Raw genomic sequence first — 46,889 nt, forward strand, 5'->3', positions numbered from 1 at the left:
ACCCTCACCCGGGACGGCGAGGCCCCCGTCGCCCTGGTCCTGTTCTCCTCGCTCGCCGGAACCCTCGGCGGCGCCGGACAGGGTAACTACTCGGCGGCCAACGCGTTCCTCGACGCCCTCGCCGCCCGCCGTGCCGCCGCCGGACACCCGGCACTGTCGCTGGCCTGGGGCCTGTGGGCCGAACGCAGCGGCATGACCGGCAAGTTGGGCGAGACCGACTGGCGCCGGGTGCAGCGCGGCGGCGTCCTTCCGATGGACACCGCGGACGCCCTGGCCCTGCTGGACACCGCGCTCGCCGGCCCGGAGACCTTCCTGGCCCCGGCCGCGCTCGACCCGGCCGGCCTGCGGGCCCCCGACGGCTCGGTACCGGACCTGCTGCGCGACGTCGTACCGCCGCGTCCGCGCCGAACGGCCCGCGCGTCGGCCACCACCACCGTCACCGGCCAGGCCACCGGACCGGACTCCGCGGAGGGACTGGCGGCCCGCCTCGCCACCCTCCCGCAGGCCGACCGGCACGCCGCCGTCCTGCGGGCCGTACTGGACCAGGCGGCCCTGGTCCTCGGCTACGACACGGCCGGTGCCGCCGACACCATCGACCCCGAACGGGGCTTCCTGGAAGTCGGTTTCGACTCCCTGACCGCCGTCGAACTGCGCAACCGGCTCGGCGCCCTCACCGGTGTCCGCCTGCCGGCCACGCTGCTGTTCGACTACCCCACCCCCGAGGGCCTCGCCGGCCACCTCCTCACCAGGATGGCCCCGGCGCCCGCCCCGACCTCCGGCGGCCTTGCCGCACTCGAGCGGCTGGAGGGCGAACTCGACCGCATGGAAGGAGAGTTCCAGCAGGTGCTGGCCGAAGCCGGACCGCACGACGGACACCGCGACGCACTCCACGAAGGAGACCGCGACGCACTCGACCCCGGACTCCACGACGGACTCCGCAGCCGGCTCCAGCGGCTGCTCGACCAACTCGACGCGGCCGCGGTCCCCGTGGGACCGGCGGCCGGTACCGACCGCACCGCCCACCCGGACGAGGTGTCGGACGACGAACTGCGCCGGTTCCTGGAGACCGAACTCGGCGACGCCTGACAGAAGAAGGGGCGGCCGACCGTACGCCCATCGTCCGGCCGGCCGCCCCACCCACCCGCCACCTGGATGGAACTGGAAAAGTGAAGGCTCTCGTGCTCGCAGGGGGATCCGGTACGCGACTGCGGCCGATCACCCACACGTCCAGCAAGCAACTGGTCCCGGTCGCCAACAAACCGATCCTCTTCTACGGCCTCGAAGCCATCGCCGAGGCGGGCATCACTGAGGTCGGCATCATCGTCGGCGACACCGCCGAGGAGATCAAGGCCGCCGTCGGCGACGGCTCCGGCTTCGGCCTCGCCGTCACCTACATCCCGCAGAGCGCACCCCTCGGACTCGCGCACGCCGTACTGATCGCCAAACCGTTCCTCGGCGACGACGACTTCGTCATGTACCTGGGCGACAACTTCGTCCTGGACGGCATCACCGACGTCGTCGACGAGTTCCGCAAGGACCGCTGCGACGCGCAGATCCTGCTCACCCGCGTCCCCGACCCCAGCGCCTTCGGCGTCGCCGTCGTCGACGAGAGCGGCAAGGTCCTCGACCTCCAGGAGAAACCCCGCCTGCCGCGCAGCGACCTCGCCGTCGCCGGCGTCTACCTCTTCACCCCGCTCATCCACGACGCCGTACGCGCCATCAAACCCTCCCCGCGCGGCGAGCTGGAGATCACCGACGCGCTGCGCTGGCTGGTCGAGCAGGAGTACGCCGTACGCTCCACCGTGATCACGGGGTACTGGAAGGACACCGGCAACGTCAACGACATGCTGGAGGTCAACCGCACCCTCCTGGAACGCCTGGAGACCAGGATCGACGGCGACGTCGACGAGGCGAGCGAGATCATCGGGCGCGTGCAGATCGCCGCGGGCACCCGGGTGCGCAACTCACGCATCGTCGGCCCCGCCGTCATCGGCGCGGGCAGCGTGATCACCGACTCCTACATCGGCCCGTCGACGTCCGTCGCCGAGAACTGCCGGATCACGGAGAGCGAGATCGAGTTCTCCATCGTGCTGCGCGACTCGTCCTTCGACCGCATCCGCCGCGTGGAGGCCAGCCTGATCGGCCGCAACGTCCAGGTCACCCTGTCCCCCCGCCTGCCCGCCACGCACCGCTTCGTCATCGGCGACCACGGCCGCGTCCAGATCCCGTCATGACCCCCGGCCCGCACCCCGTACGGCTGCTGGTGGTGACGGCGGTGACGGCGGAACGCGAGGCGGCGGCCAGGGGCCTGGACCCCGCGACCCCCGCCACCGAGATCCACCTGCCCGGCCACGTGGCACGCCGCACCGGAGCCTCCGGCGCGACCCCCGGCCCCCTCCGCGCCGACCTCCTGGCGGCCGGGGTGGGCCCGGCGGCGGCAGCGGCCGCCACGGCGACGGCCCTGACCGCGGCGGCCCTGCGTGACGAGCCGTACGACCTGGTCGTCGCCGCGGGCATCGGAGGCGGCTTCGTCCCCCACGCCCCCGTGGGCTCGGTGGTGGTGGCGGACCGCATCATCGCCGCGGACCTGGGCGCGGACTCGGCGGACGGCTTCCTCTCCGTCGAGACCCTGGGCTTCGGCCGGGCGACCCATGTCTGCCCGCCCCGCCTGTCCACCGCCGTGGCCCTCGCCCTGGGGGCGACCCGTGCCCCCGTCCTGACGGTCACCACCGCCACCGGCACCGCAGCCCGGGCCCGCACCCTGACGAAGGCCCACCCGGGGGCCGGCGCGGAGGCGATGGAGGGCTTCGGCGTGGCCCAGGCCGCCGCGGCCCACGCCGTCCCCGTCCTGGAGATCCGCACCATCTCCAACGAGGTCGGCCCGAGAGACCGCGCGGCCTGGCGTATGGGCGAGGCCCTGACAGCCCTCCAGGAGGCCTTCGCTTCCCTGCGCACGGTCCTGGAGAAGGGGGAGAATCCGCCGTACGGGTGACAGGTTCGCGTCCCGGGCCCGTGCCCCGGGACGGGGAACTGCTGCGGGCTGCGGCCTAGGCTGCAGGTATGACTGATGCGGTGGGGCGGGCCGGGCCGTCCGGGGTGTGGGCCACAGCCGTGGGTGTGGCCCGGGTGAGGGCGATGGAGACGGCACGCGAGCGGCCGCTGTTTCGGGACCCGCTGGCACGGGCCTTCGCCGCGGCCGGTGGCATCGGTCCTGAGGTGCCGTCGCCCCCGCCCGCGGACGAGGCGGCTCGGCGCCGCCGGCGCGGGGTGGCCTTCTCGATCGTCATCCGGACGAAATTCCTGGACGACCTGCTGGATGGGGCGGTGGCGTCCGGTGTCCGGCAGGTGGTGCTGCTCGGAGCCGGGATGGACAGCAGGGCCTTCCGGATCAACTGGCCTGCCGGGACGCGGCTGTTCGAGGTCGACACGGCCGAACCGCTGGGCTTCAAGGCCTCGGTGCTGCGCCAGGAGCGGGCCGTTGCGCGCTGTGAGCGGATCACCGTCCCGGTCGACCTGCGGGAGGACTGGCCCGGCGCCCTGGCCGTGGCCGGGCACGATCCGGTGCGGCCGACGGTGTGGATCGCCGAGGGCCTGCTGATCTATCTGCCCCAGGACGCGGTGCAGTTGCTCCTCGAACGGGTCGGCGCGCTGTCCGCCCCGGGCAGCAGGATGGGCCTGACCCTGGGCTCGCGCGGTGTGGTCGAACGCTTCCGCGAGGACGCCGCCGAGGGATCGGCGGCGTCGATGTGGGTCTCGGAGATGCCGGAGGACCCGGTCGGCTGGCTGGACGGCCTGGGCTGGGAGGCGGAGACCTACACCCTGCGCGAGCGCGCCGAGGCCTACGGCCGTCCGCTGCCCACCCCGTCGCAGCACGACGAGGGCCAGGGCGGACTGGTCTCGGCGGTACGCGCGGTGCACTGAGCGCGACCGGTTGCCGCCTCCGGAGGATGAGGCCGGAGGCGGCCAGGGAGCACGGCGAAGTCGGCGTCGTCCGGACAAAGCTCCCAGTCGACGTGCTGGGCCTCCGGAGACACCAACCGTTCGATTTCTGCTGCCTGGTCGGCTGCATCCCCGGCGTACAGGTCCAGATGGATTCGTGGATGCTCCTGAACCGGCTTCTCGCTGCAACCGAGTGTCAACTGCACCCCGGCCCCTTCCGCCGGCACCAGTACCACCCAGTCGTCTTCCGTCTCCTCGCGCGGGACGTATCCCAGGGCCTGCGTCCGGAACGCGGCCGTACGCGGCACGTCCGAGACCTCCGGCACAACGGAGCCAACCCTCAGCATGCGCCGATTCTGGCAGACCGCAACGAGCCGGAACCACCGACCACACGCTGAGCAACAAGGCGACCCGTGAGCCTCCGCCAACTTGAAGTCGCAGGTCAAAGGGCTGGTGTGACCAGCTCTCGGAGTACTCGTGCTGGTCGTCAGCGGGAGTCTGCGGAGTGGATCGTCTGACAGAGGCTTCGTGCGGTGGAATAGGCCGCATGGCCAATCGCCCTCTCGCGAGGATCGGATCGCGCTTCGTTCACCTGATACGTCGTCATCAGAGATCTGCCGGGGTGACAGCGGGGGCGGCTGTCATTGTCGTGGGCATCGTTGTGGTTCTGGGGCCACTGTCATGGTGGGTGGCTGGTGACACGGTCGGAGATCTTCACGGTAAGGACCGCGCAGACGCGCTGAACGCCGTGCGCCAGACCCTCCTGGCCGCATTCGCTGGAGCCTCTGTACTGCTCGGGCTGGCGTACACCGCTCGCACCTACCAGCTCTCCAGGCGTGGGCAGGTGACCGAACGGTTCAGCAGGGCTGTCGGACAACTGGCCTCCGACAAGCTCGCAGAACGGCTCGGCGGTGTCTATGGCCTGGAGCACGTCATGACGGAGTCCCCCCAGGAACACACCACCGTGGTGGGCGTCCTGTCAGCCTTCATCCGCGAGAATGCCAGGAGGACCGATTCTCCTTCGTTGCGGACCGGTTCGGACGAAGACAGGTTGCCGCGGGCAGTACCGGCGCGGGGGACAGAGCCGTCCGCCGACATCAGGGCGGCCGTAGAGGTTCTCGCCCGCCGCCCGCAACGGGACGAAGCGCGCCGGATCGACCTTCGATCTGCGCAGCTCGTCGGACTGTCGCTCCGCAGCTTCGACTTCCACGCTCCGCCCCGCCTTTCCCGGGCGCTGCTGACATGGGCGGACCTCTGCGGTGCCGATCTGCGGGGTGCCGACCTCAGTGGCGTCATCCTCACCGGGGCCGACCTGCGTCACGCACGGCTCGCGAGAGCATGCCTCGACCAGGCGCTCATGGCTGACGCCGATCTGCGAGGGGCCCTGCTCAGCGACGCTACGCACACTGGGTGCTGACCTCAGCGGAGCTGATCTCAGGGACACCACCGGCCTTACCGCGTGGCAGTTGGCGGGATCCGTGATCAATGAGGAGACCCGGCTGCCTCCCGGGCTCGCGCGCGATCCATGGGTTGCAGCTCGTCTCGCTGCGTGTCGTACGTGGCGAGCCCGGCCACAGCGAGATTCCTTCGTCCCGCCGCCGCCGACGGCGGCGCCTGCGGGATAAGCGATCTTCAGCGGGTGACTTCGAGGTTCGTCAAAATGAGCAGAGCGCGCAGGAGTAGAGCGCGCAGGAGCTGGGCGGCGCGGGCGGGGTCGGTGCGGAGCTTGGTGAGGATCCGCCAGTTCTCGAGATGGGCGAAGCTGTGTTCGACCGGTGCGCGTCCGACGGCGAGGACGCGGTTGGCGGTGCGTAGATGGGCCAGGACGTGGTCCTGGCGCGCGGCGGTGTTGTCGTGAGTGCGGCCGGGTCGGGCGGCGGACATCCAGATCAGACGTCCTCTCTCGTCGGTCAGGGCGAGAGAGTGCAGGCCGTGACGCTGGTGTTTGCCGGAGTAGTTGCGCCGGTCGGCCTTCCCGGCCCTGGAGTCCCAGCTCAGACACCTGCCGCAAAGTAGGTCGCGGGTAGCCGGCCGGGCCCCGTTTCCCCGTTCTCTGCGTCGTCGTCGGTCTGACCGAGTGATCGAGGCCGAAGGGGCGGGCGTGCGGCAAGAGTGGTCGCCGGAGGAGCTGTTGGCGAACTGGACGCTGGTAGACGGCGACTGGGCCTTGGTGGCGAACAAGAGCGGGACCACTCGGCTCGGCTTCAGTCTCTTGCTGAAGTTCTTCGAGCTGGAAGGCCGGTTCCCGGAAGTGCCGGAGGAGGTTCCGCCGGCCGCGGTGGAGTTCGTCGCCGGTCTGGTGAAGGTCCCGGCCACCGACTTCGCGAAGTACACGCTGATCGGCCGGACTGCCGAGTACCACCGCAAGCAGATCCGCGAGGCCCTGGGCTTTCGGCCCTCGACGGTCGCGGACGAGAAGGCGCCGGCCGAGTGGCTGGCCGTGGAGGTCTGTCCGGTCGAAGCCGCTGCTGAACCCGAGGGCGTTCATCGCGGACTTGAAGAAGCGCATGGCTGCGGGCCTGGACCAGGTGTCCGGCGCGCTCGCGGACGGCTCGGCGGGCGGGGCGAAGGTCACCACACAAGGGCGAGCCGTGGATCACGGTGCCGAAGCTGGAGCCGCTGGCCGAGCCCACCGGCCTGGCGGCCCTCAAGGAGGAGGTCGCACGGCGTCGGGGCGTCCTGGACCTCCTGGACGTGCTGAAGAACGCCGACTTCCTCACCGGCTTCACCGAGGAGTTCTCCTCGGTGGCCGCCCACGAGCGCATCGAGCGGGACCTCCTCCAGCGCCGCCTCCTGCCGGCCCTCTTCGCACTCGGTACGAACATGGGCATCCGCGCGATCGTGGCCACCGGCGAACACGGTGAGAGCGAGGCCGCGCTGCGGCACGTACGACGGCACTTCATCACCGTCGACAACCTCCGAGCCGCCGTCACCAGACGGGTGAACGCCGCCTTCGCCGCCCGTGACACCGCGTGGTGGGGCACCGGTACTGCCTGTGCCTCCGACTCGAAGAAGTTCGGATCCTGTTATCCGGGGCGGCCGGAGGCCGTCCGCTACGGCGGCAACGGCGTGATGATCTAGTGGCACGTCGAGCGGAAGAACGTCTGCATCTACTCCCAGCTCAAGAGCTGCTTGTTGTCCGAGGTCGCGGCGATGATCGAGGGCCTGCTGCGGCACTGCACGGACGTCGAGATCGAGTCGAATTACGTCGACACCCACGGTGCGAGCGTGGTCGGGTTCGCCTTCACCGAACTGCTGAACTTCCGCCTGCTGCCGCGGCTGAAGAACATCGGCAGCATCCGCCTGTACCGCCCGGACGACACCCCGCCCGGCTGGCCGGTGCTCGGTGCTTCGCTGACGCGGCCGATCCGCTGGGAGCTGATCGAGCAGCAGTACGACCAGATGGTGAAGTACGCCACCGCGCTCCGCCTCGGCACGGCGGAGGCCGAACGGGTGCTGCGGCGCTTCACCCGAGGCGGCCCCAAGCACCCCACCCACCAGGCTCTCGAAGAACTCGGCCGCGTGGTGCGCACCATCTTCGCGTGTGACTACTTGGCCGGCCCCGGCTTGCGCCGCGAGATCCACGGCGGGCTACAGGTCGTGGAGAACTGGAACAGCGCGAACACCGTGCTGCACCACGGCAAGGACGGCGCTCTGACCGGCCCGGACAAGGAGCACGCCGAGACCTCGATGCTCACCCTGCACCTACACCTGCACCTGCTCCGGTCCGCGCTCGTGCACGTCAACACCCTGCTGGTTCAGCAGGTCCTGGCCGAACCGGCGTGGGCGAAGAAACCGAGCGACGAGGACGGGCGCGGCCTGACCGCGCTGTTCTGGTCCGACGCCAACCCGTACGGCACCTCCCGCCTCGACATGAACAAGCGCCTCGACCTGGGGCCAGCCGTGACAGTGCCCGGCCCCCGTGCCACGGTTGACGCTGCCGAACGGTCCCCTCTTGACAGGCGATGACCGTCTGAAGGGTGCAGAACAAGCGAAGGTTGCTCATGCGCGGCGCCCGGAGCGTTTGCTTCACTTGTAGATCGTTTTTGTCCGGCTACCCCCCGGGACCGCGCTGGTCCGAAAAGAGAGGTACCTGATGGTCAGGCCGACGCTGCCTGTGGAGGTCCCCCCGACTCGCCGTGTCCCCGAGGGCGGATACACGCTGCATGGCCGGCGCTACGAGGACCCGTATGTCTGGCTGGAACGGCTCGACGACGGCGAGACGGCCGACTGGATCGCTGCCCAGGACGCGGTCACCCGCGCGGTGCTCGACAGCGTCCCGGGCCGCGACGGTCTGCGCGCTGCCGTCGCCCGTTCCACTCGCTACGCGCGGCTGTCCCCGCCGATCCCTGCGGGCCGGAACGGGCGCACTTTCCATTGGCAGGCCGGTGCCGACGACGAGAAGTCCGCCCTGACGATGCGCCGTTCGACCGGTGCCCCAGCAGAAACCGTGATCGACCCGGGCGCTTGGCCGGCCGGCGACGTCCTGGTGTTCGCCGAGCCGTCCCCCGACGGCACCCTAGTGGCATTCGGCCGGGCCAGCGGCGGCACCCATGGCGCAGTGATCCATGTCCTCGACGTCGAGACCGGCCGGCTGCTACCCGAGCGACTGCGGGGCACCGACCACGGCTCGGTCGCCTGGCGACCCGATTCGTCCAGCTTCTTCTACACCGCCTATCCCGAGCCCGGCGAAGTCCCCCCCGACGAGCAGGCGTACTGGCACGCCGTCTACGAGCACCGGATCGGCTCGGACACCCCGGCCCGCAAGGTCTTCGGGGACGATCGCGACAAGGACCACTGGTGCGCCGTGGACGCCAGCGAGTGCGGCCGGTACGCGGTCATCACCGTGTGGGACTTCGTGCACGCCAACGACGTCACTTTGCTGCGTCTCACCGACGACGAGCTGATTCCGGCGGCCACCGGAATGCGGTCGGTCAACCAGGTGCAGGTGATCGACGACTCGGTGCTCGTACGGACCGACCTCGACGCGCCGCGCGGACGCCTGTGCACTGCTCCCCTCACCGAACCGACCGCGTGGCGCACGCTTATCCGAGAAGGCCCGGACATCATGCAGACCGTCACCGGGATCGGAGGCCGCCTCTACGCCGTCTACTCGCACGCCGCCTCGCACCGGGTGGCCGTCCACGCCGCGGACGGCACTCATCTGCGGGACCTGGCACTCCCGTCCCTCGGCTCGGTCAACCGGAACGAGGGGGTGGGCGTCGTCAGCGGGGTCACCGGCTCCTGGCACGGCGACGACGTATGGGTGGCCTTCACCTCGTTCGTGCAGCCGCCGTCGGTCTACAAGTACGACTACGCACAGGATCGACTGGAGCCCTACCACGTACCCGATGCCGGCCTCGACCCGGCCGCGTACACCACGCAACAGATCTGGTACGAGTCGGCCGACGGCACCCCCGTGTCGATGTTCCTCATCCACCGCACCGACCTGCCGCGCGACGGACGGCGACCGGTCCGGCTCAGCGGCTACGGCGGCTTCAACATCCCCGTGGAACCGCGCTTCTCAGCCGTCAGCGCCGCCTGGCTCCAGCTCGGCGGCGTGCTGGCCCACGCCAACATACGCGGCGGCGGCGAATACGGCCGCACCTGGCACGAGGCAGCCGTCGGCATGCGCCGGCAGAACGCCTTCGACGACTACATCGCCGCGGCCCGCCATCTGGTCGCCACCGGATGGACGACCCCGGAACGGATCGCCTCGCGCGGCAACAGCAACGGCGGCCTGCTGGTCGCCGTCACCGCACTGCAAGCACCCGAAGCATTCGGCGCCGTCTACTGCCGCGCACCCCTGCTCGACATGCTGCGCTTTCCGACTTTCCCCAACCTCAGCGGCACCACCGTTGAATACGGCTCGCCGGACGACCCCGACGAGTGCGCCTACCTTGCCGCCTACTCGCCCTACCACAACGTACGGCCCGACCGCCGCTACCCGGTGATCGCGATCGCAACGGCACTCAACGACCGCACCGTACCTCCATATGACCCGCTCAAGATGATCGCGGCCCTTCAAACCGACGCCGCGAAGGGCGGCCCCTACCTCCTGGTGCCGCTGCGTGACTCCGGCCACGGCGGAGGAACCACCCTGTCGGCCCTCATCGAGCAGGACGTCGACGAGCTGAGCTTCCTCCACTGGGCGCTCGGCATCCCAGCGCGGCCGAGATGATCGGTGCTTGATCAGGCCGAGACGGACCCCCGCGCTCGAAGAGCCGGGGGTCCGTCCGCCGCCCCACTGTTTCATGGGCGGTCGCTCATGAAACACCCGGCCGCCCAGCGGTCCACCTGCGGCGATCATGTTTCATGAGTTGTTGCAAGCGACTGGACGTCTGAAACGTCCTCATGAAACAGCCCGGGGTCGTGAGCGACGACTTCAAGCGCGTGGAATCGCACGACTGCCCGATGCCCACCTGCGCCGCCCCCGCGGGGTCCCCATGCCGGACCGGCAAGGGCAAGGTGGCCGTCCAGTACCACACCGCCCGCTTCCGCCTCGTGCCCCGACTCGCCAAGACGCTCAGCGTGCCGACCCCCGGCGTGCGCAAGCCGGGCTCGGCATGGACCGAACTGCCCCGGCCCGTGTGCGCCGACGCCGATCCGGTCGGACACGTCCGCCTCGGCTACGCCCGCGCCTCGACCGCCCGGCAGTCCCTCGACGTACAACTCGACTCCCTCAGCGAAGCCGGGGTCACCCGGATCTTCTCGGAGAAGATCTCCACCCGCGCCGCCAAGCGTCCCGAACTGGAGGCCGCCGTGAAGCTCGCCGGAGAGATCCGCTCCTCCGGCGTTGCCGTCACCCTCGTCGTGCACGAGCACAAGCGCCTTGGCCGCGGCATCGAACTCGCCATGCTCACCGAGGAGCTGAAGGCGAGCGGCGTCGGCCCGGAGTTCCTCACCGGAGAGCTGAAGGGCTCGCACGACCCTTCCGGAATCGTGTTCACCGTGCTCGCGGCCATGTCCGGCACGGAACGCGAGCACATCCGCGACCGCACCCTCGAAGGCCACGAGTCCGCCCGCAAGCGCGGCAAGACCGTCGGCGGCGCGGGCGTCACCGACGAAGACATGCTGTCCACGGCCCTCCACCTGCGTGACCAGGAGATGAGCCTGCGCGACATCGCCAAGCGGCTCGTCATCACGGCCGGCACGAAGAAGGGCCAGCACCCCTCACCCGCCACCGTCATGCGGATGCTGCGCGAGCACGACGAAAAGGTCGCCACGGCGGCGAGCTCATGATCACCCGCTACTCTGCGGCTGGTGTCTGAGCTAGGACTCCGAGGCCCAGTTGGGCGGGCCGACGGTGTCTTCCCGGACCGCGCGGACGGCCGCGTAATCGGTGGACCGGACGACCTCGCCCGCACCGTCCGGGCCGCGGAACAGGACCGGTCGGGTGACCGAGGCGAGCACTCGGGTGAAGTGTTCGGCGGGAAGTTCGAGGACTGCCCGAGCTACGCGGTGTACTTCCCCCCGCTGGTCAGGTCGTGGACGAGGTCGGTCATCCGCGGGGACGGCGACACCCTCAACTCTCTTTGCAGCAGTCTCCGGTAGTCCAGGTAGTGCTTGACGGCACAGGCGATGTTGCCCTCCGCCGCGTGGACCTCGATGGCGATGCGGTGCGCGGTTTCCCGGAAGGGGTCGACGGCGGTGGCGGTGAGTGCCGCCTGGTGCGCAGCCAGGAACCGGCCGACGGCCAGGAAGTGTTGGGCCAGGCTCTCCAACGCGTACAGACGCATTTGGTCCCAGCGTTCACGTTCGAGTATCAGCCACTCGTCGTCCCAGCCCAGGAGCAGTGGTTGACCGAGTTCCTCGACCAACCGGACGGGGTCGGCGGGTACCGCATCCGCTCCCTCTTCGCCTTCCGTCAGCCGACGGGCCGACCCCCAGACCTCCCGGTGATCGACGGAGATGCACGAAGACAGCGCGAGGTGCTGCCCATCGCTGTCGACGACGGCCTTCGGGCCGATCTTCCGGGAGTGGCACAGGGCCGACCTGAGGTTGGCCGCCGCCCGAAGGGGGGCGCACTCCGGCCACAACTGTTCTGCGGCAGCCCTTCTTGGAATCCCGTCGCCACGCACCGCCAGAAGGGCCAGTAGGCGCTGAGCCCCTGAGGGGAGGGCTGCCCTTCTCCCGCCCCGGATTAATTCAAAAGGACCCAAGATTTCGATTCGTACTCCGTTCATCACAGCTAACACTGTGCTCGACGTATTTTTCCGCTGCAACCCTTGTACCCCTGTTGGACCTGGCCTGCCGTCCCTCTGGTGGCACTCAGGAAAGCGCATGGTCAATCATGAAAAAATGATTCGGTGACACGTCCGAGACGCCTCGAAAACGTTCAGTGAATGCGTTTGGGACGTTTTTTTGATTTCAATTAGACATTCTGTTGAATACTGCCGGAACGCGCCCAGGGAAACATGTCCCATATCCGGAAAGGCCATGAGGCCGCGGAACGGAGGCTGGGATGGACGCTCGCTCGGTACTGCGCGGACTGCCTGAGGAAGCCGGACTGCTCGGCGATCCGGCGGTCCGTGTCGCCGTGCTCGACGGCCCGGTCGACTTCACGCATCCGTGTTTCAAGGGAGCGGATCTCACCCGGTTGGCCACCCTCGTACCAGAGTCTGCCGGTACCGGGCCGATGTCATTGCACGGCACGCATGTCGCCAGCCTGCTCCTCGGTCAACCCGGTTCTCCGGTGCGTGGTCTCGTACCGCGTTGCCACGGTCTTGTCCTTCCGGTGTTCCGGGAGTCCCCGGACGGACGTGTGCAGCGTGTGCCGCAGCTCGACCTCGCCAGGGCCGTCGAACAGGCCGTGGAGGCGGGGGCCCACGTCATCAACATCAGCGGCGGGGAGCGCAGCCCGGACGGCAGGGCGGAGGCCATGCTGGAGCGGGCGCTGCGGCTGTGCGCGGACAACGGGGTACTTGTGGTGGCTGCGGTCGGCAATGACGGCTGCGACTGTCTGCAGGCTCCGGCCGCCACACCGTCAGTGCTCGCAGTCGGAGCGACCGACGCCGATGGTGTGCCGCTGGACATCAACAACTGGGGGGCCGCCTACCGCACGAACGGAGTCCTGGCCCCCGGCCGGGGCATCGAGGGCGCTGCTCCCGGCGGTCGGCTCTCGTCCCTGACCGGCAGCAGCTTCGCCACCCCGGTGGTCGCCGGGGTCGCAGCGCTACTCGTGGCCCAGCAGATCGCCGAGGGCCGTGATCCCGACCCGCTCGCCGCCGGCCGCGCCATCCTCGCGTCCGCGAGCCGCTTGCCGTGCGGCCCGGACGACGCGTCGGAGTGCCGCCGGTTGCTCGGCGGCCGTCTTGACGCCGCGCGGGCCTTCGGCCTGATCAGGGAGGGGAGCCCGGTCGTCTCCCAGGAGGGGAAGGGCGACGCCGTGCACGTCCCGGGCGGCCTCTTGCCCGCCCGGACGACTCACTCCGCACCGAAAGGAAGAGTCATGGTCATGGACACGAACGCCGTACACGCGCACGCCGGGGAACCGGCGGAGGGCTTGCCCGCTGCCGCGCCGCCCCAGGCACCGACGCTCCCGCCGATGCCTCAGACGCCTCCGGGAGTTGGCCAGGCCGCGGCTCCGTCGCAGGCCGCAGCACAGAGCCCCGCGCCGTCGGCCCCGCCGTCCTGGCCCGGGGGCGTACCGCAGGCATACCAGCAGTTCGCACCGCAGGGCTTCCAGCAGGCCGGTCCCCAGGCCGGGGCCCACCCCGCCGTGGAGCCGACGGCACAGCCCGTGACCCAGCCCGTGACCCAACCGGCACCGCAGCCGGTAGCACCGCAGGTGCCGCCACCTCCGACCGCTCCGGTCCCCTCCGCCTCGGCGGCGCACGGAGTACGCCCCTCCTGTCCTGACTGCGGCGGTACCTGTGGCGGACGTCCAGGTGAAGGCGCGGCCGCAAGCGCGGGCGGCACCATGAGCGGCGTTGGCCCCCAGTACATCTACGCGGTTGGCACAATCGGGTTCGACTATCAGACCGAGGCACGCCGGGACAGCTTCCGTCAGCAGATGCCGGTCGACTTCCGGCCGGCCACCGATGGACATCCGGAACAAGAGGTCCAGCCGAACATCTACGACCCCCGGCAGTTGCACGCGTATCTGGCAAAAAACCCCTGGGCGTCGGACAAGCTCACGTGGACGCTGAACATGGACGCCACACCGCTCTACGCCCTCGAGGCGGAGATGCCGGTGGGCATGGACTGGACCCGGCCGGTCATCACCGACCGCAAGGCACCGCCCGACACGGTGAGGCGTAACGCCGAGGAGACAGCGAAGAGCCCAGGCCCGCTGGCGGACCTGCTCGACAGCCTCTCGTACCCGCCGGTCTCCACTGTCTACCGGACCTTGCGGGATGCCATCGTCGGCCAGATCCAGAACCGGGACAGCGATGCCTACATTTCACGGGTCTCCGTCCCCGGTGTCCTGACCGGCCGTACGGTGCGCCTTTTCTCCGGTCAGATCGTCCCGGTGGTCGAGGTGAAAAGCCGCGGCCTCTACACCTGGAACGAGCACGTCTTCGTCCAGGCGGTGCTGAGCGGTGTGAGCGCCGACTTCAAGCAGCGCAAGGTCCTGTTCGACCCGGGACAGGAAACGGAACTGAGGAAGACGATCTTCGCTCTGCTGGACAAGATCTACTGGCAGTTCCGCAACCTCGGACAGAGTTCCGCAGACCGCGCGCTCAACTTCGCCGGTACCAACGCCTTCTCGATCGCCGATGGGATGGCCCAAGGCATGCTCGCCGCCAAACAGGTGCCGGGCAGCGACGAAAAGCACCTCTACTCCCTGGACACCATCCGGGTGTCCAAGAGCGCGTTCTGCCGTCCGGGTTCCGACTGCCAGGACGTCATCCTCACCTTCTTCGACCCGGAGAACGACCGCAGGGCGAAGCTGTCCCAGCTGTACACCTTCGACGTCAGCGACGAACTCCCGGTGAGCCTGGCGCCGTACCACACCTTCATCGGTGACTTCTGACCGCCTCATATCCGGCACCAGGGAGGCGCCATGTACGAAACAGCATCCCGCCCACAGCTCACCGTTCCCCTCCAGAGCCCGCCGGTTCACCGTGATCCGCGGGAAGCGGTGGCCGACACGGCCGCAGACCCAGGCGTGACGGCGGCCAAGTCGATCTGTGGGGACCTGACCGGTCCTGCCCGCCAGATGTGCTGGGCCATGCAGGACGGCTAGCACCGGAAGCGTCCGGCGGCGAACGGCCGCCGGCCATCGAGAGATGAGAGGAGAGAAGGATGAACAACACGACATTCACCCGCGAAGACAGGTCCGCGCGGTCCGTGGCACCGCAGACGCCGTTCCAGACGCCTGCGATCGACCGGACCCCCGCCATGCCCCGTGGCTCCGACGGAGGCGACCGGGCCGGCGTCGAGGCCGACGGTTGGGAGGACGTCCTCAGCACCATCGGCTCGGTGGCGAAGTTCTTCCTCTGAGGCTTCTCACCCCGAAGTCCTCACACACCCGGTGGCGGGGAATCCTGCCCCGCCACCGGTGAACCAGAACGAAAGGAGACCGAGATGACGGAGATGTTCACGGGACACGAGGCCGCGCCGACACCGGTGACGGCACTCCAGATGCCCTACCAGACGCACGCCGTCGACCGGAACACCACCACCTCCCCTGGCCGCGGCACCGACGCCGACGGCGTCGAGGCGGACTTCAGCTGGTCGGACATCCCATGGCAGTCCCTGGGCCGAGTGGCGAAGGGCGCGCTGGACGCACTGCTCTAGCGCCTGCTGCACGGGCAGGTCCGCGGTTGAGAGGAAAAGCCATGAACGGCGAACTCACATCGCGACGACGCGGCCCTGGGCCGGTTACCGCACCGCGGACGCCGTACCGGACGCACGCTGTCAACCGAACCTCCGTCACCTGCCCAGGACGCGGGAACGGCGCTGACGGCGTCAAGGCCGACTTCGGCTTCCTGCCCTTGATCAGCCCGGCCACCAAGGCGATCAACGAGCCGGCGGGCTGAGACCGTGCGCCGACGGCGGGGTTGCGGCCCCGCCGCCGGTGGTGGCGCTGAAAGGAGACCACGATGAACGACGTGCCCCAGCGCAAGAAACCGCCCCCTCGACGGGGTGGGGCTTCCCGGGCCGCCACCTGTGGCGAGCCTGGCACGCGGCTTGATCTTCCCATCCAGGGAGGAGCCATCGAGCGCCGCAGCTGGGATCTCTACAAGCCCTTTCTGCAGGTGGTACGCACATACCGCTCCGTTGACAATCTCGGCGGGAGAGGAGAAGTGCTGGAGGAAGCACCGCCAGGTTCTGGCTTCGGGTCCGATGTCTCGGATCCCGGCCGGTCGGCCGGCCGGGACGCACGCGGCTGGAGCTGCCCGCCGAACAGAACCTGCTCGTGGGCCGGCATCGTCTAGCGGCGTCGGTTTCTGAGCACGGGCGCGGGGCCGGCACAATCTGCCGGCCCCGCGCCACCGCTTCGTACTCACGGTGCAAGAAGGTGGGAGAGAGAAGAACAGCACTCTCTCCGGTGTGATCGACTTCGGCGACTTCCATACGACCTACCGGCCGAGCCCGGACACCGCGGCCCTGCGTCGCGTCCGCGGCCGGGCTGTGCTGCGCGCTCTCGTCTGCCTCCGCATCCGACGCGCCGGCGTTCACGGCCGCCCCGGAGGCAAGCCCGCCTGAACCGGTGATCAAGCGGTCACAGTCCGATGAAGCTCACTGTCTCTGTCAGGTCAGCCCGAGCGGTGCGTAGTTCCTGCACGCCTTCCTCCTCGAATCCCACCGCGACACGGCCCCGTTCTCCCGAAGCTGCCACGAAGTGACGGGCAGCTCTTTGTAATCAGAGTGACACTCGGTCAGGGAGAGCGAGACGGGGTCCGGGAACTTGGGGTGCCGGTAAGAACACAGCGTCAGGCGCCGTGGCGGGCGACGTCGACGCGGCCTCCGCCACCTTTATGCGACTCATCGGGTCTACGACGCCGGGTCGGCCAGGGACGAGCAATAGTCAAGAGTTGTGGGTGAGCTGATTTCAGCTCTCGCTGCGGTGGTTGAGGCTGATCCTGGCAGTGTTGCTGATCCGCTTGGTGCGGCTGGCCTCGGTGAGGATCTCGATGGCCTCGGTGTTCGTCCCGGTGGCGGTCTTGAGCTGGAGCCAGTTGGATGACGCGAGCAGTTCCTCCGGCTGCCAGGGCAGCTTGAGCGTGATGGCGCGGAAGAGTGACCACTCCCGCAGGCGCTGAGCCAGGAAGGGGTGGTCGATCGTGGCCTGGGTCATCGCCCGCGCCCACCCTTCGTAGGCGGGACCGGGGTAGAGGCTGGCGGCTCGACGGTCCAGGTGCCGCAGCACGGCGGACTGGGCCATCGTCTGGTCCGGGTCGGTGAGCATGTGGCTGACCAGGTCGGGCTCGTTCGCGTCGGCAACGTGCCCCAGCTTGTCGAGGTAGGCCGCGAAGCGGACGTGCTCGTCCGGGTTCCGCAGGATGTCGTGGACGTTCATGCGGCCTGTTCCTCACGTTCGACCAGGATGCCGTTCTCGAATCGTGCGCCGGCGCGGACCAGGGACACCAGGTGGGCTCCGGTGACCGCGCGCCATCGCGCCTGAGCGGACTCGACCAGCTTGAACACCATCGCGAGGGCGGCCGCCGGGCTGCCCGCGCCGCGGGTGACCTTGGTGCGGAGTTTGACCGTGGAGAAGGTCGACTCGATGGGGTCGGTGGTCCGCAAGTGAATCCAGTGCTCGGCGGGGAAATCGTAGAAGGCGAGCAGTTCGTCACGGTCCTGGGTGATCTTCGCGACGGCCTTGGGGCATTTTACGCCGTAGGTCTTCGCGAACGCCTCGATCGCCTGCTCGGCGTGAGTGCGGTCCTTGGCGTTGCAGATCTCCTGCATCACCTTCGTCGCGCCGGGCTGCGCGGACTTGGGCAGACAGTCCGCGACGTTGCGGGCTTTGTGCTCGCGGAAGGTCTGCCGGCAACCGCGTGTGGGACACACCAGACGCCGCACCCGCACACGGACCACCACCCGGCGGTCGTCCACCGGCACGTCGGCGACCGTGCGCCAGTGGTAGCCGTGCACCCGCCCCGTCGACACCCCGCACACCGGACAGATCGCGGCCTCCGGCGGAGTCCGCGCCCGCACCACAATCCGCTCACCCTCGTCGACCACATCCTCGACGACCAGCGGGAACAAACCCGAAAACACCATCTGCACAAGCTCGTTGACGTCCTTCACGCGAAGGCCAACGATCCTTATGACTCTCCATCACCACCGAATGTGAGACAGGGCTGCTCACCGTACAGACCCGAAGAATGCGACCGCCGCGCGAGACGCTCGTCAACGATGCACGGCAGGCCGTCGGCGAGCACCGCCAGGAGCGCGGGGGGGCAGACAGACGAACAGCGGGGCCGCGCCCTTCGGCACGGCCCCGCTGTCGTGATCTCCAGCCTCTAGCCCTTCGTCCACACCTCGACGACGAACACGATGAGACTGAGCAGCACTGGCAGAGCGGGGGAGAACAGGGTCGGTCGGGCGACCTTGTAGGAGAGGACCTTGTCGGAGCGCTTACGGCGAGCCCTGCCGAGGTGTTCCACCGGTACTCCGCGCTGAGCAGCACGAGCCGACGCGAGTTCGAGACGGGCCCGGTGGTAGAGCCAGTACCTGATCTCTTCGGGCTGCACTCTGCATGTGGTGAGCAGGGCGTGCAGTAGATCGACCGGAGGGAGATCAACTCCGTTGAGGAGCCTCTGGAGCGTGGTCGCGGAGATGTCCACGCCCTTGCTTCGGAGAGCGGCGGAGCAGGCCCGGAAGCTGAGCCCGCTCCTTTCCCTCGTATCCCGCAGGACCTCAAGAAGGTCGGCGGGGATGGTGCACAAGGACAAGACGTTCGCGACGGGGTGACCGTGAAGCTGCGAGGGGGCCTGCTCGAAGGCGTCCAGAACCAGCTTGTGCATGGTCGCCACGGCAACATTCCCCGGGGGTTCCGGGTTCTTGCTCTCGCTCTCGGTGAGGTCGGAGTCCCGGGAGAGCTTGCCGCCCCCCACTCCCACGACCTGGGCCATGGCGGCTCGGGCCTTGAAAGCGGAGACGTTCGCGAGCGAGGGGGCGGGGGAGGCCGGCCGCCGTGAGCTCCCCGGCGGCCGGTTGTCGTTCTTGGGGGTATTCTTGCGGCCCTTGCCGCCCCTCTCCTTCACGGCCTGGTCGCGCATGTCGTACCAGTGCTTGGGGTCAATGCCGAGAGCTTCCGCGTACGCCTTGATGATCCCGGTGGTCGGGATGGACTTCCCGGAGGTCGCCTGGGACAGGGCGCTGACGGAGTAATGGGTCGTGTCCGCGATGTTCTTCAGGGTCAGACCCACCTCCTTCCGCGTGGTGACCATGTCGTTGGCCAGCTCGATCAGGATGGAGGTCCCCACGATCTCCCGGATCGGGCGCCCGGGGGCCCTCATGAGCTTGTTCCCACCGCTGCTGCCGGGCCGTCGAACCCCGCGGACGAGCTTGGGCCCGTCGGCGTACGCCCGGCCGACCGGGCCACCCTCTCCACGACGAGCTCGGCGAGGTGCAGCGCAATGTTTGTGGTCATCAGCCCGACCGCGATGGCCTCAGCCTTGTCCTCGAACATGAGGTAGAAGGGGACGCCCGCGGCGATGCCGACAGCGAGCTCCAAGGAGAGGGCCGAGGCCCACTTGGAGAGCGCGAAGGCGTGGACGACGAGGTCCACCAGGTGCAGCGCGATGTCCGTGGTCAGCACGCCGACCGCGATCGCTGCGGGGGTCTCCTTGAAGGCGGAGAAGAACCCCACCCCCGCGTACACGCCGAGTACGAGTCCCAGCGGGACAAGGACCAGGCGGATCTTTTCGTGCCCCGCAGGGAGGCAGAGACTGCCTGTCCGGGGTCGGGCTTGTTCCATGCAAGATCTCCTCGATCACATAAAGGGAGCACGCGCGCTACGACGGTGGCCTCCCCGCCCCGTACAGGAAGCGGGGAGGCACCGCGCAGGCAAGCCTGCTTTTGGCCGGACTAAAGGGAGCGGACTGGTCCACTCGGTCCTCCACAGACCGAAACGCGCGCAGAGAAGTTCGCTCCCTTGCCCAAACCCATCATCGCACCCATGAGCGACTCAGAACACGGATGCCAGGGGTAAGCGGAATAACTGCGAAATTAGGGCGCCCTATCCATGAGTGTTCTTGATGAACACCCGTGACGCACGCCGAAGCGAAGGGGCGCAAGGGGGCGCGCGAAAGGGCGCACAACTCCAGGGGGTCGGGCGGCGACTAGTCATTATGCCCGATCTGGGCGATCTGCCGATCCCTCGTTCGCACTAAGAGAAACCTGTGAAAAATGCAGGGATGCTTCTTCTCTCCAGGTCGAATCCGCAGGTCAAAGAGCACGGAATTTTTCAGTTTTTCTAATTCTGAGCCATCTAGCGAGTACCATGGACGCAGACCATGAAGTCCTCTTTCATGGTTACGAGCCCGTCACCGGGCTCACTCCGAGACCACATCACTTGGCTGGACTGTGCCCTCGGATGAGTGTTCGAGACCCTCACAGCGCTCCACACGCTGCGGGGGTCTCGGCCGTTACCGGCGGTACTCCTGTTCGATGAAGGTACGCCTGTGCGCGTAGTCGGGGGCCGACAGTAAGCGTGTGCACGAGTCGCCTGCGACCCGTTGACCGCCGGTGCGAGAAGTCCACGAACACCCTGCGACGTAAGCACCGACGGTTCGTACGGTCCGCGCGCATGACTTGACTGACACAAAGAGCACGACTCAGCCCGCCCGCCACAAGCCGCGCCGCTCCGGCCGCCCAACCCAGTCTCGGGGCTCAGCCGCCGGTCGGACGCGGCGAGCGTCCGCACCAACGGACATGGCGCAGAGCATGTCGTCCCGGACGGAACGCGGACGTGAGTAGTCGCGGTACAGGAAGTGCCGCTGAGACTGATCTTCATGCCGTGCGGCTTGTCGGTCTTCGTTGATGAGGGGGTAGACCTCAAGCCCACCGTGGGCGAACTGGACGTCAACTGCGCGTGACGGACATCAGCAACCCGACAACGGTCACTATGAGCGCCATCGCGCCCAGAGCGCCAGCAAGCGGCGTACATCAGGACGGCCTGTGCAGCAGCAGGGCCATCACGCCAATGCCGACGAGCAGGGTGATGACGGTCAGCAGCAGGGCGAGGAGAAGAACGGGCAGCGGCACGTCTGGCCTGCCTTCCACGCAGCGGCCTTGGCGGCGCGCTCGACGTGCTGGGTGCCGAGGCGCTTGAGCTTGCGGCGGACTCTGTCCCCATCGCCGCAGCATCCCGGCCAGCGAATTGAGGCGGGGCCAGAGCGACGACGACGGCTGCCGCATCCCGGGCTCCTTCCGGTCGTCATGACCGGACCAACCTCGCTGAGCATGGCGCTCGATGAGCTCAAAAGATCCAAAACTCTGACGAGCGGGCCCCAGATCCGCTACAGAGAGCTACTTGTCACTTCGTGGCAGCTTCGGGAGAACAGGGCCTTGTTCCCAGGAGGGGTGCTATGCGTCAGTGCCGGCCTTGCTGGCCTACCGGGTCAAGTTCGGCACGTATCTGGGTACGCAGCCGTAGCCGCGCGTCCCTGAGCGCAGCTGTTTCCGGGAGCCGTTCTACGACCTCGTCAAAGTCGCGGTCGGGCATGCCCAACCCGGAGGCTTCGGCGGATGCGTCGATGAGACCCTGGTCGCGCTTCTGGGTGTCCAGCCACAGATCGCGAACGCTTACCGAAGCAAAGGCATCCACGCGGGCTGCCAGCATCTCGCGCAGCTCGATCAATTCCGGATCGCTACGAGGTTCCACGTCCGCAGGAACGCCCCCTCCGGGGAGCATCGTCGCGTCGTCATGGCGCAGGATGTCGACGTACAGGTCTGCCCGGCGGCCCCACATGCGGTCGGCGTGGGCGAGCTTGCTCTGAACGCGCGATTGCCATGCGATGCCGCCCAGTCCGGCCACTGACGCGATCACGCCGCCAACCAGTGCGGCCCAGATTTCGCTGCTCATAGCGCTGGAGTATGGCAGCGCGTCGTCAGGCTGCATCGCGTACCCCTGCTCTGCGCCGATCCGGCTGAACAAGACCCGGGCGGGCAGATAGCGCATAACGTCACTATCCCCTCTTATCTGATCTTTCCGTCGGACGGCGTTGCGACCTGCCGAGATGCAGTGTTGAGTGAGAGGTCGAAGTCCCGTCTTCTCGCTCGACGTTGTCGGCGAGGCGCGTTTCCGCCGCCGTCGGTCGGCGGGCAGCGGTGCGCTGACCAGGACCGTCTCACCTGACCTTGTCCCTGACAGGTGAACCGGACAGGGGTAGACGAGACAGAGGCAAGGCCTCGCGAGACGGAACAGCTGTGTCGGCCTCCGACTTTCGCACGCCACCGGATGGGGGCGTAGCCGTAGGTGTCTGCATCAAGCATCACTATGTCCTGGTCCTCGACGTCCAGGCCGCGGAAGCCTGCCGGGAACGGCATGGCCATGTGCTCGGCCGTCATCCGCGAGAGCGCGTCGAGCTTTTCTTCGAGCATGCACAAGATCCTGCCGGATCACACCCGGTGAACCAATGCGGTCACGGCACTGGCGCAGCCTGCGGCGGCTGCTGGAGGAAGAGGCGCTCGGCCTGTTTGTCCGACTCGTGGAGCCCAGGGCGTTGCGGTACCGGCGGGTGGACGGGGGCTTTCAGCCCGCCTCGGAGGCGACCGACGAGTTCCGTCGCCGGTGCGTGCAGCGGTCGAGATCCGTCCCGCGCGGGACGGATGACGCAAGGTATCGCCTGATCGGCTTTTGGTCCCGTACCTGCCAAGTCGGCCGAACTAGATACCTCCCCGTACGCGACCTCAGCCACGGCCAGCACGCCACGGCGGTGGGTGAGCCGACCGGTCAGGCGCGCGTGTGCACCTCAGCCATGTCATAGCCCAGCCCCGTTGCCGTTGTTGCCCTGACGTCGGCTACAAATGGCCCGCACGTGTTCGGCTAGAGGGTGTGGCACGCCCGAGGACCGGCGCGGGACGCGTCGGCCCGCAGGGCCTCCCGTACGAAGGTGCACGTGTTGCCCTTCCTTCAGGTGTATGAAGAGCGCGTAGCCCCCGCACGCTTTTGACCTGCAAAAATGCGGAATGTCATCCGATCCCCGGATCGGGTTACCCGATCCGGGGATCGGGTTGATCCGACTCTGGAGTCGGATCGCTTGGCGATGTGCTCAAGGTTTCGCAAGGCTCACTGATCCGACTCTGCAGTCGGGTTGCTTGTCATTTTGGTAATGTTCTCTTTGGTAAGAACCGTGTTGCTCAGGCCGGGCGGCTCACCGACAGCACGCGACTCTGGGGGACCTGGCGTATGGCAGAGCAGGCGCGGAAGATTCTTGCGCTCGTCGACCGGGACACGGGTGAGATCCAAGAAGTACCCCGTGCCGCCTACGCGTTCGATGGCGCTCACATCAATGTGGGCATCCGTAGGGGTCGTGAGTTGGCCTCTGCCGCATCGGGTCTCACCGACCGGGAGTTCCGAGTCCTCGTCTGGTACTGGTTCGCCACCGAGACGAGCGAGGAAGCCATCATGCGGACCGGTGCCGACATCGCGGCGGAACTCGGTATGAGTGCGGACGCGCTGTCGAGGGTGGTGAAGGTGCTCAAGAAGGCCCGCCTGCTGGTGGAAGCGGGCGGACTCGGGCGGACGACGTTCTACCGATGCACCCCGTACCTGGCGTTTATCGGTACCGGCTTCGCGCACCGGGCAGCGGTGAAGGACTGGAATCCGCCGGAGGGCAGGGTGCGGGAGCCCCGTGACCGGCGGCGCCAGAAGAAGGACGAGAACTGATGAAGATTCACGAAGCAGCGGACGTTCAGTACCTGCTCAGAAAGACGGGACGTGTTTTGACCCCGAGTCAGCGGATCGTCGTGATGTTGTATGCGTCCTGCGAGCAGCGGCCGGACGGAACGGTGATGATCAAGGCGTCCGAGTTGGCCGTCATCGCGGGTATGACAGCCCCGGTCTTCTCGCGGACCCGGAAAGAACTGGTCACGGCCGGCTGGATGGAAGAAACCGGTGGTGTCGGCAGCGTGAAGCTCTACCGGCTCACCCCGGAGATATTCGAGGACAGGGGCCAGGCCGGTCGGCACCTGCGAGCCGTCGGCAGCGGCCCGAGCTTCACGGGCGGGGAACCGACGCGGACCTGACCGCAGTGGCCCAGAGGTCTGTCCGGACGCAGAGTTCCGCGGTGACGGTGTGTCCGGAGCCGTCGCTTTGAACGGTGATCACCTCCGCGAGGGCGGCGACCATGCCGAGTCCGCGACCGTGCGTGGCGTCGAAGGGCGGGTGGCCGACCTCGGGGGCGGTACCGGTGTGTCCGGAATCGGTCACCGCGATCGAGACGCCCGTCCCGCAGACGGTGGCGGTGACGGTGACGGTGACGTGGAACGTTCCGGCGTCATCGCCGCTGGCCGTGTGCAGGAGGGCGTTGGTGCAGAGTTCGGTGGCGATCAACATGGCGTCGTCGCAGTGCGGGTGGTCGTCCAGGGTGGCTCGGATCCAGTCGCGCACGGTGCGGAGTTCGCGGGGATCTCCGGGAAAGGTGCGCCGGTGAGTGAACATGACGTCCTCCATGGCGATGAGCGTTCCTCCCGCGCCGGTTGCGTCGGCTGTGCAGGCCGACTGACGCGAGCACCAAAGAGCCGTACAATTAGTACTAGTGCCGTGGGGAATGTACGCGTATGGAGAGTGTGGGTTCGTATTTTTCGTGCGAGTCGTCGGCTCGTGGCGCTCGCGTACGGCTCGGTGCCGACCTGGACGCCATGGAGAGAGGCCCGCATGTTCGGACTGTTTGTGCGCTTCACCTGCAAGGACGAAGCGGCGGCGGCCGCGTTCGATGAACTCGTGGCGCGGACCGGTGAGCAGATTTGTGCGAACGAACCCGGGACGGTGATCTACACCGTGCACCGAGTTGACGGTTGCCCTCTGCAACGGGTGTTCTATGAGCTCTACCAGGACGAGGACGCCTTCGAGGAGCACGAGTCGAAGGACTATGTGCAGGCATTCCTGTCCGAGCGGGAGCAGTACCTGTCCGCCACGGAGGTCGACCGTCTCGACCTCGTGTCCGGCAAGGGTGCGGATGTTGAGCGCTGACTACCGGAAGGCGCTCGGCCGGAAGATCGCGTTCAACCGCAAGCGCCGAGGCCTGTCGCAGAAGGAGTTCGCCGGCCTGCTGGGGCGCTCGGAAGCGTGGGTGTCGCAGGTGGAGCGGGGTGCGCGCCGCATCGACCGGATGACCGTGCTCGAGAAGGTCGCCGAGGCGCTGGACATGCCGGTCGCGGAGCTTGCGGCAGAGGCGCCCCTTCTTGTGTCCGCGGCCGAGGAGGAACGGCCGGGGGCCGGCCGGTTGCGACTGGTGCTGAGCACCGCGCACTCACTGAAGGCCGTTCTCGACCGGCAGGAAGCGGCTCCCGACGTACTGGCGCTCCGAGAGGATGTCGAGCGGGCGTGGTCGCTCACGCACCAAGGCAGATACGCCGATCTGGGGGAGCTGCTCGAAGATCTTGTTCCCCGGCTGGAGTCGGCCACCAGGTCGGCTCCCGAGGCGGAGCGTCCGGAACTGTTCCGGATGCTGGCGGTCACGTATCACGCCTGCAGCGGCGCCCTCGCGAATCTGGGGGAGCCGGACGTGGCCTGGGTCGCCGTCGACCGTGCCGTAACCGCTGCCGAACGCGCGGATGATCCGTTGCTGATGGCTGCCGGTGAGTTCAGGCTGTCGCTGCTGTTCCTCGGGGCACGCCATTTCGATCAGACGGCCCAGGTGTCCGGCAGCGCGGCTGACGCGCTGCGGTCCCTGGCGGAGGCCGGGCGGGTGGAGGCCACGGCTCTACGGGGCGCCTTGACGCTCCAACGGGCACTCGCCGCAGCCCGGTTGAACCAGGCTGAGGATGCCTACGGTCACCTCCGGGAGGCTCGCGAGATGGCTGAGCAGGTCGGGTGCGGGCGCAACGACTACAACACCGAATTCGGGCCGGCCAACGTGGGGTTGCACGAGGTGGCTGTGGCCGTCGACCTCGGGGACGCCGGAGTCGCCCTGCGGGCCGCGCAGGCCCTCGACGTATCGGAGCTGTCGGCGGAACGGCAGACGCGTTTCCACGTGGACGTGGCCAGAGCCCACGCCCAGCGCCGCCACGTCGATGACGCGGTGAGGGCATTGCTGAAGGCACGTGAGACGTCGCCCGAGATGGTGCAGGGCCTGCCCGTGGTGAAGCGGCTGGCGGCCGATCTCCTGACCATGAGCCAACCGCCGTCCGAAGAACTCCGCTCTTTCACCGAGGAGTTGGGTGTGAGCGAGGTGCGCTCCAGCGGCTGAACGGCTGATCGGGGCCGTGGACCTGGAGGGACGCCGCGGGTGGGACGCCGACGTCGAACGCAGCCTGCGGGCGGGCCGCGTCGACGTCCCAGCAGACGTTCTCCAGGAGGAGGCGCCGCCCGGCTACTGTGGCTTCCCATGACTCGTACCGCCATCGAGATCACTGCGGAGCTGGTCAGGGAACTGCTGCGTGATCAGTGTCCTGACCTTGCGGATCTCCCGTTGAGACTTGGTGCGCGTGGCTGGGACAACCAGCTGTGGCGACTCGGCGACGACCTCGCCGTCCGGCTGCCCTGGGCGACGGAGTCCGCCGACGCGCTGGTGCGCAAGGAGCATGCCTGGCTGCCCGCCCTCGCCCCGCGTCTCCCCTTGCGGGTTCCCGTCCCGCAGCGCCTCGGTGAGCCTTCCGCGCGGTTTCCGCGGCCCTGGATCGTCACCACCTGGGTGCCGGGCGAGCCCGCCGACCGCGCCCCCGCGACGCGTGCTACGGACGCGGCCGACAGCCTGGCCGCGTTCCTGACGGCTCTTCACCGGCCCGCTCCCCACGGCGCGCCTACCGGCCGTGGCCGCGGGGGGCCGTTGGCCGACCATGCCGGGCATTTCACCGCACAGCTCGTCTCGGCCACCGAGCTGGGGCTGATCACAGAGCCGGCAGCCGTCCGCGCAGTGTGGGAGGACGCCGTTGCCGCGCCCGGTTGGGCGGGGCCGGCCCTGTGGCTCCACGGTGACCTGCACCCCGCCAACGTTCTCACCCGGGACGGCACCTTCTGCGGCGTGATCGACTTCGGTGACCTGTGCGCGGGTGACCCGGCCTGCGACCTCGCCGCCCCGTGGACGCTGCTGCCGGACGGCGCCGCCGACCGCTTCCACGGCGCCTACCGACCGGTTCCCGATGCCGCGACCCTGCGCCGCGCCCGCGGCTGGGCGGTGCTGAGAGCCCTGGGCGGCCTCCTCATCGGAGACGCCGGTGTCCACGGCCGCCCCGGAGGCAAACCCACCTGGGGTCCGCCTGCCCGTGCCGCGCTGCGGCGCCTCCTTGCGACGGCCCCTGGCTGAGACGACTGTGGTGTGCGGCAGGACGTGGGAGGGACGCGGACCGGGGGCGGTACTTCCGGCCGGTCGGCGTACCTCGTCGTCGGCGTGGGTCAGGCTCGTACCGCGGCGACGCACTCGTCGTAGAGGTCCATGATGTCGTCCTTGCCGTCGCCCGCGACCCATGTCATCGAAGCGGCGTCCAGGCACGTGAACGCCGTCGTGATCACCGCGCGGGTCCTCGCTGCCTCGTTGCCGGTGGCCGCGTCCATACGGGGTTCGACGAGCGGCATCCTGGAAGCGCAGTCGCTTTTCGAGCCAACCGGCACGCAGTGACGCGGCCGCGTCGGCACTCCCGCCGACATCGCCGAGGCCGTGGCCTTCCTCGCCTCGGACGCCGCCGCCTACATCACCGGTGACAACCTCACCGGCTCCGGTGGCTCCGGCGGCATCGGCGTGCACGCCAACGTCTGACGAGTGAAGCGGCGCGGTCCCGGGAGGTTCACCGGGGCATCAGACGTCCCGGACGACGACGCGGTCGCCGCAGAGGCGGACCCAGTCGTCACGGTCGGAGGTCAGGACGAGAGCGGGGGACGGCGAGCGCAGCGCCATGGCGGCGACCAGGGCGTCGATCGCGTACTTGTGGCCGTGCAGTCCGCCGGCCTCCCGCAGAAGTGTCACCGCCGTGAGCGCGTCCTCCGGGGTGACGGACTCCAGGCGCAGCCGGGACAGGTACCACTTGAGGCGGGGCATGTCGGTCTTGCCGTGTACCGCCTCGACGACGGTCAGTGCCGAGACGCGGACCGGGAGACCCGCCCTGCGAGCCGCCTCGATCCGGGCGGTCAGCGCACGGTCGCTCGACAGCAGCAGCGACAGCGCCTGGGAGTCGAGGACGACCGACCGGGGTGCCTCCTCCTTCACGCGGCGTGCTTCCCCTCGTTCCCGGCAGGTCCGAAGAGTTCACGGGAGGCGGCTTCGATCTCGGCCTCGGTGAGCGGGCCGTGCTCGGCCTCCTGAGCGGCGACGATCTCGGCCAGACCGTCCATCTCCAGCTGATGCCGCACCGCTTCGGCGATGTACGACGACAGCCCTCGCTTACCGGTCCGCTCCCGCAGCACGGCCAGCAGATCGGAGGGCATGGAGACGGAGACGTTCTCGGTGTGTCCCGCGCGTCGAGCTGCCATGCAACCAATGTACGACAGGAACTCTTACAACGTGTGCCGCCCGTAGTGGGCCGCCACGCCGTGCTCACTCGACGCAGCCGCTGACGGGGTCGACCTGGGTCAGGAAGCCGCTGATCTGTTCCGCCAGTTGCTCCTCGGTGAGCTGCACCGACGGATGGATGCGGCAGCTGAACCCGTATCCGGGATTGCGGCCGGTCAGCCAGGTGAAGTGGTACGTCCCCGGGGCGTCGTGCGGCTGGTGCACCGCGAACTCCTCCCCGTCGACCGTGATGTGCGACCGCTCGCCGTCGGACGTCACGGCATCACTCCTCGGCAGGACGGGAACGGCGCGCTCGGCAGGGCCGTTGCGGTGATCTTAGAGTTCCCGGTGGGCCTGCCGTGCGGGAAGACCGGAACGGGTCCGGCGGGCTCGGCGTCCAGGACGCGTCCGGCAGGGCGGCGGGTGCGGAGCCAGGCGGGCAGGGCGGTCAGTCAAAAAGCGGTGTCAAGGTGTCAAACCGACCCGGACTTCACCGAGCGGTACGGTCGTGCAGACCGCGCGCTCTCTTTCGGGAACCGGGTCGGGCCCGGTCGCTCGCTGAGGTCAGCCCGCGGGTGCCGTGGTGTCGTGGAAGACGGCCCAGACGCACTTGCCGGACCCCTGGCGTTCCGACACGCCCCAGTGGTCCGCCACAGCGGAGACGAGCGGCAGCCCTCGGCCGCCCTCGACGCCGTCCTGTGGCTCTCGTCGCACCGGCATACGGCTGCCCCCGTCATGCACCTCGACCCGCATCAGCGCGGGATGCCGCTCGACGCGCACCAGGATCCGCCTGCCCGGCGGTGCTCCGTGCACCACGGAATTGGTGGTGAGTTCGGAGACGCACAGCAGGACGTCCTCGATGCGGCCGGTCCGGCCCCATCGGCCAAGAGCCTCGGACACGAAGACACGGGCCGCGGCAGGGGTGTTTCGGCGCCGGTCGAAGAGCATCGTTTCGCGGGCGGCGGCGTCTGCGGCGTCGGTTCGACACCGCGCCGCCGGGACCGAACCGGCATCACCGAGGTGACCGACCCCGTCGAGGGGGAGGGGAACAGCCTGATCCTGCATCGTGCCTCCTGGTCCGTGCGGCCGTGGACATGGGTCCGAACGACCGTGTGCAGCTTAATGAAAAATTCAGTAAGTCAGTAAGCGACCATACTGAAACACTCATCAAGTGAGTAGGCGGCTATCGTGGGACTGGTCCACCGAAGGGGTGACGGAGCCGTGCCGGATCGCATGTGGGAGTCGGAGTCGGTTGCCTACCTGACGCCTCGCGACGCGGGGGAGAGCGATGCCTGGACCCAGGAACTGGAGCGTCGGCAGCGCCGGGGCTCACAGCGGATCGTCGAGGTGCGGGAACTGGAGCCGCCGCCGTCCATCGCGGCCGCTCTGGGCCTGCGGCCCGGCGAAACAGCGGTGGTGCGGCGCAGGATCATGTACCTGGAGGACCAGCCGGTCGAACTGACCGACTCGTACTACCCGGCGGCGATCGCCCGTGGCACCCCCCTCGCCGAACCCGGCAAGATCCCGGGAGGCGCCGTCACCCTGGTTGCCAGCCTCGGCCACACCGTCGTCGAGGTCACCGAGGACGTGACCGTGGACGTGCCCGACCAGGGCGTCCGCGAGGCGCTCCGCCTCACCGAAGGCGAACCGGTCCTCGTTCTCACCCGCACCAGCGCTACCGCGGACCGGGAACCCGTCGAGGTGTCCCGCATGATCATGCTGCGCGGACATCACCTCACCTATCGCACCAAGGCCGGCTGACATGGCGAAGCACACCGACACCCGCCCGGCGCACCACAGGATCGCGGCCCGGATCCGGGCCGACATCATGTCCGGCGACCTCACCCCCGGCGAGCAACTCCCGATCACCCAGGATCTGGTGGCGCATTACGGAGTGTCCGGCCAGACCGTCCAGAGGGCCCTGGGGCTCCTCAAGGACGAAGGATTCATCGTGGGCCGGTCCGGCCGTGGCGTCTTCGTGCGGGACACCCCGCAGCAGGCGATCGACAGCGTCGCCACCATGCCCCCGGCCCGTGACGGCGAGCCCTACGCCTGGATCAGGGAAACAGCGAAGCAGGCGAGGAAGGGGGACAACCGGATCCTCCAGGTCGCCGAGGTGGTACCGCCCGCACAGGTCCGCGACGCCCTCGGGCTCACCCCCGACGGCACAGCCGCCATTCGCCACCGCCTGCTCCTCCTGGACGACGAACCGGCCGAACTCGTCCGGTCGTACTACCCCATGGACATCGCCCGTGGTACCGCGCTGCTCGACCACAGGAAGATCAAGGGCGGATCACCCACCCTCCTCGCCGAGTTGGGCTACCCGCCGAGGGAGATGACCGACAGGGTCTCGTGCCGACCTCCGACCGAGGAGGAATACGTGGCCCTCGAACTGCCCTCCGAGGTGCCCGTGCTCAGAACCTTCCGAGTCGTCCGCTCGGACCGTGCCAGGCCTATCGAGGTGACGGTCATGGTGAAGGCCGCCCATCTGCACGAACTGCTGTACCGCGTACCGCTGGACCTCGGCTGAGCATCCGCATCCGGGACATCCCCGACGCGATGCGTCCTGATCAGCCGGCTCAGGCACGCCTGTCGGTCAGCAGAGGGCCGTGGATGCCTGCACGTCGTCGAGTGCCTGTCGGGCGAGCTTGCTGAAGTCGTCGTCGGCGGTCGTCCGGCTCCAGCGTTCGAAGGCGATCGTGGAGGCGAGCGCGCCGAGTTCCGCGGCCACGCGAGCGGTCAGATCGGGAACGCCGCGCTGTCTGAGCGCGTCGGCCATCGACGCGATGAGGGCGAGGTTCTTCAGCGCTTCGCGTTCCTGGAGTTCGGGGTTGGCGGCGATCACCGTCTGTCTGCGGGCGATGAATTCGCGGCGCGCGGGCGTGAAGACCGCTCCTCCTGCCGCGTCCAGCGCGTGAGCGATCGCCTCGAACGGGCCGGCGGTCGCCGGTGCTGCCGCTATCGCCTCGGCGAGCAGCTCGTCCATCATGCCCCGGCCGAAGAGCACTTCCCTCTTGTCCTGGAAGTGCCTGAAGAAGGTGGTCTTCCCCAGTCCCGCGCGCTGCGCGATGTCGATGACGGTCGTGTTCTCGTAGCCCCGCTCGGCGAAGAGATCGAGGGCGGCGTGAGCGAGCCGTTCTGGTGCGTTCGGTTCCCAGCGAGCCATGGACACAGTGTACGGGACTTGGTTCCGTCACTCGTGTACAGTGACGGGGCTTGGTTCCGTCAGTTCCCTTGCGAGGAGTCCGCCGGTGAGCCGTGCTGTGATCTACGAAGCGTTCGGAGGTCCCGAAGTGCTGGAGTTGCGGGAGGTTCCGGAGCCGCACGCCGGCCCGGGTGAGGTCCGTGTGCGCGTGACGGCCGCCGGACTGAATCCGATGGACTGGGGTATCGCCTCCCGGCCGGAGGCCGCGGCGCGGTTCGGCATCACCGTGCCGTCCGGCTTCGGGTCCGACTTCGCCGGCGTGATCGACGAGGTCGGCGACGGCGCCACGGGCTTCGCCGTGGGCGATCGTGTCCACGGCGGGGCCCTGGGCAGGGCGGTCGCCGACTTCGTCGTACTCAGGCCCCCTGCTGATTCGCTGTGGCACACCCCGGAGGGCATCAGTGACGAGGTGGCGAGCACGCTTCCGGTGGCCGGCCTCACCGCCGCCGCCGCCCTGGCGGCGATCGGCCCGCGGCCCGGCGACACCGTCCTGATCGGGGGAGCCGCCGGTGGCGTGGGCGTGTTCGCCGTGCAGCTCGCCAGGCTGGCCGGCGCCACCGTGATCGGCACCGCCTCGCCGGACACGTTCGGGTTCCTGCGGCAGCTGGGCGCCGAGCCGGTGCCCTACGGCGCCGGGCTGGCGGACCGGGTCCGGGCGCTGGCGCCCGGCGGGCCGACCGCCGCGACCGACCTGTTCGGCACGGAGACGGCCGAGGCGGCACTGGCGCTCGGCGTGCCACCCGAGCGGATCTCCACGATCGCCGCGGGCCCCAACCCTCCCGGCGGTGTACGCGCCACGGGCGCCGTCGACGCGGCGGCGGACGCCATGGAGCGGATCACCGACGCGGTCCTCGCCGGCAGGCTCACCGTCCCCGTCGCCGCGGCCTTCCCGGTCGAGAAGATCCGTGACGCCGTGACGCTGCAGGCCGGACGCCACGTCCACGGCAAGGTCGTGGTCACGCTGTGACCGCGTCCGGAACACCTCACACGGAAGCGATGAAGGGACGGCGACGGTGAAGCGGATCCAGTACCACCAGTACGGCGGGCCGGAGGTCATGCGGCTCGAGGACTTCGAGCCCGCACCGCTCGGTCCCGACGAGGTCCTCGTCCGGGTGCGCGCAGCCGCGGCCAACCCGATGGATTTCGGGATCCGCGCCGGCCGCATGAAGTATGTGACCGGCCGGCGCTTCCCGCGCGCGATGGGTTACGACTTCGCGGGCGTCGTCGAAGCGGTCGGCGACCGCGTCACCCGGCTGCATGTCGGTGACGAAGTGCTCGGCGGGACGCCGATCAAGTCCGCGGGCGCGTTCGCCGACGTGGTCGTCGCCCAGGAGAAGGGCGTCGTGCGCAAGCCCGGGAACCTCTCGTTCGAGGACGCCGCCGCGATCCCGACGGTCGGGATCACCGCCCTGCAGGCCCTGATCACGAAGGGAAGGCTGCAGCCGGGCCAGGCCGTGTTCGTGCACAGCTGCCTCGGCGGAGTCGGCCGTTCCGCCGTGCAGATCGCCCTCGCCCACCAGGCCATGGTCGCAGGCAGCTGCCGCGGCAGCGCCAGGTCCGAAGCGCGCGGCCTCGGTATGGACCCGGTCGTCGACTTCGACTTCGACCCCGCCTCGCTCGCCGGGGGGTTCGACCTCGTCCTCGTCACCGCCGGCACGCTCCCGGTCAAGGCCGCGCGGACGATGCTCAAGCCGGGCGGCCGCATCATCAGCATTCTCCCCACCCCGGCGAACCTCGCCAGAAGTGTCCTGCCCGGGCCGTTCCAGGTCATGACGGCCCGACCGGTCACCAAAGACCTCGAAGAGGTCGCCCGAGCCGCCGGCCGGGGAACACTGCGGCTGCCGATCACCCGCACCGTCCCGCTCTCGCAGGCCATCCCGGCACTCACCGAACTCGAACAGAAGAATGGCACGGCCAAGCGGGGCAAGCTGATCATCACACCGAACTGACCTCCGTCGCCGAACCCGGCCGCGCCGCCTGCGACCGGGCAACGGCGGCGCTGTTCCTGACGCGGCACCTGTCCTGAAGCGTCTCCCGCCGGTGGTGTCAGTCGTCGAAGTCGGTGGACCGGCTGAAAGACTGGCGCGGCCTCGCCCCACGCTTCGGCAAGACGCCCGACAGCCACCTCGCCGACCCCGAACTCCGTGCCTCGATGATCCGGGTCGGAGATCTCTTGCAAGCGGCCGATTGATCACGACATCACACAGGCCCTAGTACCTGTTTCTGAGGGCATGCGAAGCGTTCGTCCAGGCCCGGAATCGAAAAGGGTTGATCCCCCCGGCTTGAGAGGGTTGACCGGTCAGAGGTCCTGGGGTTGGCAGGCTCGCTCGGCGACGGCGCGGGCGGTCAGGCTCAGCGCGACACCGAGACGGGCGGGCTCCCGCAGCGGCGGGGCGGCTCGGCGAGGTTCACGACATCGGGTGATCTTGTGTCGGATCCGCCTTGCCTGCGGCATGTGCTGACGACTTTGAAGTTAGCGTGTCCGGTTGAGCGGGCCGCGGTGCCGGCGACCAGTTGCGCGGAAGGACGTCATGGCCGCTGATGGGGCCTCGGGTGTTCTGCGCCGGAACCTCGTCGGCGCTCCCCCGAACGACCGGGTCGAGACGAGCGGCACATGTCGGCCTGGGGTGGCGCTGCTCCCGGCAGGGCGGGGCAGTCCCGCGCCCGTGCCCCGGCCTTCCGCTCCTGCGCGACCGACCGAGTGCCCGCCCGATCCCACCGGGTCGGCGGGTCCGTCGGCTCGTACTGTCTCGCCACGAGAGGGAAGATCGTGACCCAGCAGAACACCCACGTACCGATCCTGATCAACAACGTGCGCGTCTTCGCCGCCGCCTCCACCAAACCGGAACCGGCCGCGTCGAACCTGCCGACGTCGAACGTGCCGACGCTGACGGCGCCGACGTCGGTGCTCATCCAGGACCGCAAGATCGCCGCGATCGGTACGGACAATCCGCCGGAGGGGAGCGTCGTCATCGAGGGCGGCGGGCGGGTGCTCATTCCCGGTCTGACCGACGCGCACGTCCACCTCTTCGCGACCGGGACCTCCCTCGCGGGCCTGACCACCGGCGCCACCGGCGTGGGCTACTACAACGCGCTCGCCGCGGCCGGGCAGATGCTCATGCGCGGCTTCACGACCGTCCGGGACATGGCCGGCGACGTCACCTCGCTGCGGCAGGTCCTGGACGCCGGGACGTTCCCCGGCCCGCGCATCTACGCCAGCCAGGCGGCGATCTCCCAGACGTCCGGTCACGGCGACTTCTCCCACGTCTACGAGGACGCGAACACCTTCACCTGCGGAGCGCACGCCCGCGCCGAGCAGATCGGCTTCCTGCGGGTCGCCGACGGCCGAGACCAGGTTCTCGCGGCGGTGCGCGAGCAGTTGAAGAAGGGCGCCTCCCAGATCAAGGTCATGGCGGGCGGCGGGGTGTCCTCCGCCTACGACCCGCTGGACGTGCTGCAGTACACGCTGGACGAGCTCAAGGCCGCGGTCGAGGCCGCCACGGACTGGGGCACGTACGTGGCCGCTCACGTCTACAACGACGAGGGCATCCGCCGCGCGATCGCCGCCGGGATCAGGTCGATCGAGCACGGCCACCTCGTCGCTGGCCCCGAGACCGTCAAGCTGATGGCGGAAAGCGGGGTGTGGCTGAGCACCCAGCCCTTCCTCGAAAGCGACCACGAGTACCCCAACCCGGAGAACACCGAGAAGAACAAGCAGGTCTGCGAAGGCGTCGCGAACTCCTTCAAGTGGGCGCGCGAGGAGGGCGCGAACATCGCCTTCGGCACCGACCTGCTGCTCGAACCCGAGAAGGCCGGCCTGCAGAACGAGATGCTCACCCGGCTGTCCACCCACTTCGACTTCAAGCCCGGCGAGGCGCTGAGGATCGCCACGTCCGGCAACGCCGCCCTCTTCCGGCTCTCCGGCGAGCGCGACCCCTACAAGGCGGCCCCTCTCGGCCAGATCACCGAGGGCGCCTGGGCCGACGTCCTCCTCGTCGAAGGCGATCCCACCCAGGACCTCACCGTGCTGGGCGACCCGGACAAGAACCTCGCCGTGATCATCAAGGACGGCCGCATCTACAAGAACACCCTCGACCGACCCTGAGCAGCGCCACCGTCCGCCGGGGCTGTGGATCGATCGAACCGCAGCCCCAGGCTGTTTCCACCCGAGATGACCGTGGTCCGTGGCAGGGTGGTCGCTGGGGCGCTGCCGCGAGGCGGGACCGGATCTGGGTGGTGACGGTAGCCGTGAGAACGATCAGTCCCGCTGGGCCTCGCGAGAGGCCGGCTGTCCCGAGCGTTTGGACTGCCGCTGGGTGATGCGCCTGGTCATCAGGGTGATCGCGGCCCACGTGATCAGCGATTCGGAGTGCTGGACGAGGCGTTCGTAGTCGCGGGCGTGCCGGCGGGCGTGCATCACCCACGCGTGAGAGCGCTCCATCGCCCGAGCACACTGCGCTTATGGATGGTCAAAGGGTTCAGCCGACGCCGATAATCGGTCGTGAGGGCCTGCTGCGGTTGGTCGATGTGGCGCAACGGTTGCGGGGCCGGGTGAGCGACGAGGGGAACGGGTCGTCATGCGCGATGACAGTGACATCGGCCCCGGAGAACACGACAGGCGGTGCCGGACAGGAAGGTGTGGGCGGCGCTGCCCGAGGCGAACCGGCAGGCGGTGGTAGAGCAGTTGGTGCGGCTGGCGGGCCGCGCGTTGTCCGCCGCCGCGGCGGCGGGTGAGCGGGACCGGCGACGAACTCGGTGATGGCTGAGTTCCTGGCTCAACCACGGCAGGGCCAGCACCCCTTGGGCGATCACGGGCGCCGTCGTGGGTATCGGTACGTCCCTGACCATCCGGTACGTCCGGGGCAAGTAACGCGACAGCGGGCCGGCCCGCCGCGCGAGAACCCCCTTGCCTCGCAGGAGCCACGCGCAGGTACGGGACGGGTGTCAGTCGTCGAAGTCGGTGGACCGGCTGAGTTTTTCCCAGGAACGGAGTTCGGTGCCGGCGCGGTCGAGGTGGTCCGTGATCCCGTCGGTGGCGTCGTTGCCGAGCGGCAGACGCAGCGGGGGTTCGTCGGCGTCCAGGGCGGTCAGGATGGCGGCCGCGGCCCTGGCCGGATCACCGGGTTCCCGGCCGCTGCCGTCCGGCAGCCCCGATCGGACGGGGCCCACGATGTCCTGATAGGTGTCCGTGGCCGCGGACTGCTGCAGTGCTCCGCTGCCGGCGAAGCCGGTACGGAACGCGCCGGGCTCGACGATCAGCACCCGGATGCCGAGCGGGGCGACCTCCGCCGCCAATGCCTCGGAGAACCCCTCCAGGGCGAACTTGGTGGCGCAGTAGGCGCCCACCCCGGCGAAGGCGAACCGCCCGCCCATGCTGGACATCTGCACGACGGCGCCGGAGCCCCGGCGGCGCATGTGCGGCAGCGCGGCCCGGGTGAGCGCGGCGGGACCGAAGAAGTGCAGGTCCATCAGGTCCCGCAGCTCCGCGTCGGTGGTCTCCTCGACTGCCCCGATCATGCCCCGTCCGGCGTTGTTGACCAGGATGTCGATCCGGCCGTGCCGGGCCGCCACGCCGTCCACCGCGGCCTGGACGCCGGCGATGTCGGTGACGTCCAGTGGCAGCGCCTCCACCTGGTCCGGGTGGGCGGCGACCAGGTCGTCGAGCAACGCGGTGCGGCGGGCGGCGGCGACCACGACATCGCCCGCGGCCACCGCCGCCTCGGTGATGGCCCGGCCGAACCCGCTGCTCGCCCCGGTGACCAGCCATACCCTGTTCATGTTCGGCTCCCTGAGTCGGGTGGCCCGCCGTTCTCGGCGGTCCGTGTGTGAACCACCTTGCGCGGAAGCCTCGTTGCCCGTCCAAGATCTGCTGTGATAACCGATGGCTATGGACGTTCACGGACGGGACCTGAGGTACTTCGCCGCAGTGGCCGAGGAACTGCACTTCACGCGTGCGGCCGAGCGGCTGTACGTCTCGCAGCCCGCGCTGAGCAAGCAGATCAGGATGCTGGAGAAGCAGGTGGGGGTCGCCTTGTTCGAGCGCGACCGGCGCGAGGTGCGCCTGAGCGAGGCCGGGGCTGCGCTGCTGCCGCATGTTCACCGCCTGCTCGCCGAGTGGGACGCGGCCCAGGAGGCGGTCGCCCGGGTCGTCGCGGATAGCTCGGCCGTCCTCGTCGTGGGGATGAGTACGAGCCCGGGACGCGGGGGTGTGCTGCCGGCGATCCGCTCCCGTTTCACCGCCGCCCGCCCCGACGCCCGTCTCAGGCTGCGTCAGGTCGCCTGGGACGATCCGACCGCCGGTCTCGCCGACGGCACGTGCGACGCCGCGTTCGTCTGGCTGCCGCTGCCCGATCCGGACCGTTACCGGTGGACGGTGGTCGCCGAGGAACCCCGCCTGGTAGCCATGGCCCGTACCCACCCGCTCGCCGACCGGGACACCGTCGACTTCGCCGACCTGCTGGAGGAGCCGTTCCTCGCGCTGCCCGACAGCGCCGGACCACTAAGGGACTACTGGCTGGCCACCGACGCCCGCGGCGGCAGACCGGCGCGTATCGGTGCGGAGGTGGCGAGCACCGAGGAGACGTACGAGGCGCTCGCGGCGGGTCTCGGCGTGGTGCTGCTGGCGGCCGGGAACGCCCCGCTGATCACCCTCGGCGGAGTGGTCACCCGCCCGGTGACGGGCATCTCGCCCAGCCGCTTCGCCCTGGCCTGGCGCACCGACGACCACCGCGCCCTGGTGCACGCATACGCGCACGCGTGTGAACAGACGATCCGGGCGACGGACCGGGCCGGAACTTGAGGCGGGGAGGAAGTCAAGGAGCCGGTGTGGGACAGGAACCGGCACAAGCCCGCGGCACTGATGCCCCCCGGCTCGTCCTGCGGCAGAGCGGTGGAGGCCCCGGAACGGGCTCGGCCGGTCCGTGCTGTGCGATCATGCGGTGCCCCTGGGGAGGGGCCTGACGCGTACGGCAAGGGGAGGGGCCTGGGCATGAGCGGGGAGCGGGAGCAGGACGGTTCGTCGGTGCCGGACGAGGTGTGGGCGGAGTTCCTGCGGACCTCGGCCGACGGGACGGCAGACGCGCCGAAGGAGCCGTCCGCGCGGGCCCGTGAGGTGACGGCCCGCATACGGGCGGTGCCCGAGAAGCAGACGCCGTGGCGGGCGCCCACCTCCTCGCTCATCGAGCCCCGGAGGAAGAAGGGCTGGTACGTGGTGGGCTTAGCGGCCGCGCTGGCGCTGCTGTTCGTGGCGGTGGACCCGGGAGACGTCATCTGGTCCCACGGCGGGGACCGTACCGGCGCTCCTCTCGCGCAGGAGACGGAGAGGCCGGAGCAGGCGCCTGCCACCGAGCCGGGCGGGCAGGCCACGCTCGCCGAGCCGTTCCGGGGTTCCCCGGCGGCGCGCTGGGCGAGCGGCACGGCCGGCATCACCGTGCCCGCCGCCGAGGCCACCGGCTGGATGACGAAGGCGGAGGTGCAGCGGGGCCTCACGCGTACGCGTGACTTCCTCGCCGCGGCCGGCCTGGACCCGGCGGTGCTGCGGGGCGGACGCCCGGAGAAGGCGATCGCCCTGATGAACCCGCACCAGAAGGATGTCAGCACCTTCGTGTCGACGGCGCTGCGCACCCCGGGCGAGGACCACGACCCGCTGATGCTCTTCAGCCGCTTCGACCCGGCGCAGGCCCGCCTGGTCGGGGACGAGGTCAGGACCCGGGGCCGGCTCACCTACCGGGAGGGGGAGCGCGGAGCGCTCGAGGTGACCGCGGACGTCACCTACGTGTATCCGGTCGCCCCGGCCGGCGGCGGCGACAAGGTCGTGCGCGTGATCGTACGGCGGGAAACCGTGGTGAGCTGGGACGATCCGTCGAAGGTCGTCACCGAGAAGGGGACCTTCTCCCTCCTCTCCTACAAGCTGGACATGACCAACGGCGGCTGCGGCGAGCCCACCGGCTACTTCCGGCCCGAGTTCGGCGGCGGATCACCGGACGCCGCCACGGACGGCCGCACGGTCGACCCCTACGACCGCACGGCACCGCTGGGCGACGGCGACGGCGACCGCGGCTGCGGGACCGCGACGCGGTCGTAGCGGGACTCGGTGACCAGCCGTTCCGGCCGTGTCCTCGTGGTCGTCATCCCGGCCAGGCCCTGGGCGCGGCCCTCGGCGGCATCTTCCTCTCACGCCGCTGACGCGGTCCCGGGCCGGCCGTCACCGCCTGCCGGACACGCTCACGCGTCGGGCAGGGCGAACGCCCGGCGGCAGTGCACGAGTACCTCACGTACCGCGGGGCTCTGCCCGCTCCTCCAGATCAGGGCGAGCAGTGCCGGTGTCGTCATGTCCTGGACGGGACGCGCGGTGAGCCGGTCGCGGTGGCTCCCGGCCATCGACTCGGTGAGGACGGCGACGCCGAGCCCGCGGGCGGCAAGACCGGCGATGGCGTCCGCGGCGCCGGCCTGGAGCGCGATCGTCGGACGCAGGTCCTGTGCGGCGCAGGCACGGTCGAACACCGTGCGCAGACCGGTGCCGGGCGGCATGCAGACGATCGGGTACGCGGCCACGTCCCGCAGGGCGACGCGTTTCTGCCGTGCCAGGGGATGCGCGGCCGGAACCGCCACGACGAGCCGCTCGCTGATGAGCGTCAGCGACTCCAGCCCCTCGGCCTCGGGCGTGGCGGTCGCGGTCCCGATCAGAGCCAGGTCGACGGTGCCGCCGCGTACGTTCTCGACGAGACGGTCGGAGTTGTCCTCCAGCAGGGAGACCTCCACACCCGGATGTACGCGGTGGAAGGCGGCGAGGGCGTCGAACAGCGGGGTGAGGGTGCAGCCCGTGATCATCCCCATCGTGAGCCGCCCCCGGACCAGGCCGGTGACCTCACCGACCGCCTGCCCCACCGCACCGGCCGCGGCGAGTGCGGCGCGTGCGTGTCCGAGCGCCGCCTTGCCCGCGACGGTGAGGGTCGCGGTGCGCGCCGACCGGTCGAAGAGCGGGGCGCCGAGTTCCCGCTCCAACTGGCGGATCTGGGCACTCACGCCGGACTGGCTGATGTGCACCCGCTCGGCCGCCCGGGTGAAGTTCCGCTCCTCGGCGACCGCCACGAAATACTCCAGCTGCCTCAGATCCATGACTGGAGATTCTAGCTGGCATAAAATCCATCTGTTGGACTTCTGGTTCCCACCCGGCCACGCTGAGAAGCGCTGCGGCGCCGTAGCGCCGAGTTCCCAGGACTGAACCCCGACGCCCGGAGGCACCCGTGCCGGAGTACGAGAAGGCCATGCGACCCGAGGACATCACCCGTCTGTTCGTCGAGCGGTCCAACGCCGGTGACGCGGCAGGGGTGGCCGCGCTGTACGAGGAGGACGCGGTGCTGGCGTACCCGCCGGGCGGACGGACGGTGGGCCGGGACGCGATCCGCGAGCTGTGGGAGAAGGTGCTGGCCGGCCGCCCCCGCTTCCAGCCGGAGCAACCACTGCCGACCCTGGTCAGCGGGGGCATCGCCCTCACCTCGACCCCGCCGAGGGACGGGGCCGGTGCCCGGGCGCAGGTCGTCCGACGCCAGCCCGACGGAAGCTGGCTGCGCCTGCTCGACCAGCCGGAGTTCGTCCCACCCGCCGACCGGACGCCGTGAAACGGCGAGCGCCGGGAACGGGAACGACGGTGTGTCGTGCATGCCGACTCGCGAGTGGCCTTTGCGCGTCGGCGCCCCAAGGTGTCGAGGCCCTGGCAGGGTGATCTCCCGCAAGGGTGTCGATCGCCGTCATACTGGGACGCGGGAGGATCCATGACTCGGCGAACCCTGTACAGGCGGTTGCGGGCCCGTCGTGATCACATCACTCCGCCGCCGGGTTTCGCCTGGCCCGAGATCAGTGACGGACAACTCGTGATGACGATGAGCCCGCGCCCTCGCCACCAGTTCACGGCGAAGGTGGTCTCCCGGCAGTTGGACGAACAACTCCCCGAAGGCTTCTGGGCGTTCGAGGCCACGGACACGGACGACGAGAATCTCGGAAAGCTGCGCATCCCGGACATTCTCGTCTGTTCCGGTGACGCCATGCAGACCGACGACCCGCTGGACCCGCGGGAGATCGTCCTCGCCGTTGAGATCGTCTCTCCCACGAACCCGGAGAACGACTACGACCACAAGACCCGCGACTACCCCGCCATGGGCATCCCGCACTACCTGATCCTCGACCCGCGCGACGGAACCTGGACCTACCAGTGGGGCATCGGCCGGGGCGAGGGCCGCCCCGCCTACGAGAACCGGCTGCACCTTCCCTACGGCAAACCCGTCACCGTCGCCACCGACCTCGGCACGTTCACGGTGGACACCGCGGGCCTGCCCCGGTACAGCGCCAAGGACATGGGCCTGACCCCGGAACCGGAAGGCCGTTAGCGGCACCCGTGGGCGGTGGTGCGGTTGGGGGCCCTCGGCACGACCGTCCGTTGGCGCCACCGTCCACTCAAACGGCGGGGCGCCCACCCGCGTCCCGGGAACCGACCAGGATCGCAGACTGAGACCACCGATCTCATGGTCAGGGACCGCCGACCCGCCCCCTGACGGGATGTCCCGCGGTTGATCCCGGGGCGTGCTGGTCCCTGGGGCAGGGGGTGATTCAGCAGCCGCTGGTCGGCCTTACGCCTGCCCGGACTTGAGGACCGCATGGGCGGCAGCGCAAGCATCGCGATCACAGCAAGCTACGGGCGCTTACGGGGAAAAGCTCACTGCGCTTGAAGCTGGACACCGCCAGCGGTGCCACGGTGTAGCACTGGGTGCTACCGTGGTCGGTATGAGCGTTCAGCCCGAAATCACCCAGCGGGATCTGCGCAGTCGGTCCCGCGAGATCATGGACGCCATACAGGGCGGCCAGTCGTTCACCGTCACCCGTGACGGACACCCGATCGGTCAACTCGTCCCCCTGCGGCGACGCCGTCGGTTCGTCTCCCGCCAGGAGTTCGCCGCGATGTCCAGGACCGCCCCTGACATCGACCTCGACACGTTCCGTGCCGACCAGGACGCCACGGCCGACACCTACCTGGATGATCCCTATGCCCGCTGAGCGTGCGACGCACGAGCAGGGGCTCCTCGACACCAACATCATGATCCTTCGCCGGTGGGTGGCTCCCGAGGAACTGCCGGACGAAATGGCGATCACCGCGATCACCCTGGCCGAGTTGTCCGCCGGTCCGCACGAGGTCCGTCGCAACGACGAGCAGAGCGGCTACGACGAACACGCCGAACGCGCCCGCAGGCTCGATGTTCTGCAACGTGCCGAGAACGAGTTCGACCCCATCCCCTTCGATGCCGAAGCGGCGCGCATCTACGGCCGCATCTGCGCGGCGGTGATCAGCGCCGGCCGCAAGCCGCGCCGTCGGGTGGCCGACCTGATGATCGCCGCCATCGCCGTGGCCGAGGACCTTCCCCTCTTCACCACCAACCCCGACGACTTCAAAGGGCTGGACGACCTCCTCACCGTCGTACCGGTCACACGTCCCACGGTGCCCCACGAGAGCTGATGAATCACAGCACGTGGAGAACCCGCCGAACCCGGCAGCTTGCGGGTGAGACGGTGGAGTACGACCAGGAGTACGTCGACACACGGCCGGTCGGCGATCTCGGGCAGGCGGTCCACGGCCGGCGTACCGAACTCGTCCTGTCCCAGGCAGAACTGGCCGAGCGGGCCGGGATGACGCAGCCTCAGGTGTCCCTGATGGAGGGCGGCGACACCGTGCCCACTCTCCCACTGCTGCGCCGCCTGGCCAAGGTCCTGGAGGGCGCCCTGAACCTGGCCATCGACGAGGGTGACTCCCACGTCACCTTCGCCCCGCACGGAGGATGTATCGACCTTGGTCGGTGCGTGTTGTAGGTGCCCCGCGGATGAGGTCGAGCAGGCGAGCATGTCGGCCCAGCACTGTGCCGCCCGTAGGAAGGCCCTCCCGTCCGCTGGACGGAAGGGATCCTGACCTGGCGTTTCTCTGTGCCCCCGGCAGGATTCGAACCTGCGACGCCCGCTTTAGGAGTTCGATCGCTCCTCGGCGTTGCCGGGGAGCCACCGGGCCACGTTGGCCATGCAGGGCCGCCTAGGACTGCTGGCGTCCGGCGTCGTTGATGTCACTCGTGGATGTCAGGACGGTGCAACCACGTGCAAGCATGGCGCCATGATCACCATTGACGTCAGCGAGGTGACCGACGAGCGCGCCCTGCACCTGCTTCTGAAGCGGGAGCTGGGCTTCCCGGATTTCTACGGCATGAACTGGGATGCCTTCCGGGACGCCATCACTGACCGGCCACGCTGAGAAGCGCTGCGGCGCCGTAGAGCCGTAGCGCCGAGTTCCCAGGACTGAACCCCGACGCCCGGAGGCACCCGTGCCGGAGTACGAGAAGGCCATGCGACCCGAGGACATCACCCGCCTGTTCGTCGAACGGTCCAACGCCGGTGACGCAGCCGGGGTGGCCGCGCTGTACGAGGAGGACGCGGTGCTGGCGTACCCGCCGGGCGGACGGACGGTGGGCCGGGACGCGATCCGCGAGCTGTGGGAGAAGGTGCTGGCCGGCGGTCCTCGCTTCCAGCCGGAGCAACCGCTGCCGACCCTGGTGAGCGGGGGCATCGCCCTCACCTCGACCCCGCCGAGGGACGGGGCCGGTGCCCGGGCGCAGGTCGTCCGACGCCAGCCCGACGGAAGCTGGCTGCGCCTGCTCGACCAGCCGGAGTTCGTCCCACCCGCCGACCGGACGCCGTGAACCGCCGTAGCCGAGGAACTTGCGGGATGCGGCTCCCGCCTCCGTCTCGGTGAGCGGTCTGTCGCGCTTCTTTCCCCGTGTCTGCCCCGTGCCGCAGGCGCCCCGTGCCAGAGTTCCTGGGCGATCGACCAGGAGAGCCGCCATGCCCCTCTCCTGGTCGTCGGGGCGGTTACTCGTAGCGGTACTTCAGTGAATCCGCCTCCGTCTGCTCGATGTCGGTGATCGTCAGTCCCGGCATCCGAAGCTGGGCCAGTGTCACCTCGGCCGAGGTCGGCTGGGTGTCCGCCGGCAGCCACTGCTCCGGCTTCCAGGCCCCGCTGCGCAGAAGCGACTTGGGGCAGTGCGGGTAGACCTCCTCGATCCCCAGCACCAGCGCACTGGCCGGCGGTTTGCCCACGGCGGTCAGCTGTGACAGCAGTTCCGGGCGGGTGGAGACGCAGGCCCGGCCGTTCACCCTGAGGGTCGTGGTGCGCCCCGGGATGACGAACAGCAGCCCGGCCCGCCCGGTGGCGACGACGTTCTGCAGGGTGTCCAGACGCTTGTTGCCGGTCGCGTCCGGTATGACCACCGTCCGGGTGTCCAGGACGGTGACGAACCCGGCGGGCCCGCCGCGCGGGGAGACGTCACAGTTACCGTCGGCGTCGGCGCTGGCGACCAGGACCAGCGATGAGCATGCGATCAATTGCCGAGTCTGTTCGGTGAGTTCGGTCATCTGCTTGCGCATGGCCGCGTCGCTGGGAAGTGCGTAGGCCCGGCGCAGCGCCTCCTGGTCGCGCACGGCGTCGAGACGGAGCGAATCGAAGGCACTGCCGACAAGGGGTGACGTCATGCCCCGACCCTAACGGGCGAAGAATTGTCCGATGTGTGAAGATCGAAAAAAGGGGGGTGACGGCTCCGCGGCGTGTGGGCGGGTGGCGACTCACACGGTACGCAGGACGAGCGTCGGCTTGACGTCCTGGGCGTCGATGAGAGCGTGGATGTCGTTCGGGTCCGAGGTCCAGATGATCGCGCCGAGGCCGGCTGCCATGACGACGACGGTGGCGTCGACCACGTCGGCGGTCCCGGCCTTGCCGCAGAGGATGCCCGCGGCCTTGGCGGTCTCCAGGGTCACGGGTACGACATGACACCCGGCGAGGAATCTGCCGAGCCTGACCTGGCGGCGGGAGTCCCGCCAGGCCTGGCTGACGACGATGCTGGGGACGTGGATGTCCCGGCCGTCGTCGAGTGCCAGGTGGTGGCGGGCCCACATGCGCCGGTCGTTGTTGTCGATGGCGATCAACGCGCCGGCGTCGTACAGGTACGGGATGTTCACGCGGCCGATGCCCCCGGGCTGCTCAGGTACTCGGCGTCGGCGTCGGCCATCTCGGCGCGGGCGGCGGCGAGTTCCTCCGGGGTGAAGGCGCCCTGCTCGGCCTGCCATTCCCGTATCACGGCCCGGCTGGCCCGCAGGCGCAGTTCCCGCTCGGCTGCTCCGGCGACGAGCCGGGAAAGCGGGATGCCCTCTTCCTCGGCGGCACCTGCCAGAGCCTCTACCAGGGACTCGTCGAGAGTGATCGTGACCTTCTTTGTAGCCATACCTGCACCATATCGCAGTATGGTAAAACGTGGGGTTTTGGGTGGAGGTGAAGGAGGGCGCTCCGGTCTCGAAATCTCCGGATTGCCCGAAATATTGGTTAGTGCCCAGTTTGGGATCCGAGTAGGAACGGAACAGAGGACCGGCGTTGCTGTCAGAAGTTTTGACGGTGTGTGGTCTGGACCGTCAGGGTGTGCGGGTGAGCGATGGCCCGAGGATCGGTTTCCTCCAGGCGGACGTGGCCCGCTTCTGCGACGGCCTGGGTGACCTGGCGCCCGCGATCCGGCTTCGGCTGGTGGTTCAGCTGCGGCAGGCCCTGGACGAGGTGACGAACGCCGCGCTGGACGACGGGATGGCCGCGGCCAAGGCGGGGGGCTGGGGGCTGCGGCAGATCGGCAGCCAGACCGGGCTGTCGTACGAGAAGGTCCGGTACCGGCTCGCCCAGGCCGCGAGCGTGCCGGGCGGGGCAGACCGGACCGAGGCATCGGCGGGCTTGCGGGTGGCGCGCAGCCGGCCGCCCCGGACTTCGGCGGGCAGTGCGAAGCTGTAGCGGCCGTGGAAGTTGATGTGGGCGAACATCAGCGGCGAGAGGCGGGCGACGTCCTCGTCGCGGATGTGGTGTTCCTCGGCGCGCATCTCGGCGATGATCTGCTGCAAGTAGACCGTGTTCCAGAGGATCACGATGTTGAGCATCAGCCCCAGTGCACCAACAGGGGCCGTTGCATGATTGCGATCCGTCCGGAACGCCGGGCTGGCCCGGAGCCGGGGTGGACGTCCCGGTTCGGGGAGGGTGTGGACACAGTGCAGGCACGGTCTCGGTGATCATGTGAGTGTCGAAGTCCCATGAACACCTGGTGAGTCCGTGCCTGCTCCTGCATCTTCCCTCA

General features: G+C 69.2%; 50 protein-coding genes and 7 pseudogenes (1 of these 57 only partly in view). 33 read left to right on the top strand and 24 right to left on the bottom strand.

Features of this window, described 5'->3' with window-relative positions:
* From ABZ862_RS32240 to ABZ862_RS32255, 4 genes are all read left to right on the top strand, one after another.
* Positions 1 to 1,086 carry the 3' end of a type I polyketide synthase gene (locus ABZ862_RS32240; RefSeq protein WP_360965957.1) on the top strand. Its footprint begins 14,064 nt before the window's first position, so the window shows 1,086 of its 15,150 coding nt (coding positions 14,065-15,150); its start codon lies off the left edge, out of view; it ends in the stop codon at positions 1,084 to 1,086.
* An 80-nt stretch (positions 1,087 to 1,166) separates the two neighbouring features.
* Positions 1,167 to 2,234, top strand: a complete 1,068-nt coding sequence (locus ABZ862_RS32245) for a glucose-1-phosphate thymidylyltransferase (protein ID WP_360965960.1) — start codon at positions 1,167 to 1,169, stop codon at positions 2,232 to 2,234.
* Complete coding sequence (locus ABZ862_RS32250) at positions 2,231 to 2,992, top strand: futalosine hydrolase (RefSeq protein WP_360965963.1); 762 nt, start codon at positions 2,231 to 2,233, stop codon at positions 2,990 to 2,992. Before ABZ862_RS32245 ends, ABZ862_RS32250 begins: the two co-directional genes overlap by 4 nt.
* A gap of 68 nt (positions 2,993 to 3,060) precedes the next feature.
* Positions 3,061 to 3,921 (top strand): class I SAM-dependent methyltransferase, encoded by an 861-nt coding sequence (locus ABZ862_RS32255; RefSeq protein ID WP_360965966.1) that lies wholly within the window; start codon positions 3,061 to 3,063, stop codon positions 3,919 to 3,921.
* A gap of 47 nt (positions 3,922 to 3,968) precedes the next feature.
* Here the strand turns inward: ABZ862_RS32255 and ABZ862_RS32260 are convergent.
* Positions 3,969 to 4,286, bottom strand: a pseudogene (locus ABZ862_RS32260) (VOC family protein); the annotation flags it as partial.
* Positions 4,287 to 4,486: 200 nt separating this feature from the next.
* Between ABZ862_RS32260 and ABZ862_RS32265 the strand changes: the two are divergent.
* Complete coding sequence (locus ABZ862_RS32265) at positions 4,487 to 5,356, top strand: pentapeptide repeat-containing protein (RefSeq protein WP_360965968.1); 870 nt, start codon at positions 4,487 to 4,489, stop codon at positions 5,354 to 5,356.
* A 215-nt stretch (positions 5,357 to 5,571) separates the two neighbouring features.
* Here the strand turns inward: ABZ862_RS32265 and ABZ862_RS32270 are convergent, their stop codons facing one another.
* Entirely contained in the window at positions 5,572 to 6,132 is a 561-nt protein-coding gene (locus tag ABZ862_RS32270) for a transposase family protein (RefSeq protein ID WP_360965971.1), read from the bottom strand.
* On the opposite strand from ABZ862_RS32270, the gene ABZ862_RS32275 reads away from it, so the two are divergent.
* The 4 genes and pseudogenes from ABZ862_RS32275 (at position 6,041) to ABZ862_RS32290 (ending at position 11,181) form a co-directional block, all read left to right on the top strand.
* Entirely contained in the window at positions 6,041 to 6,640 is a 600-nt protein-coding gene (locus ABZ862_RS32275) for a DUF4158 domain-containing protein (protein ID WP_360965974.1), read from the top strand. The two genes, ABZ862_RS32270 and ABZ862_RS32275, sit on opposite strands and share 92 nt — an antisense overlap.
* Positions 6,641 to 6,684: 44 nt before the next feature.
* A pseudogene (locus ABZ862_RS32280) lies at positions 6,685 to 7,908 on the top strand (Tn3 family transposase).
* A 127-nt stretch (positions 7,909 to 8,035) separates the two neighbouring features.
* Positions 8,036 to 10,120, top strand: coding sequence for a prolyl oligopeptidase family serine peptidase (locus ABZ862_RS32285; RefSeq protein WP_360965977.1), 2,085 nt, complete (start codon positions 8,036 to 8,038; stop codon positions 10,118 to 10,120).
* A 173-nt stretch (positions 10,121 to 10,293) separates the two neighbouring features.
* The gene (locus ABZ862_RS32290; protein WP_360965980.1) at positions 10,294 to 11,181 is read left to right on the top strand and encodes a recombinase family protein; all 888 of its coding nucleotides are present in this window, start codon (positions 10,294 to 10,296) and stop codon (positions 11,179 to 11,181) included.
* Positions 11,182 to 11,393: 212 nt separating this feature from the next.
* On the opposite strand, the gene ABZ862_RS32295 is transcribed toward ABZ862_RS32290, so the two are convergent.
* Positions 11,394 to 11,759 (bottom strand): bacterial transcriptional activator domain-containing protein, encoded by a 366-nt coding sequence (locus ABZ862_RS32295; protein WP_360965983.1) that lies wholly within the window; start codon positions 11,757 to 11,759, stop codon positions 11,394 to 11,396.
* Between the two features lie 644 nt (positions 11,760 to 12,403).
* Between ABZ862_RS32295 and ABZ862_RS32300 the strand changes: the two genes are divergently transcribed.
* From ABZ862_RS32300 to ABZ862_RS32315, 4 genes and pseudogenes are all read left to right on the top strand, one after another.
* Positions 12,404 to 14,917 (top strand): S8 family serine peptidase, encoded by a 2,514-nt coding sequence (locus ABZ862_RS32300; RefSeq protein WP_360965986.1) that lies wholly within the window; start codon positions 12,404 to 12,406, stop codon positions 14,915 to 14,917.
* A 272-nt stretch (positions 14,918 to 15,189) separates the two neighbouring features.
* Positions 15,190 to 15,387, top strand: coding sequence for a hypothetical protein (locus ABZ862_RS32305; protein ID WP_360965988.1), 198 nt, complete (start codon positions 15,190 to 15,192; stop codon positions 15,385 to 15,387).
* 84 nt (positions 15,388 to 15,471) lie between these two features.
* Positions 15,472 to 15,684: a hypothetical protein gene (locus tag ABZ862_RS32310; protein ID WP_360965991.1), complete on the top strand. Its 213-nt coding sequence runs from the start codon at positions 15,472 to 15,474 to the stop codon at positions 15,682 to 15,684.
* 774 nt (positions 15,685 to 16,458) lie between these two features.
* Positions 16,459 to 16,596: pseudogene (locus tag ABZ862_RS32315) on the top strand (aminoglycoside phosphotransferase); the annotation flags it as partial.
* 16 nt (positions 16,597 to 16,612) lie between these two features.
* On the opposite strand, the pseudogene ABZ862_RS32320 reads toward ABZ862_RS32315, so the two are convergent.
* From ABZ862_RS32320 to ABZ862_RS32350, 7 genes and pseudogenes are all read right to left on the bottom strand, one after another.
* Positions 16,613 to 16,702: pseudogene (locus ABZ862_RS32320) on the bottom strand (nitroreductase); the annotation flags it as partial.
* A gap of 240 nt (positions 16,703 to 16,942) precedes the next feature.
* Complete coding sequence (locus tag ABZ862_RS32325; RefSeq protein WP_360965994.1) at positions 16,943 to 17,410, bottom strand: hypothetical protein; 468 nt, start codon at positions 17,408 to 17,410, stop codon at positions 16,943 to 16,945.
* Positions 17,407 to 17,931: a transposase gene (locus ABZ862_RS32330; protein ID WP_360966093.1), complete on the bottom strand. Its 525-nt coding sequence runs from the start codon at positions 17,929 to 17,931 to the stop codon at positions 17,407 to 17,409. The genes ABZ862_RS32325 and ABZ862_RS32330 overlap by 4 nt, the downstream gene beginning before the upstream one ends.
* A pseudogene (locus ABZ862_RS32335) lies at positions 17,905 to 18,117 on the bottom strand (transposase family protein); the annotation flags it as partial. The pseudogene ABZ862_RS32335 and the gene ABZ862_RS32330, both read right to left, overlap by 27 nt.
* 242 nt (positions 18,118 to 18,359) lie before the next feature.
* The gene (locus ABZ862_RS32340; RefSeq protein ID WP_360965996.1) at positions 18,360 to 19,325 is read right to left on the bottom strand and encodes a helix-turn-helix transcriptional regulator; all 966 of its coding nucleotides are present in this window, start codon (positions 19,323 to 19,325) and stop codon (positions 18,360 to 18,362) included.
* Between the two features lie 29 nt (positions 19,326 to 19,354).
* Positions 19,355 to 19,819 carry a hypothetical protein gene (locus ABZ862_RS32345; RefSeq protein WP_360965999.1) on the bottom strand — a complete coding sequence of 155 codons (465 nt, stop codon included), beginning with the start codon at positions 19,817 to 19,819 and terminating at the stop codon, positions 19,355 to 19,357.
* Positions 19,820 to 21,436: 1,617 nt separating this feature from the next.
* Complete coding sequence (locus ABZ862_RS32350) at positions 21,437 to 22,024, bottom strand: hypothetical protein (protein WP_360966002.1); 588 nt, start codon at positions 22,022 to 22,024, stop codon at positions 21,437 to 21,439.
* 1,359 nt (positions 22,025 to 23,383) lie between these two features.
* Here ABZ862_RS32350 and ABZ862_RS32355 point away from each other — a divergent pair.
* Entirely contained in the window at positions 23,384 to 23,734 is a 351-nt protein-coding gene (locus tag ABZ862_RS32355) for a helix-turn-helix domain-containing protein (protein WP_360966005.1), read from the top strand.
* Entirely contained in the window at positions 23,734 to 24,093 is a 360-nt protein-coding gene (locus ABZ862_RS32360) for a replication initiation protein, RepL2 (protein WP_360966008.1), read from the top strand. The genes ABZ862_RS32355 and ABZ862_RS32360 overlap by 1 nt, the downstream gene beginning before the upstream one ends.
* Here ABZ862_RS32360 and ABZ862_RS32365 read toward each other — a convergent pair.
* Positions 24,065 to 24,508 carry an ATP-binding protein gene (locus ABZ862_RS32365; protein WP_360966011.1) on the bottom strand — a complete coding sequence of 148 codons (444 nt, stop codon included), beginning with the start codon at positions 24,506 to 24,508 and terminating at the stop codon, positions 24,065 to 24,067. The genes ABZ862_RS32360 and ABZ862_RS32365 overlap by 29 nt on opposite strands.
* Positions 24,509 to 24,724: 216 nt before the next feature.
* Between ABZ862_RS32365 and ABZ862_RS32370 the strand changes: the two genes are divergently transcribed.
* The 3 genes from ABZ862_RS32370 (at position 24,725) to ABZ862_RS32380 (ending at position 27,314) form a co-directional block, all read left to right on the top strand.
* Positions 24,725 to 25,039: an antibiotic biosynthesis monooxygenase gene (locus ABZ862_RS32370; RefSeq protein ID WP_360966014.1), complete on the top strand. Its 315-nt coding sequence runs from the start codon at positions 24,725 to 24,727 to the stop codon at positions 25,037 to 25,039.
* Positions 25,026 to 26,258 carry a helix-turn-helix transcriptional regulator gene (locus tag ABZ862_RS32375; protein WP_360966017.1) on the top strand — a complete coding sequence of 411 codons (1,233 nt, stop codon included), beginning with the start codon at positions 25,026 to 25,028 and terminating at the stop codon, positions 26,256 to 26,258. The genes ABZ862_RS32370 and ABZ862_RS32375 overlap by 14 nt, the downstream gene beginning before the upstream one ends.
* A gap of 138 nt (positions 26,259 to 26,396) precedes the next feature.
* Entirely contained in the window at positions 26,397 to 27,314 is a 918-nt protein-coding gene (locus ABZ862_RS32380; protein WP_360966020.1) for an aminoglycoside phosphotransferase family protein, read from the top strand.
* A gap of 89 nt (positions 27,315 to 27,403) precedes the next feature.
* Here the strand turns inward: ABZ862_RS32380 and ABZ862_RS32385 are convergent, their stop codons facing one another.
* Positions 27,404 to 27,583, bottom strand: coding sequence for a hypothetical protein (locus ABZ862_RS32385; protein WP_360966024.1), 180 nt, complete (start codon positions 27,581 to 27,583; stop codon positions 27,404 to 27,406).
* Between the two features lie 46 nt (positions 27,584 to 27,629).
* On the opposite strand from ABZ862_RS32385, the pseudogene ABZ862_RS32390 reads away from it, so the two are divergent.
* A pseudogene (locus ABZ862_RS32390) lies at positions 27,630 to 27,764 on the top strand (SDR family oxidoreductase); the annotation flags it as partial.
* A gap of 39 nt (positions 27,765 to 27,803) precedes the next feature.
* On the opposite strand, the gene ABZ862_RS32395 reads toward ABZ862_RS32390, so the two are convergent.
* The 4 genes from ABZ862_RS32395 to ABZ862_RS32410 all read right to left on the bottom strand — a co-directional run bounded on the left by ABZ862_RS32395 (position 27,804) and on the right by ABZ862_RS32410 (position 29,441).
* On the bottom strand, positions 27,804 to 28,211 hold the full coding sequence (locus ABZ862_RS32395; RefSeq protein WP_360966027.1) for a PIN domain-containing protein: 408 nt from the start codon (positions 28,209 to 28,211) through the stop codon (positions 27,804 to 27,806).
* On the bottom strand, positions 28,208 to 28,474 hold the full coding sequence (locus tag ABZ862_RS32400; RefSeq protein ID WP_360966030.1) for a hypothetical protein: 267 nt from the start codon (positions 28,472 to 28,474) through the stop codon (positions 28,208 to 28,210). Before ABZ862_RS32400 ends, ABZ862_RS32395 begins: the two co-directional genes overlap by 4 nt.
* A gap of 64 nt (positions 28,475 to 28,538) precedes the next feature.
* The gene (locus ABZ862_RS32405) at positions 28,539 to 28,772 is read right to left on the bottom strand and encodes a hypothetical protein (protein ID WP_360966033.1); all 234 of its coding nucleotides are present in this window, start codon (positions 28,770 to 28,772) and stop codon (positions 28,539 to 28,541) included.
* A gap of 285 nt (positions 28,773 to 29,057) precedes the next feature.
* Positions 29,058 to 29,441, bottom strand: a complete 384-nt coding sequence (locus tag ABZ862_RS32410) for an ATP-binding protein (RefSeq protein WP_360966096.1) — start codon at positions 29,439 to 29,441, stop codon at positions 29,058 to 29,060.
* A gap of 273 nt (positions 29,442 to 29,714) precedes the next feature.
* Between ABZ862_RS32410 and ABZ862_RS32415 the strand changes: the two genes are divergently transcribed.
* Both ABZ862_RS32415 and ABZ862_RS32420 read left to right on the top strand, forming a co-directional pair.
* Positions 29,715 to 30,254 carry a UTRA domain-containing protein gene (locus ABZ862_RS32415; protein WP_360966036.1) on the top strand — a complete coding sequence of 180 codons (540 nt, stop codon included), beginning with the start codon at positions 29,715 to 29,717 and terminating at the stop codon, positions 30,252 to 30,254.
* A gap of 1 nt (position 30,255) precedes the next feature.
* Positions 30,256 to 31,023, top strand: a complete 768-nt coding sequence (locus ABZ862_RS32420; RefSeq protein WP_360966039.1) for a GntR family transcriptional regulator — start codon at positions 30,256 to 30,258, stop codon at positions 31,021 to 31,023.
* Positions 31,024 to 31,089: 66 nt separating this feature from the next.
* Here the strand turns inward: ABZ862_RS32420 and ABZ862_RS32425 are convergent, their stop codons facing one another.
* Positions 31,090 to 31,659 carry a helix-turn-helix domain-containing protein gene (locus ABZ862_RS32425; RefSeq protein WP_360966042.1) on the bottom strand — a complete coding sequence of 190 codons (570 nt, stop codon included), beginning with the start codon at positions 31,657 to 31,659 and terminating at the stop codon, positions 31,090 to 31,092.
* Positions 31,660 to 31,744: 85 nt separating this feature from the next.
* Here ABZ862_RS32425 and ABZ862_RS32430 point away from each other — a divergent pair, with 85 nt between their 5' ends.
* The 3 genes from ABZ862_RS32430 to ABZ862_RS32440 all read left to right on the top strand — a co-directional run bounded on the left by ABZ862_RS32430 (position 31,745) and on the right by ABZ862_RS32440 (position 35,803).
* Positions 31,745 to 32,665 carry an NADP-dependent oxidoreductase gene (locus ABZ862_RS32430; protein ID WP_360966045.1) on the top strand — a complete coding sequence of 307 codons (921 nt, stop codon included), beginning with the start codon at positions 31,745 to 31,747 and terminating at the stop codon, positions 32,663 to 32,665.
* 46 nt (positions 32,666 to 32,711) lie between these two features.
* Entirely contained in the window at positions 32,712 to 33,647 is a 936-nt protein-coding gene (locus ABZ862_RS32435) for an NADP-dependent oxidoreductase (protein WP_360966048.1), read from the top strand.
* Positions 33,648 to 34,468: 821 nt separating this feature from the next.
* Positions 34,469 to 35,803: an amidohydrolase family protein gene (locus ABZ862_RS32440; protein ID WP_360966051.1), complete on the top strand. Its 1,335-nt coding sequence runs from the start codon at positions 34,469 to 34,471 to the stop codon at positions 35,801 to 35,803.
* 207 nt (positions 35,804 to 36,010) lie between these two features.
* On the opposite strand, the pseudogene ABZ862_RS32445 reads toward ABZ862_RS32440, so the two are convergent.
* Positions 36,011 to 36,139, bottom strand: a pseudogene (locus tag ABZ862_RS32445) (IS5/IS1182 family transposase); the annotation flags it as partial.
* A gap of 503 nt (positions 36,140 to 36,642) precedes the next feature.
* A complete protein-coding gene (locus ABZ862_RS32450; protein ID WP_360966053.1) occupies positions 36,643 to 37,476 on the bottom strand; it encodes an oxidoreductase in 834 nt (277 codons plus the stop codon).
* Positions 37,477 to 37,579: 103 nt separating this feature from the next.
* Here ABZ862_RS32450 and ABZ862_RS32455 point away from each other — a divergent pair, with 103 nt between their 5' ends.
* Both ABZ862_RS32455 and ABZ862_RS32460 read left to right on the top strand, forming a co-directional pair.
* Entirely contained in the window at positions 37,580 to 38,497 is a 918-nt protein-coding gene (locus ABZ862_RS32455) for a LysR substrate-binding domain-containing protein (protein WP_360966056.1), read from the top strand.
* Positions 38,498 to 38,686: 189 nt separating this feature from the next.
* A complete protein-coding gene (locus ABZ862_RS32460; RefSeq protein WP_360966059.1) occupies positions 38,687 to 39,781 on the top strand; it encodes a hypothetical protein in 1,095 nt (364 codons plus the stop codon).
* Positions 39,782 to 39,921: 140 nt separating this feature from the next.
* On the opposite strand, the gene ABZ862_RS32465 is transcribed toward ABZ862_RS32460, so the two are convergent.
* Positions 39,922 to 40,815, bottom strand: a complete 894-nt coding sequence (locus tag ABZ862_RS32465; protein WP_360966061.1) for a LysR substrate-binding domain-containing protein — start codon at positions 40,813 to 40,815, stop codon at positions 39,922 to 39,924.
* A 128-nt stretch (positions 40,816 to 40,943) separates the two neighbouring features.
* Here ABZ862_RS32465 and ABZ862_RS32470 point away from each other — a divergent pair, with 128 nt between their 5' ends.
* From ABZ862_RS32470 to ABZ862_RS32500, 7 genes are all read left to right on the top strand, one after another.
* Positions 40,944 to 41,318, top strand: coding sequence for a nuclear transport factor 2 family protein (locus ABZ862_RS32470; RefSeq protein ID WP_360966064.1), 375 nt, complete (start codon positions 40,944 to 40,946; stop codon positions 41,316 to 41,318).
* Between the two features lie 153 nt (positions 41,319 to 41,471).
* The gene (locus tag ABZ862_RS32475; RefSeq protein ID WP_360966067.1) at positions 41,472 to 42,083 is read left to right on the top strand and encodes a Uma2 family endonuclease; all 612 of its coding nucleotides are present in this window, start codon (positions 41,472 to 41,474) and stop codon (positions 42,081 to 42,083) included.
* Between the two features lie 394 nt (positions 42,084 to 42,477).
* Positions 42,478 to 42,747 (top strand): prevent-host-death protein, encoded by a 270-nt coding sequence (locus tag ABZ862_RS32480; protein WP_360966070.1) that lies wholly within the window; start codon positions 42,478 to 42,480, stop codon positions 42,745 to 42,747.
* Positions 42,737 to 43,204, top strand: a complete 468-nt coding sequence (locus ABZ862_RS32485; protein WP_360966073.1) for a type II toxin-antitoxin system VapC family toxin — start codon at positions 42,737 to 42,739, stop codon at positions 43,202 to 43,204. Before ABZ862_RS32480 ends, ABZ862_RS32485 begins: the two co-directional genes overlap by 11 nt.
* Positions 43,204 to 43,554: a helix-turn-helix transcriptional regulator gene (locus ABZ862_RS32490; protein ID WP_360966075.1), complete on the top strand. Its 351-nt coding sequence runs from the start codon at positions 43,204 to 43,206 to the stop codon at positions 43,552 to 43,554. The genes ABZ862_RS32485 and ABZ862_RS32490 overlap by 1 nt, the downstream gene beginning before the upstream one ends.
* Positions 43,555 to 43,846: 292 nt before the next feature.
* Positions 43,847 to 43,984: a barstar family protein gene (locus tag ABZ862_RS32495; RefSeq protein WP_360966078.1), complete on the top strand. Its 138-nt coding sequence runs from the start codon at positions 43,847 to 43,849 to the stop codon at positions 43,982 to 43,984.
* A gap of 70 nt (positions 43,985 to 44,054) precedes the next feature.
* A complete protein-coding gene (locus ABZ862_RS32500; RefSeq protein ID WP_360966081.1) occupies positions 44,055 to 44,429 on the top strand; it encodes a nuclear transport factor 2 family protein in 375 nt (124 codons plus the stop codon).
* A gap of 169 nt (positions 44,430 to 44,598) precedes the next feature.
* Here the strand turns inward: ABZ862_RS32500 and ABZ862_RS32505 are convergent, their stop codons facing one another.
* The 4 genes from ABZ862_RS32505 to ABZ862_RS32520 all read right to left on the bottom strand — a co-directional run bounded on the left by ABZ862_RS32505 (position 44,599) and on the right by ABZ862_RS32520 (position 46,809).
* On the bottom strand, positions 44,599 to 45,258 hold the full coding sequence (locus tag ABZ862_RS32505) for an MSMEG_1061 family FMN-dependent PPOX-type flavoprotein (RefSeq protein WP_360966084.1): 660 nt from the start codon (positions 45,256 to 45,258) through the stop codon (positions 44,599 to 44,601).
* A gap of 90 nt (positions 45,259 to 45,348) precedes the next feature.
* Entirely contained in the window at positions 45,349 to 45,741 is a 393-nt protein-coding gene (locus tag ABZ862_RS32510) for a twitching motility protein PilT (protein ID WP_360966087.1), read from the bottom strand.
* Positions 45,738 to 46,004 (bottom strand): hypothetical protein, encoded by a 267-nt coding sequence (locus ABZ862_RS32515; protein WP_360966090.1) that lies wholly within the window; start codon positions 46,002 to 46,004, stop codon positions 45,738 to 45,740. Before ABZ862_RS32515 ends, ABZ862_RS32510 begins: the two co-directional genes overlap by 4 nt.
* Before the next feature lie 298 nt (positions 46,005 to 46,302).
* Positions 46,303 to 46,809 carry a Tn3 family transposase gene (locus ABZ862_RS32520; protein ID WP_360966099.1) on the bottom strand — a complete coding sequence of 169 codons (507 nt, stop codon included), beginning with the start codon at positions 46,807 to 46,809 and terminating at the stop codon, positions 46,303 to 46,305.
* Positions 46,810 to 46,889: the final 80 nt, after the last annotated feature.

Origin of the sequence: Streptomyces sp. NPDC047000, assembly GCF_040644295.1 — a bacterium.
In the GTDB taxonomy this organism is placed as follows: Bacteria; Actinomycetota; Actinomycetes; order Streptomycetales; family Streptomycetaceae; genus Streptomyces.

What these genes read in the sequence shown, in the direction of transcription:
- ABZ862_RS32255 (WP_360965966.1), top strand. Translation starts at nt 3,061, where the DNA reads ATGACTGATGCGGTGGGGCGGGCCGGGCCGTCCGGGGTGTGGGCCACA.
- ABZ862_RS32345 (WP_360965999.1), bottom strand. Translation starts at nt 19,819, where the DNA reads ATGGAACAAGCCCGACCCCGGACAGGCAGTCTCTGCCTCCCTGCGGGG.
- ABZ862_RS32465 (WP_360966061.1), bottom strand. Translation starts at nt 40,815, where the DNA reads ATGGATCTGAGGCAGCTGGAGTATTTCGTGGCGGTCGCCGAGGAGCGG.
- ABZ862_RS32325 (WP_360965994.1), bottom strand. Translation starts at nt 17,410, where the DNA reads ATGAACGTCCACGACATCCTGCGGAACCCGGACGAGCACGTCCGCTTC.
- ABZ862_RS32285 (WP_360965977.1), top strand. Translation starts at nt 8,036, where the DNA reads ATGGTCAGGCCGACGCTGCCTGTGGAGGTCCCCCCGACTCGCCGTGTC.
- ABZ862_RS32480 (WP_360966070.1), top strand. Translation starts at nt 42,478, where the DNA reads ATGAGCGTTCAGCCCGAAATCACCCAGCGGGATCTGCGCAGTCGGTCC.
- ABZ862_RS32250 (WP_360965963.1), top strand. Translation starts at nt 2,231, where the DNA reads ATGACCCCCGGCCCGCACCCCGTACGGCTGCTGGTGGTGACGGCGGTG.
- ABZ862_RS32265 (WP_360965968.1), top strand. Translation starts at nt 4,487, where the DNA reads ATGGCCAATCGCCCTCTCGCGAGGATCGGATCGCGCTTCGTTCACCTG.
- ABZ862_RS32310 (WP_360965991.1), top strand. Translation starts at nt 15,472, where the DNA reads ATGACGGAGATGTTCACGGGACACGAGGCCGCGCCGACACCGGTGACG.
- ABZ862_RS32380 (WP_360966020.1), top strand. Translation starts at nt 26,397, where the DNA reads ATGACTCGTACCGCCATCGAGATCACTGCGGAGCTGGTCAGGGAACTG.
- ABZ862_RS32370 (WP_360966014.1), top strand. Translation starts at nt 24,725, where the DNA reads ATGTTCGGACTGTTTGTGCGCTTCACCTGCAAGGACGAAGCGGCGGCG.
- ABZ862_RS32490 (WP_360966075.1), top strand. Translation starts at nt 43,204, where the DNA reads ATGAATCACAGCACGTGGAGAACCCGCCGAACCCGGCAGCTTGCGGGT.
- ABZ862_RS32475 (WP_360966067.1), top strand. Translation starts at nt 41,472, where the DNA reads ATGACTCGGCGAACCCTGTACAGGCGGTTGCGGGCCCGTCGTGATCAC.
- ABZ862_RS32425 (WP_360966042.1), bottom strand. Translation starts at nt 31,659, where the DNA reads ATGGCTCGCTGGGAACCGAACGCACCAGAACGGCTCGCTCACGCCGCC.
- ABZ862_RS32290 (WP_360965980.1), top strand. Translation starts at nt 10,294, where the DNA reads ATGAAACAGCCCGGGGTCGTGAGCGACGACTTCAAGCGCGTGGAATCG.
- ABZ862_RS32375 (WP_360966017.1), top strand. Translation starts at nt 25,026, where the DNA reads ATGTTGAGCGCTGACTACCGGAAGGCGCTCGGCCGGAAGATCGCGTTC.
- ABZ862_RS32420 (WP_360966039.1), top strand. Translation starts at nt 30,256, where the DNA reads ATGGCGAAGCACACCGACACCCGCCCGGCGCACCACAGGATCGCGGCC.
- ABZ862_RS32360 (WP_360966008.1), top strand. Translation starts at nt 23,734, where the DNA reads ATGAAGATTCACGAAGCAGCGGACGTTCAGTACCTGCTCAGAAAGACG.
- ABZ862_RS32305 (WP_360965988.1), top strand. Translation starts at nt 15,190, where the DNA reads ATGAACAACACGACATTCACCCGCGAAGACAGGTCCGCGCGGTCCGTG.
- ABZ862_RS32460 (WP_360966059.1), top strand. Translation starts at nt 38,687, where the DNA reads ATGAGCGGGGAGCGGGAGCAGGACGGTTCGTCGGTGCCGGACGAGGTG.
- ABZ862_RS32485 (WP_360966073.1), top strand. Translation starts at nt 42,737, where the DNA reads ATGCCCGCTGAGCGTGCGACGCACGAGCAGGGGCTCCTCGACACCAAC.
- ABZ862_RS32495 (WP_360966078.1), top strand. Translation starts at nt 43,847, where the DNA reads ATGATCACCATTGACGTCAGCGAGGTGACCGACGAGCGCGCCCTGCAC.
- ABZ862_RS32350 (WP_360966002.1), bottom strand. Translation starts at nt 22,024, where the DNA reads ATGCGCTATCTGCCCGCCCGGGTCTTGTTCAGCCGGATCGGCGCAGAG.
- ABZ862_RS32505 (WP_360966084.1), bottom strand. Translation starts at nt 45,258, where the DNA reads ATGACGTCACCCCTTGTCGGCAGTGCCTTCGATTCGCTCCGTCTCGAC.
- ABZ862_RS32515 (WP_360966090.1), bottom strand. Translation starts at nt 46,004, where the DNA reads ATGGCTACAAAGAAGGTCACGATCACTCTCGACGAGTCCCTGGTAGAG.
- ABZ862_RS32400 (WP_360966030.1), bottom strand. Translation starts at nt 28,474, where the DNA reads ATGGCAGCTCGACGCGCGGGACACACCGAGAACGTCTCCGTCTCCATG.
- ABZ862_RS32455 (WP_360966056.1), top strand. Translation starts at nt 37,580, where the DNA reads ATGGCTATGGACGTTCACGGACGGGACCTGAGGTACTTCGCCGCAGTG.
- ABZ862_RS32450 (WP_360966053.1), bottom strand. Translation starts at nt 37,476, where the DNA reads ATGAACAGGGTATGGCTGGTCACCGGGGCGAGCAGCGGGTTCGGCCGG.
- ABZ862_RS32385 (WP_360966024.1), bottom strand. Translation starts at nt 27,583, where the DNA reads ATGCCGCTCGTCGAACCCCGTATGGACGCGGCCACCGGCAACGAGGCA.
- ABZ862_RS32300 (WP_360965986.1), top strand. Translation starts at nt 12,404, where the DNA reads ATGGACGCTCGCTCGGTACTGCGCGGACTGCCTGAGGAAGCCGGACTG.
- ABZ862_RS32410 (WP_360966096.1), bottom strand. Translation starts at nt 29,441, where the DNA reads ATGCTCTTCGACCGGCGCCGAAACACCCCTGCCGCGGCCCGTGTCTTC.
- ABZ862_RS32365 (WP_360966011.1), bottom strand. Translation starts at nt 24,508, where the DNA reads ATGTTCACTCACCGGCGCACCTTTCCCGGAGATCCCCGCGAACTCCGC.